We start from the raw sequence: 57,671 nt of genomic DNA on the forward strand, positions 1-57,671 counted from the left end.
TGCTCCAGCTCCTTGGACAGCGTAGTAATCTCCTGCCCCTTATTCAGCCCCAGCTGAAACAGCCGGGACAGCGACACTACCATTCGCTGCGACTGCTCCACCTGCTTCAGATTCAGCTTCCAGTAGATCGTATTCAGCGTGTTGTACAGAAAATGAGGGTCCATCTGCGCCGACAGCGCCTTGATCTCCGCCGAGCGTTTATTCGTCTCTGCCTCAGTGACTTCACCGATCAGCACTACGATCTGCTCCAGCATCCGGTTGAAGCGGATACCGACCTGGGCCAGCTCGTCCCCACTGCTGCTCTCGAACCGGGCGGTCAGATCATTGCTTTCCACCTTTTTCATCACCTTCATCAGACCTTGAAGGGGCCTCAGCAGATAACGGGTAAATGCGCCGGATACCATCATCGTGACCGTGAAGGCAGCGAAGGCCACCACCACAAGCATCCACTTGACATAGATCATATCCTTCAGCACGCTGGCTTTGGACTGGATCGTGGTCATCGTCCAATCCGCGATGCCCAGATGGGCATAGTTCAGCAGATAGGATTCACCGCCGAGCTTAAACGTATTGCTGAGATCCCGGCTGCTGCTGATCCTACCGGTCAGATGACTGCCCTCCACCGCCTGCCAGACCAGCGGGTCCTTCACAGAATACACGGGCTCACCTGAAGCGTTCAGCAGGAAGCTGCGCGCCCCGCCGCCGGTGCCTCCGCTTACCAGCTTGCGGAAGCCGTCTTCGCGGATATTGACTACAATATATACACCTCTTACCGGAGTATCGAATATGGGCTCCAGAATCAGTGAGATCACCCGGTCCTTACCGGAGAACAGCATATCCTCATGGCCCTCGACCCACAGGTTCTTCTTATCCTGTTCAATGCGCTCATACAGAAACGTATCCTTGAACTCCGTCAGCCGGTTGCGGTTCATTGACGACGGGTAGAACTCCCCGATCGGCGTGGACACATAGATGGACTGAATCAGCGGCTCGGCAATCCGCGCCTGCGAGAAAACGTTATCAAGATCATTCAGGTGGGTATAATATCTGCCTGTGTCCCCGGAGACGACATCTCTCATCATATCGTGAAAAGGCTGGCTGATCATAAAGGTCATCATAATCAGTGTCAGCTTGTTCAGCTTCTCGTCGATGATCTGTGCCGATTTGACGACGGTATCCTGGGTGAGCTTCAGCGCATTCTTCTCCAGGATCGCCGCCGAGATGGAATAGGATAGCCCTCCGGTCATCAGTACAGAGAGGAGAATCACGGCCAGGAATGCGGTTTTTAATTTACTGCGGAACGATTGCTTCCGGAAATAGTCCATGTTCTTCACGCCTTCCTCTGTACATGCCTACTCTTCGATTATGTCACCCGGACCAGGGGCCAGGCAATAAGCGGCTTAAGATACAGTGAACTCACCGTATGCGGAGGATGGATTTACCGTATGTACAAGGGGAGGGCACCAATTCATACGCCCCAACATAATTCGAGGGGATTTCCTCTGCTACAACCCGAGTTGGCGCCGTAATGGATGAGGCCTTCATGGCTGAAGCCCTAATGGATGAAGCGGACTTGCAGTTAGCACTTCTCGCACGCTCTATGCGAGTGCTTGGCGGAGCTTATCATAGTCCATCCATCTGGACCATCAGCTAATCAAACGGACTGAAAATCCGCTATTTGCCCAAATCTGGCAGATTTGCTGGCTAAGCGGACTCAGATTCCGTAAATGGGTCCGCCGCAGCCCATTTCACGCCCAAATGAACAAAATAGCTGATTCTCAGTCCGCTTAACCCTCATAAAAAGGGTTTTTCGGGAAATAAGAGCTTTTCAGTCCGCTTCACTCTGCTGACGGTACGCTCACCTGCTCCAGCACTTAGCAACCAACAACCAGCAACCAGCAACCAACAACCAGCAACCAGCAACCAGCAACCAGCAACCAGCAACCAGCAACAGCTTATTTCGCCAGCCTTTGCTCGGCAAAGAAAAAAATCACCCGGAAGGCAAATCAAGCTGGAGCTTATGGAGCTTATGGAGCTTATGGAGTTTATGGAGTTAATGGAGCCTGTGCAGCTTAAGTAGATCAAGCCACTTACGCCACTCCAGACAGACTACTTCCGGGCAGCCGCCTGTGAAATCAAGCGCACTAATGCCCCTCATTCCCGCCTGGCGCCCGCATTCGGCGGATTCAGAAGGATTTATCCCTTTGACTGGCAGATCCGCTCCACATCCCAATGAAACTTATCCGCAACAGACAAAACTCATGATTCCCTAAAGTAAACCTAACCAAAAAGCCCGCTTGAATTCCGGTAACATCCCGGCTTCAAACAGGCTCTAGTGCTGCGGTATTTGTATACTTTGCTGCAAATACTTTTGCTTTAACTGTTACTTTCACTTTAATTTACTGTTACTTGTACTCTTGCTATTGCTATTGCTGTTGTTACTCTTATTCCGTTGTCACTGTAGGTGCTGTAATCCGAATTTGTCTTAGAGGAGCTGAGACCGGGCTGGCTTACCCTTGCAGAATCCCGCTCTACCCCACAATTCTCAGCCACTCTGCAGCGATCAGATTGTACTGGCCGCTGTTGGATGCACACCATCCCAGACCCATTATTACGCATCTATTCTTGCTACGGTTCCCTCAAAAACAGCCTGAAGCGGTACATGCACAGCCTGGAACTCCTCCGCAAGGCTGCGGACAACCTCCTAACAATGAGTCAGGAGCTTCAGCCATTCCGGCCAGTTCTGTGCAGGAGCGCCCAACTTCAGGAGAAACGGCTCGCGTCAATTATATGAAGAGAATGCGCAATTAGGATTCCGGCTTGCTGTGCTTCAGCAAAGCCAATATGTTATTGAGCAGATGCACCTTGCGGATGGGCTTGATAATGATGGAGGCGAACTGCGATTTGGTCTCCTCGTCCAGATTCGTCCCCAGGGGAGCAAGCAAAATCACGGGCAGCTTCCTGCCCGGAGCAAGCTGGCGCATTCGCTTGGCAAGCTCTGTAGCTTCTGTCCCTGCAATATCCTTGTCCATAAGGATCAGATCATAATCGTTGTTAGCTGCCAGAAGATCCATCGCCTGCTTGGCGGTCTGGGCAGAATTAACTACCACACTCCAGTCCTCAAGTACCGAAGAGATGACATGCAGACTGGTCTGATTATCATCAACAACCAGCATCTTAATGGAGGCAAGCACATCTTTCTCGAAAGGAATCGAGGGCAGGCTTGTATATTTTTCGAGATACAGAGTGACCTCCAGCTTCGTCCCTGTCCCCTCACGGCTTTCAACGGAGATCTCTCCCCCCATCAGCTCCACCAGCTGTCTGCAGATTGCCAGTCCCAGTCCGGTACCTCCGTAATGATGAAGCTCGCTGCTCTGGTGAACCTGGGTATATTTGTTGAACAGCAGCTTCAGCTTGTCTTCCGCTATACCTATTCCAGAATCCTGCACCGTGATCCTTATTCCTATTTCTTCTCGGAGGACAGGCAATGATTTCAACTCGATGAGGATTTCCCCGGCGTGGGTGAACTTCAGGGCATTGCTTACTATATTCATGATGATCTGGCGTATCTTGGGGGCATCACCCAGAACATACAGGGGAATTTCCGAATCCACATTCAGAATCACTTCCAGATTTTTCTCAAAAGCCTTGGTGGAGAACAAATAGACGCTCTCCTCCAGTGCGGTGATAATATCAAACGGTTCCTTTTCAATGACCAGCTTGCCCGCTTCCATTTTGCTGAAATCCAGAACATCATTCAGAAATTGCAGTAGCTTGGCATTGCTCGATTCAATGATCTCCATGTAAAACTGCTGCTGCTCGTCCATTTCAGTCGTCATCATCAGATCGGTCATGCCGATAATGCCGTTCATCGGGGTGCGGATTTCATGACTGAGCATGGCAAACAGATTCAGCTTGGATTGGCTCTGCTGTTCTATGAATTCAACTTTCCGTTCCAAATTCATAATATAGGTGAAAAAATAGGCCATTGCGCTTAATATATCCAGGTCTTCCTTCGTATGCAGGCCGGCTGCAGGGTCCATCAGACAGATCGTACCCACAGACTCCCCTTGCGCCGTGATCAGAGGAACGCCAATGAACGAGTGTATGCCCCGTGTATGTATAAATTCAAGAGCAGTGGACCCCGGATGATTATGCGTGTCAGCGACCATTGTCGGCTTATTGTCATTAAGAATAACCAGACTACGAATAGGATCAAGAAGGGCGAAATTGTCCTCCTCCTTCATGATAGGCGCTTCCCGGTTGAAGGTCCGCAGCAGGGGAACCAAGCCTAAACCGTGAATCGTAATCATAATCGTATTTGACGTAAAAATCTGGCTTAGCAGTTCAATCATCCGGTCTGCAGCATCCTCTAAATTGCAAATGACCGGACTCCGGGTATTCATCTTCTCCATCATCTTTCTAGAACTCCATTCCAAAATCCATATTTAACTATTTAAACTTATTTTTAATTTCCACACTGTATGAACTTTGTCCATTATTCCTATTTGTCACCATTCACCTTGTAATGCCCGATTGTCCAGCAGAGCCGGCATGATAAGCCATTTGGATAATTAGAAAGGAAACTCCCTATGTTCTTACACTTTAAGAGGGTATGTTACGATCAACTGGACTGCTCCTCATCATAACAGAAAAAACACAGAGACAACCTAAAAAAGTGCACAAAAAAACTATGAAAGGAATGGAAAGAAGATGAAATACAGAAAACTGGGCAATACAGGACTTAAAGTCAATGAAATCGGCCTGGGCAGCTGGCTTACTTACGGCACGGCGGCGGAACAGAAGGCGGCGGATGCCTGCGTTGCCAAAGCTTTTGAATGCGGTATCAATTTCTTTGATACAGCTAATGCCTATAACCGCGGTGAAGGTGAACAAGCAGTCTGCGCCGCCCCAGGTTCGGACTATATTGATGTGTATTTCTGCCACCGGTTCGATAACGAACCCCCGTGGAAGCAACGCTCCGCGCACTCGACGATCTGACCGCACAGGGTAAAATCCTCTATTCGGCTGTCAGCGGATGGACCGCTGCCCAAATCTCTAATGCAGCCGGCATCAGCGGCACGGCATAGCCCGCCCTGCAATTCCCATTTGCAGCAAATACCTGCACGTTAAAGCACCGCCCGGAAATGGACGGTGCTTTACTATAGTTGCAAGCCTATAGCGGATAATATTCCTCTTACAATTTACCTGCCGGCGCGATGTGTCTGCGGGCATGGGCAGTCTGTACTTTATTGATCAGCTTCTTATAGTCCTCTTGCTGCGCAGCCGAAGCCTGCGGCCGATATTGCTCAAACAATCGCACACAGCGGATCACACAGGTCTCGCTGCCCAGTTCCGCCGAAGCCTCCAGGCTTTTGAATACGTAGCGGAATCCTTGCTCCTGTTCCCCGGCACGCAGGTAATATCCCGCCAGTTCATAGAGCAATTCCGCGTAATTATCCGGCAGTTCCGCTCCCGGCTTGTCATACCCCGGGGGAGACCACTCCTGCTCCACCTGCGGCAGGAACCGCCCGATCAGCTCATCCACATTCCAGTGAAACCGGTTGGCTGCCTGAACGGCCTTCAGCATTCCGGGGAGCAGGCCGGTGCCGCCCGTGCCGATATACTCCACATAGTTATGAAGCACTTCCAAATCTCCGCACATTAAACGGAACAGATAAGTGTTGACTATTGCCTGACTGCTGAAATACTCTTTTATTTGCCGGACTTCCTCTGAATCTTCCACAATCCAGTCCATTTCTGCATATAAGGTTACATAATGCAAAGCACGCTCATATTCACCGCGCCCGTCACATACCACGGACTGCAGCCAGTAGGCGTATAAAATATAGAAGCATAGCGGCTTCGGAGGTTCCTTCAGCTCTTTCTGCTTTCTGACTTTGTGATGCTTAATCTCATATTGAATCGCTGTCTTACGGTACAGCTCTTCGGCCAGCAGCCATACCTTATCCCAGTACTGTAATGACAGATAGACATCGGCCAGCTGCTGCAAAGCGCCTAATTGATCGCTCTCATCCAGCCGCTCCACGAAATATTCGAACCGCGTGGCTGCCCGGAAGTCCGCCTCCCGGTCCTGGCCGACCCTAATGGTGAACAGCCGGTACTGACATAAGGCCAGCCGTTCCGAATGCTGGTACTTCTCACTGTCGGCAACCCCTTCATAGAGCAGAGCCGCCGCCTGATAGTTGCCTTGTCCGTAGAATTGCTCCGCTGTATCAAACAGCACAGGAGCATATGTAATATTGTCCATTATAATAAGGACGACCTGCCGGATACACTCCAGTTTGTTCAGCTCCGCGCAGCGGTGGAGGAACGGGCCCAGACGCCGCCAGTCGGGTGTGGAATGAATGACACATTCATCTATATAGAGTTCGTAGAACGCCCCTTCAGCCAGCCCCATTCCGGAGGTAATCCGGTCCAGCTGCTGCATGGCAATGGGACGGTTGCCGTTAATAATACTGCTCAGTGTTCCGGAGTTAACGCCGGATACCCCTGCGAATTGATTAATCGTCATTCCTTCATTTCTTAGGAAAGCGGCCAGCTCCGCTTGAATTGTAGTCTTATGATGCAAACCAATACCGCCCCTCAAAAAACCATATATTCGAATATTAATCCAGATATTCCTATATAATAAGTCCCCCAATTATACAGGTCAATCCGGTTTGAACGGTTCAAAATAGGTTGACAAAGACGGAATAAATGTTATATATCCCCATTTTATCTACGAAATCAGTTTAGACTCTTCTGCCTGCGCGGCCGCTTTGCGGATGAAGCCCTGCAGCGGCTTTTGCAGCGTAAGTCCCAGCAGCAGCGCAAGCACGCCGAACAAGACCAGCAGCAGCGCATCACGGATCGCTACCTCCGGCAGCAGACCGCCTACAGCTTCACGCAGCAGGCTGATCGCATAAGTAAAGGGCATAAACGGATTCAGTACCTGAAAAAAGTGTCCGGTGGTACTAATAGGAAAGGTTCCGCCGGAGCTGGAGAACTGCAGCACCATAAATACGATGGCAATCCCTTTGCCGATACTGCCGAACACCGAGACCAGCGTGAAGACTATCGTCACGAATACCACGCTGATCAGTACGGCAAACAGGACAAACCAGACCGGGTCAGCAACATAACAGCCTAGCAGAAAGATATTACCCAGAACCGCCACCAGCGCCTGAAGAATCCCGACTGTAAGGAAAGTCAGCAGGCGTCCGAAATAGAGCTGATACCCAAGGTAGCGGATTCCGCCGGTATCCACAGCTGTACGCAGCAGCGAGATCAGCAGGGTACCGCCTACCCATAGGGACAGCACGACATAAAAAGGCGTCATCGCCGATCCATAGTTGGGAATCGGATATAACGTCTGCTGCTTCAGTACAACCGGATTCGCCAGGAAATCACTCTGGCTCTGGATATCCCCGCCCAGCAGCTGGGCAATCTCCTCCAGATCGACCTCTTCTTTGATATCGCGGAGCGTCGCTGCCGCCTTGCGGACGCCTGCCACCAGCGCAGGCAAATCGCTGCGCACCAGCTCCGCCGCACGTTCCACTCCCTGGTCTGCCCGCGGCAATCCGGCAGTAATGAAATCCGCTGCCTTGCGGAACTTCACCTCCGCCGCAGGCAGTCCGGTTCTGGCAAATTCGGCCGCTTCGTGAATCTGCGCCCCGGCCCCCGGCAGTCCTTCCTTAATACGCGGAAGTACGTTAGTGACCAGATTGCTGAATGCCGCCATCTTCTCTGTCATACCCCCCGTTGCGTTATGCACCTCTTCGCGGATGGCTGGCAAATCCTGCCGCAGGGCAGCCAGGCCGGATTGTCCATACTGGATGGCGGTCCCCGCTTCCTCCAGTATCGTGTCCAGCGCAGCCAGCCGCTGCGGAATATGCTGCAGCGCTGCCGCGGCATTCCCCGCATCCGCAGTCAGCTGCTGCAGCACCTGCTCCGCTGCGGGCAGAATTCCCGCGTTGTACCGCGGGATAACCCCCTCCAGGGCAGCTCCCGCCTGCCCTGCCACCAGGCTGAGCTGATCCAGCTCAGCCTCCGTGGGCTGCGCGCCTGCCTGCGCAGCCTGTGCCAGTGCCGCCGCCTGCGCAGCTGCGGCGGCATAGGGCTTCCGCGCCGCTTCGACGGCGCGGAGATCACTTGCGCCCGCGGTCCCGGGCGCAAGTGTGTTCAGGGCGCCCAGCAGCTGCGCTGTGTGGGCGAGCCCCTCGCTTGCCGCGGCCAGCCGGGCCGAGGCAAGCTGCAGCTGCCGCGCAGCAGAGCGCTGCGCGGGTTCCTGCTGCACCGCACTCTGGTGCAGCGCTTCACTTGGCTGCGCGGCGTCTTGCCGCAGCGCTTCACTTGACCGCGCAGCGTCTTGCCGCAGCGCTTCACTTGACCGCGCGGCGTCTTGCCGCAGCGCTTCACTTGGCTGCGCGGCGTCTTGCCGCAGCGCTTCACTTGACCGCGCAGCACCTTGCCGCAGCGCTTCACTTGACCGCGCGGCGTCTTGCCGCAGCGCTTCACTTGGCTGCGCGGCATCTTGCCGCAGCTGCGCGGTCAACTGCACGGCCGCTTCCCCGGCCTGCTGCAGCAGATACAAGTTCTGCTGCACAACCCCGGGGACAGCCGCAAAGGCTGTGCCGTTCCCGGCCAGGAACTGCTGCAGCGCAAGCCCGAAGCTGCTGCCGGCAGCGGTGATCCGGTCAGCCTGCGGCAGAACCTTGGCCGCAGTGTCCACTGCGGCTGCGGCCTCTTCCAACCGGACCTCCGCCCGGTCCAGCACACCGTCCACCTTGCTGAAGTTCGAATCCAGCTCGGATACCAGCAGGGCAGCACGTTCAATGCGGGGCAGCTTCTCCTGCAGCTCCTCCAGATGTCCGGCGGCAGCCGTAATCTGCGGCCAATATTCGTCGATCTGCTCCACGGCTTTTCCCGCCTGCTCTACCTCGGGGAGCCTGGAGGCCAGTCCGGCAATCCGCTCCGCAGACGAGGAGATCTCCGGCCAATCCTCCTGCAGCTTCAGTACCAGCCTTCCGGCTCGCTCAATCTCCGGCAGCTCCGCCTCCAGTTTGAACAGCCCGGCCTCCACTCTGCGGATCGCGGGCAGCTCGGACTGGAATTCCTCATCTACCCCGCGCAGGGCGGTCAGAACCGTACTGCTGATCGTTTCCGTGAAGTGCTCGGTGATCTGCGTGGTGATCGTGGAAGCACCCTTTGCGGTAATTTTTGGAGCAATCGCATTAATTTTTTCATTAACGGTATATTCAATCTCCGGCTTCTCCAGCTTACCTTCAAGAATTCCGGTCATCCGCTCAGAGAAGTCTGCCGGAATCACAATACTCGCATAGTAATCCCCCCGCCGCACCCCGTCCACTGCAGCCTCCGCATCTGTAAACCTCCAGCCGAGTGACTTATTGCTCCGCAGGCTTTCCAGTACCTCCGCACCGATATTGAAGCTTGTACCCTGCACGGCCGCACCTTCATCCAGACTGGCTACGGCGATTTTGATCCCGGAGGTGTTGCTGTACGGGTCCCATACGGCCGCCACATTCACCCAGTCATAGACTGAAGGCAGCACAACAAGCGCTGTAATCAGCAGCATGGCTACAGGTATCCTGAACAGCCTCAGCCAATCTCTCTTGTATATTTGCCAGATCTCCTTCAACCCCAGTCACCTCTCAGCCGATAGTTGGATAACTTAATATGCCCCGGATGAAGGCTTTATACGACGGTGACTGGCAACGGGAGGTTGCTGGAGGTAAGCAACCCAATAATTGGAGTGGCTCTGGCAGAGAGATTTGAAAATTTATTTGCAACATTTCTTGAAAATCAACGTTATTAGGGTATGAACACGTTTGAGAACTATACTGAAGGGTAATTAGGTATATAGACTTACACCGTGTCATATTACGCCAAGGGGGAAATTCCACAATGTTAAAAAACAAAAATGTCTATCTGTTTCCTGTATTGGTCCTGTTGTTCCTCTCCCTCGTGACTACGGCCAGCACGACCATGAAGACCGCAGAAGCCCAGAGCAGCGATCATATCCAGCACTTGACGGTTTACATACACGCACTCGAAACCAATAAGGGTCAAACCACCCTTACCGGGGACGAAATTACATGGTACGAAGGTGCGGCAGCCGATGCTATCTTCGCTGAACGTGAGCCTGAAGCCGCAGCCGAAATCGGCGGTGTACCCGACGGTTACTATATCGTGAATGACAGCGATTCGCTGACTTCCTACCCGGTAGCCCCTAATGCCAAAGTAACTATGCAGATCTACGACCACACTGGTAATATTGAGGAACTGGACATTAACTGGAACGAGGCGCTCAGCCTGAAGCAGTTCACTCAGGAATTTGCCAAAACTGATGTTTTCGATCTAAGCCAATCTCCTTACCACATCACCATCCAGAACGGGCAGATCGTCTCCATCGTGCAGCAATACACACCTTAAGTGATACGTTAGTCTGATAACCTATTCTGTCATCTCCCCAAGCCACAGTCTGTTGTTAACAACAGCTGTGGCTTTTTTGCGCCTACAGTACTTCCCTGTCTGTGGGTATCATGTTATGACGGGCGGCTGTAGTGCTCAAGAACATCAGAACATGAAGCAGAAGCAGCTGTTCAGGCTGTGGAGATTTTTTTGTGCACAATGAACTTTTAGAACCTCTGCGGACTCTTATCTATGAAAGAGGTGAGAACATGAATGTAAGCCGTCTGGTCAGACAGGCACAGCGGGGCAATAAAGAAGCATTACTAGAACTAATCCTGGCCGAACAGGACGCTTATTACCGGCTTGCCTACAGTTATATGGGAAATGAGCATGATGCAATGGATGTCATGGAAGACATGATTGTTACGCTTTACGAGAAGCTGGGGCAGTTGAACAATAGGGAGGCCTTCTACAGCTGGAGCAAAACGATACTCGTGAACCGCTGCAAGACCGTCCTCCGCAAGCAGGAGCGTTATCTTCCTCTGGACGACGAAGACGACCGGGAGCCTTCACTTGCCGCATGGACCGCAAATAACCCCTACCGCTATACGGAGTCTGAGCTGGACATGTCGGCGTTGCTTGCTCACCTGAATCCGCGGCAACGGGAAGCGATTGAACTCCGCTATGTTCATGATCTTCCCTATCAGACAATTGCCGAGATGACCGATTCACCGGTGGGTACAATCAAGTCAAGAATCTCGCAGGGCATACAGAAACTAAAAGCCATGATCGGAGGTGACCGTTATGAGAACGATCGAGGAGAGATTACAGGAGCATCAGCAGATCATGACCCCATCAGAACTTGAGGGCAGACTTCGAACAGCGCTTGAGCGCGTTCCTGTGAAGACAAGAACCCGGATTAGAGTGAAAACCTGGGTTGCCTCAGCAGTTGCAGCCTTTATTCTGACGGTTGGCATCTATCAATATCCTGCATTTGCATATTACGGCGGGAAGCTGTTTAGTAAAAGCGAGCTGGATACCATGGCCTTCGCTGAATTGGCGGACCACGGATACGGTCAAAGCGTCCATAAAAGCAAAACGTTAGATGACGGAACGGTTATTACCATTAACGGGGTGATTGCGGACGACAACGCCCTGACGATGTATTACAGCATTGATCCGGCTTCAGGTAGTATATATACCGGCGACTTCCCTGCCGGCAACTATTCTCTCCGTTACGGAGTAGATAAACTGGAAGGGTTCCTGACGGATTCAGATCCTCTGGGGGGGAGCGGCGGAGGCAGCAAAGACGGTACCCGTTACGAGGGAGTATTCAAATTCGAGCCGGCCAGCCCTTTCTCCAGAACATTGACCGTTACTTTCAGCGAGCGGCTGGAGAATGGGACAGTGGCACACTATCCTGTCTCCTTCAAATTTGAAGCGAACAAAGCCATGAAAAGCCTGCTTACAGCGGATATTTCCCAAGCTGTTCCGGTGGATCAGGGAACGGTCCACTATGACTCTATTACAGCTTCTCCAACTTCAACCCTTGTGAAGGGGCATTATGAACTGGAAGATGGGGAAACTCCGAGATTTTCGGCTGTAACCAAGCTCTATGTGAATGGGATTGAAGTGAATTACTGGTCCATGCGGTCGGCACGTTCCGGCAAAACAGGACTTACGGAATTTGAAATCGAATACGATGTACTCCCGACAGACAAGCTGCAAACTGTTGAACTGGTACTCGATAATTTCACCGGATATGAGCAAATAGAGCAGCCTGTCTCCCTGGCTGCGCCCTCTGACCGCTCCATCCTGCTTGGCGAGGAGAAGCTCTGGATTCGAAGCGTCACCCGGACTGGTTACGGCTATGATATCGTGATCGCCGGGAAGCAGTTCACCTTCCTTGACACGGAGACTTTAGCTGTCCAAGCCGGAGGAACCACAGTTCCCGTCACTTCTATATCCCAGTCCCGTCCATGGGACTTGAAGAACGGCAACATCCTGTGGGAGCGGACGTATTCGTTCAATACGGAGGAGGCGCCGCAGCTCCTGCTGCTGGACGGATTCCACTACATTAAGACTTATAACAAGTCCATAACGGTTCCTATAGATGGCAAGAAACACTAGAAATGCACTATGTCTTCGAAGTGCCGCGGCGCTAATTTCAATCCACAATTCGCGGCACAGAGCTTCACCTAGGCATAAATGTTGTACGTTTTACAGGCCTGTTGATTCCCCATATTATGGGATGGATATAATCCCCAAAACCCCTTTGTTCCTGAGCAGACTAAGTTGAACCTGCCACTCCAGCGGAAGACTAAATATACGCCAATGCTGCATAAATTCCCAAAGGGTCAGTTGAGCAAAGGCAGGCACGTTGGGGTGGATTTCATCATAAACGCGTTTCAGAAGCACATAGACAGCAAGGGCCACAAACAATTGGCTGTATACCGCATTTTCGGTGGTTCCAAATAGACATGGCACGTTCAGATGCTGTTTAATCCAGCGGAAAAAGACTTCAATTTCCCAGCGTGCCTTGTAGATTTCAGCGATCACATGAGCGGACTCTTTTCTCAAATCGGTCACGACCCGTACGACTTCACCCCGGTCATTTTCAAATTCTACGACCCGGTGGCGCTGAGCAGATTGGCACTTCCCTTGACCGATATAACAAGTAATATCACGAACAATTTTCGTTTCTCCCTCTGCGGGTCGCTGGAGTTCTCTTGGCTTCACCAAATGGAGATTGTCTTTGAGCCGAATCACAAACGACTGGCCCTGGAGCACATATTGATCCAATCTGCTGATTTTTCCATACGCCCGATCCTGTACCAAAATGTAGTCCGTATCTGCCAAGACTTCTCCAAACGGAGCGTCATTGCGCTTCGCGATCGATTCCTTCACGTTCAGGGGTGAACGCTGGCCATGCGAAAGAGCAACATGCAGCTTAATACCCCCTCTGAATTTTTTGTACGAGGCCCAAGGCATTCGAGAGTTCGCTGCCGTGACCGTAGTCGAGTCAATCAGCAAAAGATCTTTAGGAAGGTTCAAATGCCGCCGGGTTTGGCGGTTACATTTCGTGACGAGCAGTTGAAAGATACGTTTGAAGATTTCGTAAGGGACTTCACCGGCCTTGCCGGAAAGGGTGGAGTAATGAATTTCTGGCAAGTCAAAGCTTGGGCCTAAGCGGGCACTCTGCCGGAATCCGTCCCATTTGTGGTAGCAGGCTTGGACAAAGTAATCGAGCAGCAACCCGACGGTCATTTTGGTTCCTCTATCCACGTAGTCCTCGGTTTGTCCGGTCACCATTTGGACTTCTTCCGGTGTTAACACTTGTTTGAAAACGGCTAAAAATGGGGTATATTTATTCATGAGGTCGCCTCATTTCGGTTTGGTTTGGTCGTACTTACCATTACCCGAAATGGCGGCCTTTTTCGTCCCTTTTTTTGGGAAATCAACACGCCTATACGTTTTACAACTTGGCCCCCTATATATCTGGCTGTTCGGGAGGAATGTTGTACGAAATACAAGAATTATCCGGCTAAACCGCCTGGGGGAGGAGAAATGTTGTATTTCCTACAACAATCTTGGATTAGGACCGATATCCTGAGGAAAATGTTGTATTTTGTGCAGGATATCGCATGAACTCAATAAAACCACTCGGAACTCCCACACAAACGGTGGGGTAATCAAGAATATCTTAAGATTAGCTTCTCTCACCGATAGTTGTATTCCGTACACTTAAAAGACGGCCAGCAAGCAAATTCGGCCACTTAATTGTATTCTGTACAACTAAAAGTAGCGAAAAGTGCTCCTTTGCGGCACAAAGGTCAATATAATTGCAGAGAATACAACTATAATACTTACCGCGCAATAACTGGTGACTTTAGTTGTACCAAATACAGTTATAACCCATCAGATAAAAGCAAGACGCAAAATATCCCGCTCCCCTATCAGGGTTGCGGGATGTTTGTGTCTATATAAGCTGAACTTAAGTTCACTCTATATAGCAGAACCTTTCTGCATCCGCAGGCCTGTCATCTGCCATTGCGGCTCCGGGTCACGGGAACCGGTCCGTTACTTCCCGCCGTCCTTCACCGGTACGCCGAAATCCGGCGTGCCGTCTTCATTCCAATGCAGGCGCTGGGCCCGGGTATGGCGGTTCGGATCGTAGAGCGGATCTCCGGTAATCTCCTTATAGTTGCGGGCATGGTAGATTAACACATCCTCACCGTTCTCATCGACCGTGAAGCTGTTGTGCCCCGGGCCGTATTGCCCGTTCTCCTCACTCGTCTTGAAGACCGGTTCAGGATGTTTGGTCCAGGAGGCGGCATCCAGCAGATCGCTGTCTTCATCGGCGGTGAGCAGTCCCATGCAGTAATTATAGTCGGTCGCGCTGGCCGAGAAGCTTATGAAGATCTTGCCGTTACGCTTCAGAACAGCTGCGCCTTCATTCACCCGGAAGCCAATAATCTCCCACGGATACTCCGGCGTGGCGATCATGGTCTGCGGACCTGTTAACGTCCAGCCGTTAGCCATGGCCGAGATATACAGGTTAGAATTCCCTTCGATAGCGGGGTTCTTTTGCGCCCATACATAGTATCGAACTCCCATGTGTTCGAATGAAGTGCCATCCAGAGCAAAGGATTCCCAGGCAGTCTTCATCTGGCCTTTCTCCACCCATTCCCCTTCCAACGGGTTCGCCGAAGCATTCTCCAGCACGAACATACGGTGGTCGAACAGCCCTTCCTTTGTTTCCGTGGTCCGGGCAGCCGCGAAATAAATGTACCATTTGTCATCAATATAGTGGATTTCGGGAGCCCAGATATTGGCGCTGAGCGGGCCGTTCTCCTCTTTGCGCCAGGCTACTACTGGCAGCGCCTCTCTAAGTCCTTCTATGGTTGCAGCTCTGCGCACTTCGATCCGGTCATATTCCGGCACGGAAGCCGTGAAATAGTAATAGCCGTCTGTATGCTTGTATATCCAGGGGTCAGCACGCTGCTCTACAATCGGATTACTGTATTCTCTATTTGTGCTCATCATGGTTTCTCCTTTGGTCTTGAGCTTTTTGTCTCAGGGTCAGGACAACAACCGACGCCGGCGGGAGCTGGCACTGCAGCACTCCATCCATACACCGGGCGCCTTCGAAGGGTACCGGAGCTACCGCCTCCGGCAGCTCGAAGGTGTTATGGGCATTCAGATCGCTGTGCGTCAGAATCTTCCCGCTTACAGAACCAGTGACACCGGGGAGCTCAATAGCAAGACTGGCATTATCCGCATGGCTCATATTGCAGAGGGAAATGTGGATGACCCCCGCCTCATCCCGGGAAGCCGATACGCTAAGCTGCGGAATCGAGTCTCCGCCGCAGGTATATTCCGGACTGGTGAAATCGACTGCAAGCAGCTCATTATCCTGATGAACTTTGTACATTTCAAATACATGATAGGTAGGGGTCAGCAGGATTTGCTCACCTTCCGTAAGGATCAGCGCCTGCAATACATTGACCATCTGTGCCAGATTGGCCATATGCACACGGCTGCTGTGATTCTGGAAGATGTTCAGATGTATTCCGGCCACGAGCGCATCTCTGAGCGTGTTCTGCTGATACAGGAATCCGGGATTGGTGCCCGGCTCGGTGAGGAACCAGGTCCCCCATTCATCTATAATCAATCCTACCCGCTTCCCGGGATCATATTGGTCCATAATCGCCGAATGCCGGGTAATAAGCTCATCCATATGGAGTGATTTCTTCATCGTTTCGAACCATTCATCCGTATCGAATCCAAGCGCATAACGCTTCTCTTCCCAGCTTCCCGGAATTGTATACGAATGCAGGCTGAGCCCGTCCATGAAATGTCCGGCTTCGCGCATCAGCACTTCCGTCCAGTTGTAATCATCCACATTGGCGCCTCCGGCAATTCTGTAGAGCTTGTTGTCACCGTAATTGCGCGCATAGGTCTGATAACGGCGGTACAGGTCGGCATAATATTCCGGCCGCATATTGCCCCCGCAGCCCCAATTCTCATTGCCGACTCCGAAATACTTCAGCTGCCAAGGTTGCCCCCGGCCATTCTCCTTGCGCCAGTTAGCCATCGGAGATTCACCGTCAGAGGTCATATACTCGACCCATTCCGACATTTCCTGAACGGTACCGCTGCCCACGTTGCCGCAGATATACGGCTCGCATTCCAGCAGCTCGCACAGGCGGAAGAATTCATGGGTGCCGAAGTGATTGTTCTCAACCACACCGCCCCAGTGAGTGTTAATCATCCGTTTACGGGTTTCAGGCAGGCCGATGCCGTCTTTCCAGTGATATTCGTCGGCGAAGCAGCCGCCCGGCCAGCGGAGAACGGGAATATCCAGTTGTTTCAATGCGGCAACCACATCATTGCGTATACCATCCGTGTTCGGAATCGGCGAATCCTTACCTACCCATAGACCTTCATAGATACATCTGCCGAGATGCTCGGCGAAATGCCCGTACAGATGGCGGCTGATCCTGATTGCCCCTTGACCTGTGCTTACCTTCACATTAGTCATCGTTCTCTTCTCCATCCTTTCCTGCTCCATGTATACATTCTTCTCAGGAGCTCTGCTTACCCCAGCTGCAAATCCCGTTGTCATTCATGCCGGTGAATACCAAAGCCGGCTTCTGCTGTTCCCAGTCCCAGGCAGGCAGCAGCTGCACCTTCTCCACGTGTCCTTCACCCTCTGCAAGGCGGCTCCAGACCAGCGTCAGTGTCTGCTCCCCATCATGGGTCCAGTGTCCCTGTCCGTGCTCACCCGACAGTTCTCCACTCCAGAACAGCTTCAGCGGAACGGACTGCACCTGGCCGTCTACCCCCGGATCATGAACGATCCGTTCCCACTCTCCCGGGATCAGCGCTGCAGGAATATTCTGCTGCGTCTCGCCGGCATAACGTTCAGGTGAAACCACCGGCCAGCCCTCTGCGGTCCAGAGAATTCTGCGGATATGCAGGTACGGCCACAGCTTGTCACTTCCGCCCCGTGCATGATGCACCATGTAATAGCTGCCGTTATCGTTCAGAACCGAGTTATGCCCCGGCGCGATCCAACCCGGATCTTCTCCGAACCGGTAACCGCCCATCACCTTGACTCCGACCTCATGCTGCGGCATATGTGTAATATCGGCTACATCGCAGCCGTGCGCATCCAGATATGGGCCTGTAATAGAATTCGAACGGGCTACGCGGACGTTGTAATCCTCAAACAGCGAATCATACGACAGGAACAGATAATACTGCTTGAATTGATCATTGTAGATAATATAAGGGCCTTCTACTGCCCCGTCCTCCGTAGCCTTGTCACGGACGGCAAGCAGCTTGCCGAAGCCATCCTCCAGCGGTTTGCCCGAATCAGGGTCCAGCTCCGTAATATGAATCCCGCCAAAAAAGGATCCGTAAACTATCCACATCCGCCCATCCGCACACTCAAGTACATTGGCATCAATGGCGTTGACCGGGTCCTCGCCGCGGGTCTTAATGACAACACCTTCGTCTTCCCAGGGCCCTTCGATATGCGCTGCAGTTTGCAGGCCGATCAGCGATTGCCTGCTGCCGAACGAGGAGGCCGAATAGTACATCCGGTATCTGCCGTTCACCTTTACCACATCCGGCGCCCATAGATTCACGGAGTTCGCCCAGTCCAAGGCTACCTGAGGGATACCTGGAAGCGCGTACTGTACCCACTGCCAATGGATCAGGTCCTCTGATTTACGGACCATGACTCCAGGCACCAGTTCCCCGCCGACTCTTACATCAGTAGAGAACACATAGTAACCTTCCCCGGTCTTAATGATCCCCGGATCATGCGCGTTATGTACACTCCACTGTGACTCCTGATCAAGAATAGAGGTGTCGTACATTTTGAACTCTCCCGGGGAGGAGGGGAACTTCAGTCCAGTTCCTGTGCCGCTTAAAGGATCTAACATTTCCATTACCCCTTTACTCCGGAGATGGCTACAGATTCAATAATCTGCTTCTGGAACACGAGGAAGATAATCAGCATCGGCAGCAGGGCAATAATCGAAGCTGCCATAATCAGCGGATAGTCCGTCTGGATTGCATAGGTCGCATTGAAGTTGGCGATAACCAGCTGGAGTGTTTGCTTCTCCGGTGAATTCAGGTAGATGATCGGAGACAGGTAGTCATTCCAGATGCCCATGAACCACAGGATCAGCTGTGCAGCTACCGCCGGTTTGATCAGCGGGAAGGTGATCGAGCTGTACAGGCGGAAATACGAGCTTCCGTCGATTTTGGCCGCTTCAATGATTGCGTTAGGCACACTGCTCAAATATTGCCGCAGGAAGAAGATCATCACGATATTGCCGAACAGACCCGGAACGATCAGCGGCAGCAGGGTGTCAATCCAGCCCAGCTTGGAGAACATGAAGAATTGCGGAATCATAACTGCCGGATACGGAATCATCAGTGAAGACAGCATTAACAGGAAAATCTTGTTTTTACCGGGAAAGCGCAATTTGGAAAAGGAGAACGCCGCGAGACTGGAAGTGAACGTGCCGACAATGGTCACAGTCACTGCAATGATCAAGCTGTTCTTGATCCCGCTGAGCAGCGGGCCAGCATCCCAGATTTCACTGTATTTATCGAAATGGAACGGACTGGGAATCCACACTGGAGGCAGGGCGAACACATCCTGCTTATCCTTGAATGAGGTGGACAGCATCCAGAGCAGCGGGCCGATCATGAACACCGCGCCGATTAATAGTAGAACGAATATGATGGTATTGGTAACTCTTCTTCTGCTCGTCATATTTAGGGTCTCCTCTCTCTCAGATCAATCGACATCGAACGATTGTTTCTCGTTCATTCGGAATTGGATAAGAGTCACGACAAATATGAACACGCCGAGTACTACCGCCATTGCGGAGGCATAACCCATCTGGAAGCTGCCGAAGGCCTTCTGCCAAATGTAGAACACCACGGAAGCCGAAGCATATTCCGGACCGCCTGTCGGGGTCATAATGTTCATCTCGGTAAAAATTTGCGATCCTCCGATAATATTGGTAACGATAATGAAGAAGGTTACCGGACGCACCATCGGCCAGGTAATATGCCGGAACGACTGGAAGCCGTTCGCTCCGTCCAGCTCAGCCGCTTCATAATAGGATCTGGAGACACTCTGCAGCGCTGCCAAATAGAGCAGCATTGTATAGCCGAGTCCCTTCCACACCGCCATTATGATAAGCGCAGGCTTGACGGTGAATTTATTGGCCATCCAGTTCGGGCCGCTAATGCCGAACAGGTCCAGGAACTGGTTCACGAGTCCATAGTCACCGTTGTAAGCCCAGTTCCACATAATGGACACTGCCGCCAGTGAAGAGATGACCGGAACATAATAGATTACCCGAAATGCTGTAGTGCCGGGCACGCCCCGGTTAAGGCCCAGCGCCAGCAGCAATGCGAGCGTAATCCCGATTGGAATGCCAAGCATCATGAAGAGTGTATTGAATACGGCCTTATGGAACAGCTCATCTGTCAAAAGATCGGTGAAATTACTCAGGCCGATTACGTTCATCTGTCCAAGTCCATCCCAATCCGTAAATGAGCCATAGATCGAATAAATCATCGGATACAGCGTAAAGATGAGTAGTCCCAGCAGCGGAGGAAGAATAAACAGAAATCCGTAGATTTTCTCCTTCCGGTAGAGGCCTGACTTAGCGCTCATTACAATCACCTCAAATTCAGATAGTTCAGAACAAAGTGATGCTGGTCCGCTGTTACAGGAGACCCCGCATCACTTTTATTCTGGTTTAGAACTATGGTGTACAGCTTATTTCTTGGATTTAGCTTCCTGCTCCACTGCTTTATCAAGCAGCTTCTGCATCTTAGGCTGCTCTGATTTCACATACTCTTCCGGTGTAACCTTGCCGTCAAGAACCGGCTGGATATCGGTGTAGAACAGGTTATACCACTCAGCATTGTAAGTATAATGACCTGGGAGCACTCTTCCGTACTCGTTAACCACCTGCAGGAACTCTTCTTTGTTGGCTGGTTTTGTTGTTGTATCTGCAGCCCACTCGGTAGCCATATCAATCAGGTTCGGAATTTGTACTTTAGCCTTAACAAGCGCTTCCATACCTTCCTTGGATGCCGTCAGATAGTTGATCAGCTCTACAGCTTCATCCGGATGTTTGGTCTTGGCGGAAGCACCGATACCAAGTGATCCGGTCCATGTAGCGGATTTGCCTGTGGAGCCTGCAGGATAAGGAATCAGATCATAATCGAAAGGCAGTGTTTCATAGGTACTCATATCCCAAGGGCCTACAGGGAAGAAGGCCATTTCGCCTTTCATCCAGCGCTGGTAGGTATCCAGTGTCTGTGCTTGTTCTGTGGACGGCGTAATACCGTATTTAAGCTGCATGTCGGTGAAGAACTGCAGAGCTTCGATAAATTTCGGATCATCAATCGTTACTTTTGTTTTGGTAGCATCGATCCAGTCAGCCCCGTTGCTCCATACGAAGGATGGCAATGCCCATTGCACGTTGAAGCCTGCGCCGAATTGATCCAGCTTGCCGTCGCCGTCTTTATCGGTCGTCAGCTGCTGGGCCACTTTGATGAATTCATCCCAAGTGTAGGGTTTGTCTTTGTCCGGCAGAGGTATGCCTGCTGCTTCGAACATCGTTTTGTTGTAGCCGAGTGCGAATGGGCCAACATCTTTAGGCATTCCGTACAGATTGCCTTGTCCGGCCATAGTGCCGTCGTAGCGGTACAAATCCACACCATATTTCCAAATGTTGTTCAAATCGATATTAGGGTTATTCTCTACATAGCTGGTAAGGTCCAGCAGCACGCCGCTGTTCACATAAGCCTTCAGGTCCCCGGATTCAAAATAGAATACGTCCGGCACGCTGTTGCCTGTAATAGATGCTTTCAGCTTGGTAGCATATTGATCTGCCGCAGTAACGACAATTTTAACCTTGACGTTCGGATGGTCTGCTTCGAATTTCTTCACGACACCTTCATAGGCTTTTTGCTCATCGGTTCCTCCACGGAACATGAAGGTAAGGTTTTTGGTTTCTTTCGAATCATTCTTGCCGGCATTTGCAGTGGCTTCGCCTCCGCTATTGCTACCGGATGATGCATTGTTGTTCCCGCCGCAGCCTGTAAGTATAACTGATACCATCAGAACTAACGACAGCAGTGTAAACCAGCCCTTTTTCTTTAACACTGTAACCCCTCCTAGGATTTGCTGAACAATTATAATGCTATATAGAAGAACTAAAGTAACCGTATACAGGTTTGTTAGTTCAAGCTACCTCATCTTACGACTTACGTTTCATATATTATTAAAATAATTAAAAAACATTTGAATGTATTCGCTTACAGATATAAAATAACATATATAAAGATCACTGTAAACACATAAATATAAAACTATTCATATATATTTGAATCAAAAGTCTTTGAAGATATAGTTACTGAATATAACAGGCTTTTTTCGCAATTTATCGGCTTTATTCATTTATAAAAATATAAAATAAAAATCCTTTTCGTTTCATATTTAGCTTAAATTTAATTATAATGTACAAATAAAGGAAGAATGCTTTCCTTTTAGGCTCAATTAGTTTATAATTTTATAAAATAGTTTTTTTCTAATGACCTCACTGGAAGAAGGTACCCTAAATATGATTTATATCAAAGATCTGATGAGCGGGATTGATATTTTCAAGGCGCTCAGCTCCGAAATCCGCATCCAGATTCTCGAACTGCTGGCCACGAATCAGGCGCTGAACCTCAATGAAATTGCCAAGAAGCTTAATCTCAGCAATGGTGCAATTACGATGCATATCAAGAAGCTGGAGGAAAGCGGCCTAATCGAGATTAATACCTCAGTAGGCAAGCATGGGATCCAGAAGGTCTGCTATCTGAATAAAGATAAGCTGATGGTAGATCTGCGCAGCAAGGATGTTGACAATCTGTACGAGGTCGAAATTCAGGTAGGCCACTACAGCAATTATCAGGCTGTCCCTACCTGCGGACTGGCAACCAAAGACAGCATTATCGGCGACTTCGACGAGCCGCGTTACTTCGCCGATCCGCAGCGGATTGATTCCGAGATTATCTGGATGGCCGAAGGATTCCTGGAATACCGGATCCCTAATTATCTCAAAGCGAACCAGACCTTCCGGGAGATCCAGTTCTCCATGGAAATCGGCTCTGAAGCACCAGGCTTCAACGATAATTATCCTTCCGACCTGTATTTCTATGTAAACGGGATTGAGATCGGTTTCTGGACCAGTCCCGGAGACTTCGGTGATGCCCGCGGCACCTTCAATCCTGACTGGTGGCCTCCTCACCTCAATCAGTACGGAATGCTGAAGCTGATCCGGATCAATAATGAGGGAAGCTTCATTGACGGCTGCCGCATCTCGGATATTACCCTCGATGATATCAAGCTGGATTACAAAAGCGAGCTGACCTTCCGCATTGCCGTCACCGACAAGCCGGTGAACAAACGTGGCTTAACCATTTACGGCAAGCATTTCGGCAATTATAGCCAGGATTTGCTGGCTCGTGTGCTCTACAATGTTCATGAGGTTGAAGCTCCTTCCAGCCGTGTAACCACGGCGGGGGCCGTGGACTGACAGGTTCTGCAAGGCAGAAAGACCATTCTCCGCTCAAGAGGATGGTCTTTTTTATGATGTTTTAGCGTCCCCCGCATTCTCCGAATCCTCCGGCCCGCCGCTGCGCTAAACTCCCCGTATAATTGTCCCCTCCGTAACCCACACTAACGAATGTCTTTCAAACTACCGTGAGGGAGTGTTTCGAATGCGTGAAGGGTTGATACCCGCCGTTCTTGGAACCGTAGTAACTGCTTCCAGCGCAGCTTTTTTAGGCAGCAGATATAAAATGGCTGCAACAGGCATTCTTGGATTTGGTCTGGCGCATATTGTACTCGGCACCATCGATTTGTTCGAACACAGGTAAAAACATTGAAAGATGGCCGGTCCGTGCGGATGCACGGGCCGGTTCCTTTTATCAGAATCCAAATAGAAGAAACAACAAAAAGGCCCCCACCCTCCTACGGGTAAGGACCGCTGTATACATAAGGTTTATTTCACAGCTACATAAAACAGCCGCTGGGCGGAATCGTCAGCTTCGATCCACTCGAAGTCCGCATAGATCTTAACATCGCTGAAACCGGCCTTCAGCAGTTCCTGTTTCATCCAGTCCGGATCATAGGCGCGCTGGGTATGCGTCTCTTCAAAACGCCGGTACACATCCTGGCGGCCCTCTTCACGGGCGAAGATGGACAGGTGATGCTCAATCTCCCGGCGCGGTACGTCCAGCTCACAGGTCCAGATGTACGATACGTTCGGCTCATCCTGCACGAAGGGCTGTTCTTCCTCGTAGCGCGTCAGCGTATTCGGATGATGTACATCGAACAGGAAGGTTCCGCCCGGCTTAAGTCCGGCATAGGTACAGACAAATACGTCCCTTACATCCTGTTCTTCCAGTACGTAATTGAGGCAATCGCAGAAGGAAATAACCGAATCTACAGGCTCCGGCATCTCCCATTCCTTCATATTCTGTCTAACCCAGCGTACACTGCCTTCCCGTAAAAAACGCCGTCCCTGCGGCTGCTGCTCCAGCTTACGCTGTGCCACCGCCAGCATGTCCGAAGAGAGATCAATCCCCGTCATATGATAACCTGCCGCGGCCAGCGGAATGGTCAGGCTGCCGGTACCGCAGCCGAGTTCGGCTACCGTAGACGGCTTGCCGTATTTGCTCCATGCCGTCTCCGCAAAGGTCAGCCAATCCGGATATGGCATATCCGCCATCAGCTCATCGTATACATAAGCAAATTTCCCATAGGAGGACACTGGCGTACACCGCTTTCTATAAACTATTGGTTGTCAGAAAACTATTGGTTGTCAGATTCAGGCTCCGAATCTGCCTCTTCCTTGCCGGCCAGATAGGTCCAGTTCTCTTTCTGGGTAACCAGGCCTTCCTTCATCAGCTTGCCCAGCGCACGCTTGAAGGCTGACTTGCTGATGCCGAAGCGCTGCTTGATAATATCCGGAGGCGTTGCATCCGAATACGGCATGCCGCCGCCCGGACGGGTAGCCAGGAAGTCCAGCAGTGCCGCTGAATCCACATCACGGCCTACTTCCTTGCGGTGGCCCATACTGAGGTTGACGCGGCCATCCTCACGGATATGGGCAACCCGTGCTTCAATCATTTCTCCCAGACGCAGCAGCCGGCTGCGCTCAGAGGAATGAACCATCCCGATGATGCCGAAGCCGAGGACACCTGCATCTACAAGGACAAAGGTACCCATCTGAAGCGGCTTATACACCCGCGCCGTTACAGTCTGTCCCTGCCATGATTCAGGTGCGGGCAGCGCCAGCGGCGCAAGCTCCTGCTCTCCGGCCAGCTTGGCACGAAGACGCCCCTGCTTGTCATGCTCCATAATGGCGAACACTTTATCGCCGATCTGCGGACGCAGCTCCACCAGCTCCGGAAGCTCGCCAATGGGCAGGAGCAGCTGGCGTCCAAGCCCCATCTCCAGGAAGCAGCCCAGACGCGGATGAATATCGGCCACTTCAAGCAGCGCCATTTCGCCCAGCGTCAGGTAAGGCTTCTTCATTGTAGCTGCAGGACGGTCCTCGGTATCGAAGAAGATGAACACTTCAACCTTGTCACCGATCTTCGGCTTGCTGCCGACCAGCTCGGTGTAGTGAAGCATGATATCCTGGTCACCGGCGCTCAGGAAGTATCCGTAAGGGGATACCTCCCGCATCACTTCAAGCATAACCGTAGTTCCAGCTATCAGACTCATACCGTTTCCACAACCTTGGCATCCGACCACAGACGCTCGATGTTGTAATATTCGCGTTCATCGCGGTGGAAGACATGGACGATAACATCCCCAAGATCCATCAGTACCCAGCGGGCTGCGTCCATCCCTTCGATGCCTTTGATCATTCCTCCGGCTTCATGAACTACCTTGCGAACCTCAGTAGCAATCGCTTGCACCTGGGTATCCGAATTACCGTGGCAGATAATGAAATAATCACTGATCGGCGACACGCTGCGCAGATCCAGTGCCACCACGTTCATTGCTTTTTTGTCCTGAACGGCATTCAGCGCCAGCTCCAGAAGTTTGTTTGATTGTACACTCATATTTTATCCTCCAGTATTCTTACTAAATCGTTGCGCGCCAGCACCGTAAGCGGGAACACGATCCGGCGCTTCTCCAGCAGCAGGCTGATCGTGGAATCCAGTCCTGCGATCAGCCCTTCCTCCAGGCTGACCTTGGCCAGCCTGCGTATCTCATCCACACCGGAGAAGTCCCGCCCAGGCTCAATATAATCAGCCAGGCAGACGATTTTGTCCAGCAGGCTCATGTTCTCCCGACCTGAAGTATGGTAGCGGATGGCATTCAGTACCTCAGTATCCGTAATTCCATAATCATGCTCAGCGGCAAAAGCGCCCACCTCGGCATGCCATAGCTGCTTGTCGTATTTCAAAAGCTCGGTGGATAACCCGTTCTGTTCAATGATCTCCCGCATCCGCTCTACAGGCCAATACTTGGCGACATCATGCAGAATTGCCGCTGTCTCGGCACGTTCAGGATCAGCGCCATAACGCTGCGCCAGCTTCACAGAGGATTCCATCACGCCGAGTGTATGCTTCCAGCGTTTGTCCGGCATCTGGTCAGAAACCGCTTCAATCAGCGCTTCGCGGCTGTACCCCATACAATCCACTCCTTTGAACATATTCAAAGACTGCGTCCGGCACCATATAGCGGATGGATTTCCCTTCGGCAGCCCGGGCTCTGAGCATTGTAGAGGAGAGGTCCACCAGCGGCATATCCGCCAGCACTACCCGCTCCGCAATGAAACCGGGCAGCAGACCAAGATCAAGCGGAGTCCCCGGCCGGCCGACACCGATGAAGGTCAGTCTCTGTACCAGTTCCTCTATCCCCTGCCACTTGGGCAAATACTGAACCATATCCGCTCCGACAATGAAAAAGAATTCATGCTGCGGATATTCCTCCTGCAGGCTGATCACCGTTTCCAGGGTATAGGACACTCCGCCTCTGACCACTTCCCAGTCGAGGATGCCAAATGAGGGATGGTCCTTAACCGCTTCCTGGACCATAGACAGCCTGTCCTCGCCCGTTGCTCCGGCCTCATGCTTATGGGGCGGAATATGCGAAGGCATAAACCAGACCTCATGCAGACCGTAGCTCTCCCGCGCGGTTTCCGCGGCCATCATATGGCCGATATGCAGAGGATCGAAGGTTCCTCCCATTATTCCTACTTTCAAGAGGTCAACCTCCTCCTATTATCCGATGAACTTCATCCGGCTGCAACCCTCGCACAAGTGTGCGGGCTGCGCCGCCAAACCTTTAGCGGGGCAGCTCAATCGTTTTGTTATCACGTGATTCCTTGTACAGAACGATCGTTTTGCCGATCACCTGAACAAGCTCCGAACCGGACTGCTCGGCAAGCGCGGCACCAATTTCCTTAGGATCTTCGGCATTGTTATTCAGCACACTGATCTTCATCAGCTCGCGTTTCTCAATAGCTTCTTCAATGTGACGGATCAGATGATCATTGACGCCGCCTTTGCCGACCTGGAATACAGCATCCAGATGATGGGCCAAAGAGCGGAGATAGCGTTTTTGTTTACCAGTTAACATAAATGAACAAACTCCTTAATTAACATATATTATTACCTTACTTGGACGAAATCATTTCCCCGGCACTCCCGCCGAGGCAATCCACAATAGTCTGCCGCATGATATCTACGGGTGCTGGGAGTCCTGTCCAGTACTCCAGCGCATAGGCACCCTGGTAGACGAACATTCCCAGCCCTCCGTGAATGATGCAGCCCCGCTGCTGGCTCTCCGTAAGCAGCCGGGTTTGCAGCGGATTGTATATCAGATCGCTTACAATCATTCCTTCATGAAGCCAAGCCGGATCTATCGGCATCTCCTCCATGTGGGGGAACATGCCTACTGAGGTCGTATTGATCACAATATCCATGTTGCCGATGACGGAAGGAATGGCTTCAATACCCGTTCCGGCTACGCTCCCTCTATTCCGGAAGCCGTCTGCCAGCTGATGGGCACGCTCCTCGTTACGGTTGGCGATTAAGATAGAAGCGGGATGCTCCTGCAGCAGGGCTGAGACAATGCCCCTGGCCGCCCCGCCGGCTCCAATCACCAGAATACGGGTGCCTGCGAGTTCGGGCGCAACCTCCGCCTTGAGCGAACGGACATATCCGATTCCATCCGTATTGAAGCCGGTCAGCACACCTTTGTCATTAACAATCGTGTTGACCGCACCGACATCCACCGCGCTGGCATCCAGCTTATCCAGATAGTCCATCACCGCAACCTTGTGCGGAATGGTTACATTCACCCCGCGGAAGCCGAGGGTCCTGACCGCCTGCACGGCATCCCCCAGCTTGTCCGGAGTGATATGCAGCGGCACATAAGCGCCGGAGAGTCCAAGCGCCTTCAGCGCCGCACCGTGCATCAGCGGAGATTTGGACTGGGCGATCGGGTCGCCCATTACGCCCAGCAGAAGCTCCGGGTGTCCATCCTTACCATTCAGGCCTGTCTCAGCCATAGTATCGCCCTCCTGCAAGTTCTGTCAGCATCTGCTTCATTGATTTCGCTTCGCAAAGCTCACTCCGGAAGCATCGGCTTATGTTAGATCAGCGAAGGACGGGTAAGCACCTTAACGCCACGCGGCACATGTATAGCTACAACTGCACCTGCCGTACCATTCACCTTGATCCAGCCCAGGCCGGAGATGAACAGGTCAGTCTCGCTATTCCTGGCGATGCGGAACTCATGACGCTGCCACTGCGGCAGCTTATCCATATCCGCCGTTCCCGGAGGCGACAAAAGCTCGCCGCGGTGGTCCTGATACAGCGAATCGGCGCGCTCCAGCTTCGTGCGGTGAATCTTCAGCGTACTGCTGATATAGCAGGTGAAGGATTGGCGTTCGCCCTGAACGAAGTCGAAACGTCCCAGTCCGCCGAAGAACAGTGATTGGCCCTCATTCAGCTGGTATACTGCAGGCTTGAGCGGATTCTCCGGCATTACAGCACCCAGATCCTTACGTTCAACCAGTTCACTGTACCGCCAAGGATAGACAATCCCCGGAGTATCAATAATGTAATGGCCGTCATCCAGCGGAATCTTTACCATATCCAGCGTCGTGCCCGGATAACGAGAGGTAGTCAGCTCCTCTTCCAGGTCGCTGTAATCGGAGATCAGCCGGTTGATCAGCGTAGATTTGCCTACATTGGTCGCTCCGACGACATAGACATCACGCTGTCCTCGCAGCTCGGTTACGGCCTCCAGCAGGCGGTCGAAGCCCTGATTGCGCTTCGCGCTGACGAGCACAATCTCCGCCGTGCGCAGCCCCTCTTCTTTGCAGCGCTGCTGCATCCAGTTGCGCAATCTGTTCCAATTGGTCACCTTAGGGAGCAAGTCGCTTTTGTTGACCGCCAGAATAACCGGGTTATTGCCGACAAACCGCTGCAGCCCGGAGATCAGACTGCCTTCGAAATCGAAAATATCCACAATGTGGATGACCAGTGCGTTCTTCTCGCCTACTCCGCTGAGCAGCTTCAGGAATTCGTCCTGGTTCACCGATACGGAAGAAGCTTCGTTGTAATTCTTAATCCGGAAACAGCGCTGGCAAATTACGGGTTCCCGTTCAAAGGCAGTCTCCGGAATATATCCGGGAAGCTCCTTGTTTACAGTCTGGAGCTTGATACCGCAGCCGCTGCATTTCTCAGGCCGTTTCTTGTCGTCGTTCAATGCATTCATTAAGATTTATCCTCCTCTTGCCACAATCCTTGCTTGCGCAGACGTGTTAGAGCAATCTGCTCCACCCTGCGGTTGATTCTTGTACCCACGCCTTCATCCTTGACGGAGATCGGCAGCACGAGCACCGTGTACAGGCCGAGCCGGTTGCCGCCGTATACATCTGTAAGCATCTGGTCGCCGACCACTACCGTCTGCTCCGGCTTCAGATCCATCAGCTTCATCGCCTTCAGAAAAGGGGCATTGCTCGGCTTACGGGCCTGATGTACAAATTCAATATTTAGCGGTGTTGCAAAGCGCGACACCCGGTCCATATTGTTATTTGAAACAATGATCAGCTTGAAGCCAAGCTCCTTCACCTTCGTGAACCAGAGCAGCAGCTCAGGCGTAGCCAGAGGCGCCTTGGCGCCGACCAGCGTATTATCCAGATCCGTAATAATCCCGCGGTATCCTTGACGGTACAGCTCTTCCAGATCAATATCAAATACCGTATTTACACGGAGTTTGGGAACTAACCTTTCAAACAATACTTTCACCTCATTTTCATACGTAAAACTTGTATCCAGCGCTATATCCAACTGTCAAAATCCACCTGTTAGCGGTACTTTATGATACTGGAGCATTACTTGCCGGATTTCATGCTTTTTCGCAGCCGCAAAGCTTCAGTATACACGCTGTGCCAGTCTTTGTCTTCAATAACCTCAGGGCTGTAATTCGCCCGCTCGAACATGCCCAGGAGTGTGGACAGATTTGCCGCTGCCGCAGGCCGTTCTAGGCTCCAGCGTTCCACAGATTCGCGCAAGGTTTCATGCTCTTTCTTCAGCATACCCTTACTTCGGACATACCTTACCCAGCGCTGCGTTTCTGCTACAACTTTTTGTACCGGAGTCAGCTGATGGCCGATGCGCAGACGCGTGATCAGGAACCGCAGACTCATGCGCCGCTGCCAGAGCAGGAATCCGGTCCAGAGCAGAAGAATAACCGCCGCTCCTGTTACTACCCAGACACCCGGATGGAACCCTTCACTTCCGGGGGCCGTATTTGCCGCCTCCTGTTCAGGCTCCGCTTGCTCTTCTTCCTGCACTTCTGGTTCTGATACGTTGTCTTCCTCCGTCTGGGTCAGCACCGGTACATTGAAGCCGGGCGTGGCCTCCACCGGAACCCAACCGTAGTCACCGAAATAAATCTCTGCCCAGGAGTGGGCATCTGCGTTTGTAATCGTATAGTTATTATTCACTAGACCGCCTTGCTGAAGCGCCAGATTATCCGGGATTTCTGCCTGTTCGCCGGGCGCATAGCCCTTGACCCAGCGGGCCGGGATATCCAGGGAACGCGTCATTGTGACGAGTGCAGTGGAGTAATAATCGCAGTAGCCTTCCATAATCTCAAACAGGAAGCTCTCGACCATATCTTTGCTTCTTGCGCGTGAGACATCCGGCTGATTCGTGTAGGGGAAGGTTTGCTGGAGATATTGCTGCAGCAGCATGACCTTCTCGTACGGCGTCTGTGCTCCGGCAGTAATCTCCTCCGCGAGCGTACGGACCCGCTCTGGGAAGTTACCCGGCAGCTGGAGATACGGGTCAAGAACAAGATTTCCGTACAGCTGTTCATAAGTCTGTGTACTCAGCTCCTGAAACGGTACCACTGGTACCTCCGAGGTCACCACATAGGTCTGGGGGTAAGAGCGTGCACTGCCCGCTGCATTCCACAGCAGCTCGCTGTCTCCCCCCCGCCATGACAGCCCGTTGCTCTCCGCCACGCCATCCACAGCATTCACTTTTACAATCGAGTAGCCGCCGAAGAGCACAGGATAGTTGTTGCCGCCCAGCAGCTGAACCGTCTGCGTCAGTGTCCGGGTCTCTGTCTTAGGGGCCGCAACAGGCTCCAGCATTTCTCCTACCTGGACTGTCCTAAAGGTTCCCCGGCTGAATGTATCATCGTCACTCCAGCCTTTTCCGGAATACGTACTCCGGATCTCTCCACGCATATAGGTCCGCAAATCGGAGGTGACGGTCATTACGGGAGAATAATCAAAGTTAAAGCCTCCGCCAAGATTATCATCATTCAGACTGTAGCCGGAGGTGGTTGCGCCATTTGTCCCTTCACCGGTTGAGCTTTCACCGCCGCCTGAAGAGGTGCCTGAAGAAGGTGTATTTCCGCTCCACTCCTGCCAGACCGTATAGGGGTCGGTTAACGTAGGACGTACATCCGGCATATTCACTCCGGCAATAATGACAAGTGAGAAGATAATCGCTATATTAAGGGCGACTTTGAAAGGATATTTGAGCAGATAGGCCCAGCCCCGCGGATAATACAATTGGAAGCTTCTTAGATGCCTGGTGACCAGCCAGCCCATTCCGGCAAACACGGTCCAGGCTACTTCCTGCCATAATACAGATGTTGTAAAAGAGTCCAGCGCGGCGAACGCCGTAATATTCATCCCGATGAACATTAGAATCCGCACCTTGCCATTCACCCACCAGGATGACAGCAGCATCAGCACCCAAGCACCCAGCGCAAACCAGATATACGGATTCATATGTGTGATGATATCCGGCAGCCGTTCTCGAAATGTAGGCAGCCAGGGATTCGGAACATATTCCCCGTAATGCAGAAGAATACGATACACGAGGTACCCTATCGCCACACCTTCAAGCATGAGGCGGTAAATCCATTTAACAGGTATAATAATTTCAATTAAGGCTACTGTTACAAGAGTCAGCAATACAACGGCTGTTGTCTCCTCCAGCCAGAAAGGCACAGTGTAGGAGACCCACTGCAAAGCGATGATCACGAGCCATAGCAGTGTCAATGCGTGATGCCATGAGGATTTGACTGCGTTCTTCCAATGCTTCATCGTACAGGATCACCTCCAAGTACCGCAGGGAGCTCATGAAGTGTGCTGATATTATGACCGGTAACCCCATGCGACTGAAGAATATTCAGCCACTCTCCGGCCCGGTATTTCCCTGAAGGATGAAGAACATGAATGTGGGACGGGGTCATCCCCCTGCTGTCAGCCCAGCGCAAGGTATCCAGTACCACCCTGCCGCTCTGCGGGCTGATCAGGACGAAGTACGCCCCCTTGGGGAACATCCGCTGGGCACTCTCCAGTCTGGTAATCAGCGGACCACGGCCTTCCGCATTGATATCGATCAAATATTGAATCATCTTCTGCCGCTCTGCATTGCCTTCCGCCGGACTGAACACCTTCGTATGTCTATCGAGGCAGCACAGGCCGATGCCGATTCTCTCCCGGATGCCAAAGCCGAGCAGTGAAGCCGTGATGGATACCGCCAGCTCAAACTGAGCGGAGTTGTAGTAACCGCTTGAGCTGCCGTCCAGCACCAGAATCGTCCTGGGCACAGATTCATGCTCGAATTCCTTGGACTTCCAATCCCCGGTCTTCGCCGTTGCATTCCAGTGAATCCGTGTCAGCCGGTCTCCGTAGACATAATCACGGACTCCGTTGATCTGCGTCGTCTCGCGCCGCGACTGAAGCAGTGAGACCTGCGGCCCTGACAGGCGTGCTTTGCGTTCATACAGCTGCCATCGCGGCACCATGACCACCCGGGGCATCACCCTGAATTGTCCTTCCGCCTTAAATGTGCCTTTGTGCTCCATCAGGCCGAAGATGTCTTCGCTGAGAATATCCGTGTTCTCAAAAGCATAGCAGCCCCGCTCCAGCTGCGGCGTCTGGAACAACAGCTCCCCCCGACCTCCCATGTTAGGAATGAGGCTCTCCTCAAACACCCATGACTCTCCATTATGACGCTTCAGGATTTCCCGCACCACCACGTAGGGTAAGGGCAGAAATCCCGGAATCGTGACTTCCAGCTTCACCCGCAGATAACCTCCGGCATAGAGCAGATCAGGCTTATCCTGTTCGGAGTAGAAGCTGCGGGTACCTTTGGCCCTCCGGACGCCGCCCAGTCCCCCAATGATTAGATACAGGATCAGGACCGATACCATAATGAACAGCATGAACGAGGTTTTGCCGCCCTGAAACAGCACGTAGAGCAGAGTGATGACCCAAATCGCAAGCACGCCCATGAATTTCCTTGGCTGAATAACGGCGGCCGCTCCCGCTAAGATGCTCCTCATCTTATTGCCTCATCGTTACAGGCACATGAATGCTCTGCAGCAGCTTCTGCAGCAGGGAATCCACGCTTACATTATCAAGGCGTGATTCCGGTCGCAGCAGAATGCGGTGTCCCAGGGCAAACGGAGTAAGGGTCTTCACATCATCAGGCAGAACATAATCGCGGCCCTGCAGGAAAGCATAAGCTTTGCATGCCATCATGAACGAAAGCGATGCCCGGGGGCTGGCCCCCAGAAGGATAAGCGGGTGTACCCGCGTCTGCCGGACTACATCGAGCAAATAGTTCAGGACCGGATCGCTGATATAAATATCGCGGATCTCCTCCTGGATGGCGGCAATGGTATCCATCCCGGTGACCGGAGTCAGCTTGTCTACCGGTTGGCCCTGCTGGTGAGTAATCAGCAGATTCTTCTCGGTCGCGGCATCGGGATAACCCAGGCTGATCCGCAGCATGAAGCGGTCCAGCTGGGCCTCAGGAAGGGTATAGGTGCCTTCAAAGTCTATCGGATTCTGCGTTGCGCAGAGCATGAACGGATGCGGCAGAGGATAGGTCTCCCCGTCGACCGTCACATTGCGCTCCTCCATGACCTCAAGCAGTGCGGACTGGGTCTTGGTGGTCGCCCGGTTAATCTCATCGGCAAGCAGAATATTGGTCATGACCGGCCCCGGGCGGAAGTGAAACATTTCATCGCGCGGATGATAGACAGATACACCCGTAATATCACTCGGAAGAATATCGGGATTGCACTGAATCCGGCGGTATTCACCAGACATGGAACGGGATAGCGCCCGGATCAGCTGCGTTTTGCCAGTCCCCGGAACATCCTCAATCAGGACATGTCCGCCAGCAAGGAGTGCCGTGAGCAGCAGTTCAATTTCGAAGCTTTTACCGAGTATACAGGATTCTAGATTAGTGCGGACAGCGTTCATAATTTGCGTAGATTCTTGACGTACAGGCATATATGGTAAACCTCCTATGTCAGAATAAGCAGTAATATATACATTTTACATGATTCGAGTAGTGAAAGTACATGTTAGGGGCCGTGAAATTATAGAGCGGCTTACGAGATTTGTCCAAAAGAAACACTTACCGGCCGCAGCAAAACACAGCATCTTCCGTCATAGCCCGGAGGAGCGCCTTCAGGGAAGCCACTGGAAAAAGTGAGCATCACAGATACCTTTCATTAAGTTGTGGTTGTCCGCTATTACCGAGTTCGAAGAAACGCTGACTCTATAGCGGAATTACCAGCGGGGCTGGGGTGTTTGGGCTTCTGGTATGTTCGGGCTGGGCGTTCAGGAGCTGGTACGTTCGATAGATTCGATAGCGTTGGGGTGTTCGGGAGGCTGATTAGATAATGTTGTACTTTTTGCAGGATTTCTCGCGTCCTGAGGGGGGAAATCCGGTATTGTTGTAATTTGTGCAAGATTTCTTGAGTTCTCCTCATAATGCTCTGCTAACCGGCAGGCCGAGATTACTAATACCTCACATTTCCTCACTTAGCCTACCCCAAGCACCTTTCAAAGGCTTCTACTTTCCGGAAATTCACAGCCACTCCCTCCCTCCCCTTATTTCCGCCCACCGCAATCGCCTATAGCAAATTAATAGCTACCTTTAAAATCAATGGCATTGCTTTGGGTTACAGTGTAATCCCAAAGTCAAAAGACCGCCAAAGGCGGCCCTCCTAATTTAGCTTTATTTCACTTAGTTTTTCTTTTCCCACTTAATCCTTCTACATACGTTACTCCACTTATTTATTCTATAGCCTTCTCTTCACCCTAGCCCTTCGGCCGGACAACAAGCGCTGCCAGGAATGAGAAAACAATCGCGGAGGAAATCCCTGCACTTGTAACATCGAAGATCCCTGTCACCACCCCGACCCAGCCATCCCTCTCCAGCTCCGTCAATGCGCCGTGCACCAGGGAATTACCGAAGCTGGTAATCGGAACGCTTGCTCCGGCTCCGGCGAATTTCACCAGCGGGTCATAGATCCCGAAGGCATCGGCAATCGCACCAAGTACGACCAGCGTACTCATAGTGTGGGCGGGAGTCATCGCTAGCACATCGAACATCAGCTGCCCAAGGACACAAATGGCTCCTCCGATCAGAAAAGCCCATAAATAAATCATACTTCTTCACCTCCGCTCTCCAGGGCTACCGCATGGGCTACGCACGGAATACTCTCCCCTTGCTGATAAGACAGCGGTGAGAGCAGCGCTCCGGTTGCCACAATAAGCACCCGTTTCAGTTCACCTTTTTTCAGACGGCTCAGAATATGTCCATAGGTCACTACCGCCGAACAGCCGCAGCCGCTTCCCCCCGCAATAACATATTTCTGCTTGTCCAGGTCATAGATCATAAGCCCGCAATCATTGAAGACTGTCTGCTCCATGGGAATCCCCTCTTTGGCCAAAAGCTCCTTGGCAATCGGCAGACCTACAGATGCCAGGTCTCCCGTTACAATCAGATCATAATGCCCCGGTGACAGCCCGGTGTCCCGGAAATGCGCGGTAATCGTATCAGCGGCAGCTGGTGCCATTGCGGTTCCCATATTGAACGGATCCTTCAGTCCAAGATCCATAATACGCCCAAGAGTTGCTGATACGACATAAGGACCTTTAACGGTACCGTCATTCACGCCGACCACTGCACAGCCTGAGCCCGTAACTGTGTATTGGGCCGTTGGCGGCTTCTGGGAGCCATATTCTGTAGGATAGCGGAATTGTTTCTCCACCGTACAGTTATGGCTTGATGTGCCTGCCAGTGCGTACTTGCCGCCGCCGGAGTCGACGATCATGGAGGCGATAGCCAGACTCTCCATGGAAGTCGAGCAGGCGCCGAAGACGCCAAGATAAGGCACGCCGAGCTTCCGCGCGGCGAAGGAGCTGCTGATGATCTGGTTCATCAGATCACCGCCGACAAAAAACTCCAGCTTCTCCTGCTCCAGATTCGCGTTCATGAGCGCGAGCTTGGAAGCTTTTTCAAACAATGCACGCTCTGCCTTCTCCCATGTCTTCTCGCCCATTTCCAGCGAATCGTAGATAAAATCAAAGCTTGAAGCAAGCGGGCCCTCTCCCTCTTCCGGGCCTACCACTGCGGAGGAGCCGAGAATGACCGGACGGTTCGTGAATTCCCAAGTTTGACTGCCGAGCTGCTTCATCGTTTAATGCGCACCTCCCCAGCCCATAACGGCATAAACGACACCTACGATAAAAGCGGCAACCACGCCGAATACAATAACAGATCCGGCCAGCTTGAACATATTACCGCCAACCCCGAGCACTAGGCCCTCTGCCCGGTGTTCCAGTGCCGCCGAGCACATGCTGTTGGCGAACCCTGTGACAGGCACGGCCGAACCTGCCCCGCACCACTGGGCAAGCTTGTCATATACACCGAAGCTGGTCAGAATGACGGAGAGCAGGATCAGAATAGCCACTGTCGGGCTTGCTGCTTCCCGCGAAGTCATATCGAATATAGCCATGAACGCTTCCTGAATGCCTTGTCCCAGCACACAGATCAGGCCGCCTGAAATAAAGGCGCGCACACAATTCTTAAACACAGGACGGGATGGCACATATGGCTTGCTTAGCTCCTTATAATCCTGCGGGGTCAGCGTATCAAGCCGCAGCTTGACGCCTGATTTCTTTGTCTTTGCCGGCAATGCAGACACCTCCAGTTAGGATACGAAAGGGAGCGGGCAGCGGGATACGCGTTTCCCGTCCCTCCGGTTTGTGCTTCAATAAAGGTTTTTCCTTATTGTTCACTATAGGCGGCCCCGTTATGTCCCCTTAAGCTCAGGAAAAATAAAACAGCACAACAATCAGCAGCAAAAACAGCACCAGTATCAGCACGGTTTCATTGTCCCGCCGGTACCGGCGGGGGTACCGCTTGTGGAGACCTCGGGCCTGCACCTTCCTGGACACTCCCCGATTGCCTGCTGCGGCTACGCTACCTGATAGCCACATTCTCCTCGCATCCTTTCCCGGCTCCTGCCTGCAGAGCCCTTACAACATAGTATTCGTCTACCAGGTCACTGTGTTCATGTGCCTTCCTGCCATGGACAATCGGCGTAACAATGTTCATACTGGGTAAGATGAACAAAGGACAATCACCAAAAGCGAGAAGGAACCGCAATAACACCTGATCCTGACAAGTGGAAACGGACTTGCCGTCCTTTTTAGGACGGTATCGTTTCAGCGAGAAAGATAAGGATAATTTATGTGCGGAGCATAAAACTCTTATCTTTTATCAATAACTTAAGTTCATCCTATAAGTGTATAAAAGGAGCGATATATGTATGAATCCAGAAACACTCGACTTGTTCAAAACATTGACCGAATTCCCTTCAGCCCCCGGCTTCGAGCGTGAATTGCGCGCTTATGTCAAGGAGGCGATGGCGCCTTATACCGATGAATTCGTGCAGGACCGCCTGGGCAGCCTGTTCGGCGTGCTGCGCGGTGAGGCGAACGGCCCCAAGATCATGGTCGCCGGACATTTGGATGAAGTGGGCTTCATGGTTACCGGCATCACGGACAACGGAATGATCCGTTTCACGCCGCTGGGCGGATGGCTTGCTTCGGCAGTGGCTTCGCAGCGGCTGCAGATTATCACACCAAAGGGGACACTGAATGGCGTTGTCGGCAGTACACCGATCCACCTGCTGAGCGCGGAAGAGCGGGGCAAGACGGGCGATATCGGTAAAATGTACATAGATATCGGCGCGGACAGCCGCGAGGAAGCACAGAGCTTCGGCGTTGCCCCGGGGCAGCAGATTGTGCCGGTCTGTCCGTTCACCCCGCTGGCCAATCCGAAGAAGATTATGGCCAAAGCCTGGGACAACCGCTATGGCGTAGGTCTGGCAATTGAATTAATGAAGGAATTGCACGGCAAAAAATTGCCGAATACTGTCTATTCCGGCGCTACCGTCCAGGAAGAAGTCGGACTGCGCGGTGCGCGGACCGCGGCCAATCTGCTTCAGCCGGATATTTTCTTCGGCCTGGATGCCAGTGCTGCTGCCGACATGACCGGTGACCGCCAGGCCTTCGGCCAGCTGGGACAAGGCGCGCTACTGCGCATCTTCGATCCTACGATGATTACCCACCGCGGACTGATTGAATACGTTCAGGATACGGCGGATACGCACCGGATCAAATACCAGTATTTCGTCTCCCAGGGGGGAACGGACGCCGGTCAGGTGCATGTCAGCGGGATCGGCATTCCTTCGGCGGTGATCGGGATCTGTTCACGTTATATCCATACGGCTACTTCCATTATTCATAGCGACGATTATGCAGCGGCCAAGGAGCTGCTGGTCAAGCTGGTTGAAGGCCTGGACCGCACTACACTGCAGACGATTCTGGAGAACAGCTAAGCAGAGCTTTAATTCGGCGGGTATGGTTATGCCAATCTTATTACGGTGCCTCTCTTACAAAGGGGGCGCCGTATTTGTTATGCCGTGATTGTATGAGCGGCGGAAGCGCAAAAAGCCGCAGGGATAGGTTGCCCCTGCGGCTGTAGTTCTATAGATTTATTTCAGCTTCGCATATTGCTCCATTGCGGACTGATGAACCGGATGATCAGCAGCAATGCCGGTATACTTCGCCAGCGCAGCTTCTGCGCCAAGCTCGGCAATCGCTGTCTGCAGCTCCACTGCTTCCGGGTCATCACTGACCTTGAACAGCATCGCGCCGGCCATAGAGCGGGTCAGGGCAGCATAGCTGAGGCCACGGTCATACGCCTGCAGCGCAGGTGAGACCAGACGGTCATTCGGCGACAGCTTGCGCAGCGGCGAACGGCCTACACGGGACACTTCATCGGTCAGCGCAGGGTTGCGGAAGCGCTCAAGGATTTTGTCGATATACTTGCTGTGTTCTGCCTGATCGAAGCCGTGCTTCTGGATCAGCACCGCGCCGGTTTCTTCCAGCACTTCACGGACCTGTGCAGTCAGAGCTTCATCCGCCATAGCCTGCTGGATGGTTTCGTACCCGCGCAGGAAGCCAAGATACGCTGCGGAGCAGTGTCCGGTATTCACGGTGAACAATTTACGCTCGATATAAGGCTCAAGGTTATCCACGTAGTGCACACCTTCAATAGGTGTATAACCCGGGATCATCTGGGAGGAATCTACGACCCACTCATAGAATGGCTCTACGACCACCTTCAGAATATCCTCATGCTGCTGCAGCGGAACAATCCGGTCCACAGCTGCGTTCGGGAAGGCAACAGAAGCATCCGCTTTGGCGCGGGCTGCTTCATCCAGCTTGGCATACACCAGCTCTTTGAGCTGGGCACTGCCGCCAATCGCGTTCTCGCAGGCAATCACATGCAGCGGTGCGGAAGAGACTGCTACCCGTCTGCTGATGCCATCAGCCAGAACACCCGCAATATGCTTCAGAATCGACACGCCGACAGCGGTGGTAACCAGATCGGCTGCAGCAATGGCTGCGGCAACTTCTTCACCATGAGTTACGCTGCTGAGTGCAGTTACATTGTTGACGATTACCGTCTCCTGACCATCGCTGGCCAGCGTTACGGGATACTCACCGCGCTCCTGAAGCTGGGATACGAAAGCCTCATTCACGTCCACGAAAGTTACTTCATACCCTGCCTGCGACAGCAGCAGTCCGATGAAACCTCTGCCGATGTTGCCCGCGCCGAAATGGACAGCCTTCATTATTCCATGCCTCCTTCGAAGATCGCGATCACATCAGCAGCCGTTGGAGCATTCATTACGCGCTCAATGGCATCATCTTCTGTGAAAATCATCGCCACGTTGGTCAGGACCTCCATATGCCCGTCGCCTGCGGCGGCAATACCGATCACTACGAATGCCGGCTCATCCCCTCCGAAATCCACACCGTCCGGAAAACGGATTACAGACAGTCCTGTGGATTTGATGAATGGCCGTGCTTCCTTGGTCCCGTGAGGGATCGCCAGCCCTCCGCCCATATAGGTGGACACCACTTCCTCGCGCTCCAGCATCTTAGGGATATATTCTTCCGTTACATGTCCTGCATCGACAAGCAGCTTACCCGCCATAGTGATCGCTTCGTATTTATCTTTAGCGGCACCGTGCATAATTACTTTATTCTCTGACAGTATACTCATATGGTTTCTCTCACTTTCAAATTAAATTTTAGTTTGGAAAAAATGAAGCAGCTCTGAGGACAGATATCCCCGGATCTCAGGCTCCGTACGCTCCTCCAGCAATTGTACCAGTTCGGAATTAAGCAGCAAAGCGCTGATCTCGCTGAGCACCTCCAGACTCTCCTTGGACAGTCTGCGCGGAGCCAGCATAAGCAGAATCACTCTAACCTCAGTGTCTCCCTCCAGAATCACAGGCTGGCGCAGCCGGTACAACGTAAGCGATGACAGATGAATATGGCTGCTGCGGGTATGAAAAAGCGCCAGCCCCGTGTCCGGTATCACCTGACTGGTCATCCGCTCCCGCTCCAGCAGGCGCTCCAGCACAATGTCCGCATCCCCAATTACGCCGCTTCCATTCAGCAGTGCCAGCATTTCCACCAGTGTTGCAGACAAATCCATATCCTTATTGTCAATGGGATGGAACCGGAACCGCTCCAGCAGGCTGACCATTTCATCAAGAATCCCCTTGTAGCTCCTCAGCCGCTCAAGTGAAGCCTCATCCCGCATAGCCCGGTCCTGCTCACCTAATGGGCCTGTTTCCCGCTCACGCAGCGTTGTATTCTGGATATAATTCAGCAGTTTCTCTATCTCTTCCCCTGTGAGCAGGGGGCTGATTTTGATATAACGTTCCTTATCAATTGGCAGATCAATGGTAGAAATAATCAGGTCGTAGTCCACATCCGGCAGGCGTGCGGCTTCATACCAGGAAATATTGCCGAGAATCTCAATCTGCGGCATTTCTTTGGTCAGCCGGGTAGCCAGCAGACGGGAGGAGCTGAGTCCGCTGGCACAGACCAGAATGGCTCTGACATTACGCCTTAGCTGATTAAGCCGCTCGACGGAAGCCCCGAAATGCATAACCAGAAACCCGATTTCTTCATCCGGAATTTCAAGCTCAAGCTGCATATCCTCTACGGAGGCACGGACGATGTTGAACAGATACTCATAATCCCGGCGGATCGGTCCGAGCAGCGGATTTCGGATGCGGGTACCTTCACGAATCCGCTTCAGGGCGGGATCGATATGCTCCAGCAATCCTTCGCGCAGGGAACGGTCACTCTGGAAAGGAAGCCCTGTCCGTTTGACCACACTCTCCGTCAGCTTGTAGACGATCTCCATTAATTCAATATCGCCGTAGGCAAAGCCGGCAGAAGAGAATGAATCCTGTACCCGGTCGAATAATCCGGCGATATACAAGACCTCTACCCGGGGAATTTCCATCCCAAGCGCCGCTCCGAGCTGCTGGACAAAGCTCTCAGCCCCGGCAATGTTGCGGTGATCAGACATTCTGGAATAACCCGCCTCTTCACCGCTGTCAATGCTCCGGCCGATTTCGATCCGCCTGGTCGTTACGGCTAGACCCAGCAGCATTTCCATGTAGACAATTTCCGGAAGCTCAGCGGTCCATTTCCATTCCATATCCCACAGGGTATTCTCTACCTCCATAAGATTGGATTTCCCTACCGTAGACAGCAGAACACGGAAGGCCGGGTTGCTCTCAGCCTGGGAGCCATGACCTACCAGATCGGACAGATCCAGATGCTCAGCGGCCAGCCGGCCAATCGCCCGGCGCTTATCGATCTCACTGCCGGTGATTTCAACGCCGTAGCCTCTTCTGCGGACCAGCTCCAGGCCGAATTTACGGACCCATTGCTCCAGTTCGTCCAGATCGTAGCTTACAGAGGCGACTGTCACCTTGAGTGAATGCGCGAGCGTGAACAGCTTCACCGGCTCTTCCGCCTCCAGCAGGGCGCAGAGCTCATACACCTTGCGGTCTTCTCCAGAATACTCCGCCGGCTTCTCTTCCCGCAAAAACAGGCGCAGCTCCGCAAGACCGGCCTCCGGGCCGCTCAATTGTATGCCTTTTCCCGATTTTTTGATCAGATTCAGACCAAAATTCTTCAGCGCAGACTCTATGTCCTCCATCTCCCGGTGAACGGTTCTTACACTCACAGCGGTAGCCTCGGCGATTTCAGCGGCCGTAATTTCTCCGCTGACTCCGAGCAAAAGCCATATAATCTGGCGCTGCCTGGCGGTAATTTTCCTCATATTCCGCGAACACCCTCCGCCCTACACCAAGTAGAAACGGCTATGCCGTCCTATAAGGGACGGCATCCGTTTCAGCAAGAAATATAAGGTAAAGTATAGTGGAACATATACTTTCTTATATTTGGAGACAAACGCTGGCTTTGTCGGCCAGCGTCTCCTTATTTGACATTATGCTTATTAATTTATCTTACACTTCTGCGTCTTACTTCAAACGTTCCACGAGCTCATCATATTTCGGGCTCTTCAGGAAGTTGTCGATCGAGATGTGCTCTGCGTTTGGATTCACGGCAATGGCACGGTCAGTAAGTGTCTTCTGCGTAACTACGATGTCGGCATCCGCAGGAATTTCACTGACAGCAGAGTTCACAACCGTAATGTTAACCCCTGCGCTTTGCAGTTTCTTGCGCAGTACGGAAGCGCCCATCGCACTGGAACCCATCCCTGCATCACAAGCGAAGACGATTTTGTTCACATTGGCTTTCGTGCGTACATTAGCAGCTACAGTAGTTGCAGTTGCCGCAGTTTGAGCTGCAGTTCCCGCGGATTTCATGTCTTTAACCTTGGCTGCTGCTTCCTCAATATCCATTTCTTCTTCGTCATTCTTCTTAACAGTCTTCAGCAGCAGGGCCGCAAGAGCGAAGGACACGACGGTTGCGACGATAACCCCGGCCAGCATTGGAAGATATCCGCCCTTAGGTGTCATCGCGAAGTATGCAAAGATACTGCCTGGAGAAGGAGAAGCTACGAGACCTGCACCCAGCATCTGGAAGGTGAATGTACCCGATACACCGCCACCGATAACTGCAAGGATCAGACGCGGGTTCATCAGGATGTAAGGGAAGTAGATTTCATGAATACCGCCCAGGAAGTGAATGATGATTGCGCCCGGTGCGGAAGATTTAGCAGAGCCTTTACCAACCAGCCAGTAAGCAAGCAGGATACCAAGACCTGGACCAGGGTTCGATTCAAGCATGAATAGAATAGATTTACCTACCCGTTGTGATTGTTCAAGCGCGATTGGTCCAAGTACACCATGATTGATAGCATTGTTCAGGAACAATACCTTGGCTGGCTCAATGATAATATTGATGAGCGGCAGCAGATTATGATTTACCAGGAACTCAACACCATTAGACAAGATGTTAGTCAAACCTTCAACCAGAGGTCCGATACCTTTAAGTGCTCCAACGGATAGTACGCCACCGATAATACCGAGTGAGAAGTTATTAACGAGCATTTCGAAGCCGGCTTTAATTTTGCCGTCAACCGCTTTGTCAAATTGCTTCAATACCCAGCCAGCCAGCGGACCGACCAGCATAGCTCCAAGGAACATCGGAATAGATGATCCGACAATAACCCCCATGGTAACTACAGCCCCGATAACACCGCCGCGTTTGCCGTGAACCATCTGACCGCCGGTATATCCGATCAGCAGCGGAAGCAAATATTTGATCATTGGATCAACCAGAGCTGCTAGGCTTTCATTTGGAAGCCAGCCTGTTGGAATAAATAATGCTGTAATTAACCCCCATGCGATGAATGCGCCGATATTCGGCATAACCATACCGCTGAGCATGCGTCCGAATTGCTGGACTCTTACCCGTGCACCACCGGATGAAGTTTGCTGAGTTGCCGTTGTGGCCATTTAAGATGCCCCCCTAATTAATTGAATGAGAACCCTTCATTTACTTCTTCTTGAAGGTCATCTCCTATGAACACATCGTAAATCAAAGCGCTTTCTTTGTCACCAAATTGAAAACACGGTTTCGTCATGAATGTTGTTGACATCATTTAAGAGTTCCTGCCAAGGGGCTATAGTATGGTGTTTCCACTGCTCCCAATGACCTATATCAGGCCTATTAGCAAGGATACTCCATTCTGTGTGCAAACCTTTTGTCCGCCGCATTCCCCTTTTAGGATGCACCCAATTACCGTTATTTATCATATCCTCCAGCCTTGCCGTACAAAATAACCGCACAAAGTTGCTGGATAGCCAGTTGCTACTTATGCTCCTCATTTCTTCCAGGGATGCAAATTGTGTTCGGTTTTTCTGTGAAAATACGTCTGGCACTGCGATAAACGCACGGCCTACGCGGCGCACCCAGTCCAATTGTGTTCGGTTTTTCGATTACATTTGGCCTACGCGGTGCACCCAGTCCAATTGTGTTCGGTTTTTCGATTACATTTGGCTTACGTGGCTTACCCAGTCCAATTGTGTTCGGTTTTTGGATTACATTTGGCTTACGTGGCTTACCCAGTCCAATTGTGTTCGGTTTTTCGATTACATTTGGCTTACGTGGCTTACCCAGTCCAATTGTGTTCGGTTTTTCGATTACATTCGGCTTAAGCGGCGTACCCAGTCCAATTGTGTTCGGTTTTTCGATTACATTTGGCCTACGCGGTGCACCCAGTCCAATTGTGTTCGGTTTTTCGATTACATTCGGCCTACGTGGCGCGTCCAGTCCAATTGTGTTCGGTTTTTCGATTACATTCGGCTTACGCTACCCACCCGGTCTAATTGTGTTCGGTTTTCCGTTAAAATTTGTTAAATAGATGAACAGACGACGTTCTGTTTTTAGGCGCGCTGCTCATTTTCATGCTGGAGTTGTGCCTTGAAAGACATGTTTGTTTTCGCATACATTTGGCCTGATTCCCCTCGCAGCAGCTCATTGTATTCGGTTTTTCTGTGAAAATACGTCTGGCACTGCGATAAACGCACGGCCTACGCGGCGCACCCAGTCCAATTGTGTTCGGTTTTTCGATTACATTTTGCCTACGCGGTGCACCCAGTCCAATTGTGTTCGGTTTTTCGATTACATTTGGCTTACGTGGCTTACCCAGTCCAATTGTGTTCGGTTTTCCGTTAAAATATGTTAAATAAATGAAAAGACGATGTTCTGTTTTTTAGCCACGCTGCTCATTTTCATGCTGGAGTTGTGCCTTGGAAGACATGTTTGTTTTCGCATACATTTGGCCTGATTCCCCTCGCAGCAGCTCATTGTGTTTGGTTTTTCGCGCATACATCGGCCTCCTCTGGCCAGCCTTCAGGGGGATTCTGCGGGATTCCTGATACAAGAACATATTGATCCTTCAGACGTTTTTGCTTCTTGCTCCAATGAAGATTATCCACAACAGACGGAATTCATGAGTTCCTAACAAAAATACAACAAAAAGCCAACCAGAAACTTCTGGTTGACCTAATAATACGAAAAACTGCCCCCTGTACGGGGACAGCCTTGTCTTCTCATGCTTATCATTCTTAACATGCTTAGTGCACGTTCTCAAATCATATCCAGCGGAACCTTCCATGACGGCTGCGGAAAAGCATCGTCCAGCTGCCAAAGCTCATCTGACGTAAGCACAAGCTTGCCGGCGGCTTCATTCTCTTCCACATGCTGGCGGGTGCCCGCCTTGGGAATCGCCAGCACATCCGCTTCACGGATGCTCCAGGCGAGCAGAATCTGCAGCGGAGTCGCTTCATGGTCCCGGGCAATCCTCTGCACGGTTTCATTCTCCGTCAATCCTTTTCTCAGCGTTCCAGCCTGGGCCAGCGGAGAATAGGCCATTACCGGAATCTTGTGTCCGCTCAGATATGGCAGGAGCTCATGCTCGATGCCTCTGGAGCCGAGATGGTAGAGCACCTGATTCACTGCGCAGTGATTGCCGCCGGGAATGCGCAGCAGCTCCTGCATGTCGGGCGTATCGAAATTGGAGACGCCCCAGCGGGCGATTTTGCCGGAAGCTACCAGTGCCTCCATTCCCTCTACAGTCTCCTCCAGCGGGATGGTCCCCCGCCAGTGCAGCAGGTACAGATCCAGATGATCGGTGCCCAGCCGCTTCAGGCTTGCTTCACAGCTGCGGATTAGTCCGGCTCCTGCAGCATTATGCGGGTAAACCTTGGAAACGAGGAATACGTCATCGCGGATTCCCTTCACCGCTTCACCGACAAGCTCCTCGGAACGGCCGTCCCCATACATCTCAGCGGTATCAATCAGATTCATTCCCAGCTCTACGCCAAAGCGCAGAGCAGCGATTTCTTCAGCCCGGTTCGCTGCATGCTCGCCCATGAACCAGGTTCCCTGGCCCAGTTTGGGTAACATAACTCCGTCCGGCAGTAGGATTTTATCAGATACAGGTTTGCTCATAATAATGGAAGTCTCCTTATAGGATGAATGGTGTGACTTGCTACTACTTATTATATTTACCATATCCGCTCTCCCGAAACATCCGGCAAGTGTCCAAATCATAAACTTTCAGCGGAATCAGCCGATCAGCTTCAACCCGGCTACAGCTCCAAGAATCAGCACGATGCAGAAAATACGCCGCGGATCGCGGGCTTCACCATAGAACAACATACCCATAATCGCCGCTCCAGACGCGCCAATCCCTGTCCAGATTGCGTAAGCTATCCCCATCGGCAGGCTCTCCATCGCCAGGGACAGCAGCAGGAAGCTTGCACCGAAACCCAGGACAAGCAGGCCTGCAGACTGCCAGTTGCGGTTCTTATGCAGCTTACCTATCATGGCCACCCCGAACATTTCACATAACCCGGCGGCAATCAACATTACCCATGCCATATTAATTCAGCTCCTTTGCTTGCTTATCCGCCATATCCGCAGGCGTGGCCAGCTTCAGGCCAACAACTCCGGCCAGCAGCAACACTATCAGTACCAGCTTCAGCGGACGCAGCGGCTCTCCGAACAGGATTCCGCCGGCCAGAACGGTTCCCGCAGTCCCGAGCCCGACAAATACAGCGTAGACTGTACCGACCGGCAGCCTGCCGCTGGCCCATATGAGGGCGTAGAAGCTGACCAATATCGCTACTATCGTTATCGCCCATTCCCAGGGGGCCACAGCGTGCTTCAGCCCGATTACCCATACCACTTCAAAGCAGGCAGCACCTGCAATCATTGTCCATGCCTTGCTGTTGTTATTTTTGCTCATTTCTCTTCTGCCTCCTGAAAATAAAATAAGCCCGGAAGGTTATCGTCGTATGACGATACCTCCCGGGCTTTTATCCCTCCGTGTATACACGGCTATGGTTCACTCCGTGCGTTCTCCCTCGGACCAGACCAGCATAACAGCTGCGGAACCCTAGAGAACATATAAAGCATTATTAAGTTACAACGTATGTTAGCAAATCCCCCTGTGAAAAGCAACCCCTATGTTCTTGCCGGCACCGCTGCTGCGTCTTACTCCTGTCCGGCCAATGCGTTCATTTCACGCAAATCTTCAGCCAGATCGGCTTCGGTATATTTGCCCTGGCCGAAGCCGATCAGCGCGCGCAGCGGCATGTATTTCATCATGGCAAGGAACATTTCAGGATTATCACCCATCGCATCTTCCATCCCGAAGATACTGCCGTAATTCTTGGCTTTGCCCTCAGTCAGCGGATTCGCCAGCAGATCTCCGACCGTAGAGTTGCGGTGGAACCTTACGGCCAGCTTCGTCGTCGATACTACCTCCAGCTCTGAGGTGAGGCGGATATCGCGTGAGGATGAACCTACGGCGATCTTGAACATCCCGCTCTCCACATGCCAGTCGGCCAGCTTCACATTGTAGTAGGCAAAGGAGCGCTTATTCAGTGTAAAGGTTACGTCGCATTCTTCCCCCGGCTGCAGCTCAATCTTGTCGAAGCCCTTCAGCTCCTGCAGCGGACGGAGCACGCTGCTCTCTACATCGCTGACATAGAGCTGCACGGTCTCTTTGCCTGCTCTGCTGCCGGTGTTCTTAACGGTCACCTTAACCTTTACGGTGTCCGTATCCTTGATGCTGGTCTGATCCAGCGACAAATTGCTGTACTCGAATTCTGTATAGCTGAGTCCGAACCCGAACGGGAACAGCGGCTCAATTTCTTTTTTATCATAATAACGGTAGCCGACAAACAAGCCTTCCTTGTACTCCACGGTATCGCCTTCTCCAGGGAAATTCAGGAATGATGGATTGTCGCTCAGCTTCTGCGGGAACGTCTCCGCCAGTTTGCCGCTTGGGCTTACTTCACCAAAGAGCAGATCGGCCACCGCGCCGCCAAAAGCCTGCCCCCCGAGATATCCTTCCAGCACAGCCTTCGTCTGCGGCAGCCAAGGCATTTCTACTGGAGAGCCGTTGCTGAGCACCACGATAATGTTACTCTGAACCTCAGCCACAGCATCGAGCAGAGCCAGATGGCTCGCCGGAAGCGACAGGTGGCTGCGGTCATAACCTTCCGACTCATAGCGGTCAGGCAATCCAAGGAACAGCACGGCAGCATCCGCTTTCACCGCTGTATCGCGGGCTTCCTGCAGCAGTTCCTCATTAACCTCATCGCTGGCCAGCTCATACCCCTGTGCGTAGAGGAAGCTAGCCCGATCACCTGCAACCGCCTGCATCTCGATGAAAGCATCATCCAGCTTCGTCGGATTCACATGCGAGCTGCCGCCGCCCTGATAGCGCGGTGTCTTGGCGAATTCGCCGATAATTGCCAGGGTACCGCTCTTGGCAAGCGGCAGAACACTGTCTTCGTTCTTCAGCAGCACCATGCTCTCCCGGGCCACCTCACGTGCCAGTGCATGATGTTTGTCCTGATCGAAGACGGCCTGTTCGTCCCGGCTGCCCGTACTCTTGAAGATAAAAGCCAGCATCCGCTCTACCGCAAGATCCAGAGTCTCCACGGACAGCTCCCCGTTGTTCACTGCAGCTACGATCTTGGCGTCGCCGATGCCTCCGCTTGACGGCATTTCCAGCTCCAGACCCGCCTGCAGCGCCTTCACCCGCTCATTGACCGCACCCCAGTCGGACACAACAAAGCCTTCAAAGCCCCACTCGTCGCGAAGCACTTGCGTCAGCAGCTTATGGCTCTCTGAAGCATACTCACCATTCACCTGGTTATAGGAACACATCACGCTCCAAGGCTGGCTCTGCTTCACCGTGCCTTCGAAGCTGGCCAGATAGATCTCGCGGAGGGTCCGCTCATCAATAACGGCATCCACGGACATCCGGCGGTGTTCCTGATTATTGGCGGCAAAATGCTTCAGTGAAGTCCCGACCCCCTGGCTCTGCACTCCCTTCACATGATGCGCGGCCATCTCCGAAGCCAAATAAGGATCTTCCGAGAAATATTCAAAGTTCCGGCCATTCAGCGGTGAACGCTTGATATTATTGCCCGGCCCGAGCAGAACAGCAACATTCTCGACCTGACATTCCGCCCCCAATGCCTCGCCTACCCGGGCAATCAGCTTACGGTCCCAGGAAGAAGCCAGACCCGCTGCTGACGGAAAACAAGTCGCCGGTACGCTGTTATGCAGGCCCAGATGGTCCGCACTTCCCTGCTGCTTACGGAGACCATGAGGCCCGTCTGTTACCATCAGTGAAGGAATGCCCAGCCGTTCAATGCCTTTGGTATTCCAGAAATCCAGTCCGGAGCAGAGTCCAGCCTTCTCTTCAAGTGTCATTTGTGAAATTAGCTGCCGGATTTCCGCTGCTGTTGCCGTTGCCATAGTGTAGCCCTCCTAAGAATGCGTTTTCTTTTCTTTATTTTATACGACTTGTTCCGGCATTTATGGCATTTTATTTGGATTTTTGGTAATTTGGTTATATAAGAAAAGGAAGTGTTGGTTATGCCCGAGAACATGGAAGAACGCGAAGGAGTAGAGTATACCTGCAAGCTGATATATGAGGCTTACCGGGTTCCGGTCATGTGGCTGGATGCCGCAGACACTCCCCGGCTGACCCTGCCTCCGGCATTCGAATGCCGCCCGGCCGTTCAGGGGGCTCACTCCCTGCTTCAAGAGGTCATGGATATTGCCCGTAGGAGCAGCCCTGCTGCAACAGCTGCCGGGAAGGCTGCCCGCACTGCGGCTCCGCCGTATCTGCATACTACCGGCTTCCTGGAGAATTTCATTATTCTCCAGCTGCCTGAAGCAGATCATGCCGGCGGAGCCATCCTCATCGGTCCGGTGCTAAGCGCACCGGTCACCGGAGATAACGCGGCCAGCCTGATGCGCGATTACAGCATTCCTCCGGGGCAGCAGGAAGGCTGGCAGCAGTATTACCGCAGCTTGCCTGTGCTCAGCCGGATGCGCTGGTATCATGCTGCGCTGCTGCTCTACACCCTCGCCACCGGTGAGGCATTGTCCATTACAGAGCTGCTGCTGGCTGCGGGCAATGCGGAGCAGTCTGTCCCGCAGCCGGATGACAGCCCGGATCTGGACCTGTCCTACCGCCGCGAGAACACCTGGCTGCACCATGACCCGATGCTGGAGCGGGAGATGTTCCGCCATATTGCGAACGGGGACAAGGCGGGGCTGCTGCGGACCCAGGCTTCTTTTTCGGAAGAGAGCTACGGACGGTTGTCGAAGAAAAGCCAGCTGCGCAGCAAAAAAAACCTGGCCGTCTCCTCCATTACACTGGCGACACGCGCAGCGATTGAAGGCGGGCTGTTCTGGGAGATTGCCTATACCCTCAGCGACTTTCACATCCAGCATATTGAAGAGCTTCATGATATTCCGGCCGTGGACCGCGCCCAGCTTGCCGCTCTCTGTGACTTCGCCGACCAGGTGCTGGGCAGCCGCAGTTCGAAGCTCTCCCGCATCTCCGCGCTGTGCCAGAATTATATTTACAATCATTTATATGAAGAGATTCCGCTCAGCAGGCTGGCCGAATTCACCGGACTTAACGCCAGTTATCTGTCTCAGCTGTTCAAAAAGGAGACCGGAACCGCCATCAGCGATTATATCCAGCAACAGCGGGTCGAAGAAGCCAAACGGCTGATGGAGCTGCCCGGCATTCCGCTGTCGGATATTGCCTCCCGGCTGCATTTCAACGACCAGAGCTATTTCACCAAGGTATTCAAGAAATACACGGGCCTCACTCCCGGACAATACAAGCAGGATTCAGAGCGGTTCTCCCGTTTCACCTAAGTGTGGACAATTGAGCCAAGCTCCCGATTATGACGGATCGCGGTCCGCCCTACTGTGTAATCACAGCATAGATTTGCAAAATTATGGTATGATCCGGTTAAGGACGCTTTTCTACTTTCTTACAAAGGAGCGATTCAGCATGATCGGTAGCATTGTATTTGTTGGAGTAGTTGTATATGTCGCTATGCTGGGGATTAATCACAGTAATCGTCTTCAACGCAAAAACAAGCATTACGAGCACAGAAATAATTCGGCTGATAATTATTTCTTTCCGGGGCCAGATCTGAACAACTCTGCCGGAGACAGCCGCAGCGATGATCACCATCACCATGACGGGCACAGCGGAGCCAGCCATCATCACGGGCATCATAACCACAGCCATGGCGGAAGCAGTTGGGATAGCGGCGGTCATCACGGCGGCCACGGCGGCATGGATAGCGGCGGTCATGGAGGACATGGCGGCGGTGATTTCGGCGGTGGTGGTGGCGATTCCGGCGGTGGCGGGGATTCCGGCGGCGGCGGTGGTGGCGATTGACTGAACAACAGAGTCTCCTATAGGCCATGAATTGGCTGCTCGGGAGACTTTTTGTGTTGAGCATCGTCCGGGCGCGCGTTTGGCAGGAAAGGACGTTCCGCGTGCTACTCCTTAACTACACCGCCATGAAACATACATTCATAGACCATTGTATCTCCGGCCCAAATCACCTCTGACCCGCTGAACCAGGAGAAGTCCCCGTCTACTGAGCATTTATAGATGAGATGGCCATCCGTATAATGCTCCGGCCCGCGGAAGGGTTTATCCTCCGGCACCAGCTGCAGGGCGGCTTTCAGGAAGTCTCCGCTGAAGCCTTCCGCAGTCACACGCCCGGCGTAATTCATCGCCCACAGCGGCTGGTCATCCTCCAACAAGGCTTCCTCTCCGGCAAACTTCTCCGAACCTAGGTAGGTGTCTATGTATTTCAGGTTCCCGCGCACAAATTCCAGATCATGAGACGCCGGCCGGGACGGGATTAACTCCGGCCCCTTACCTGCATAGGTTGCTTGCTTGGCCTCTATCAGAAACTTAATCTTGTCCATCATAACTATCATCCTCCGAAAGATTAATACATCTTTAGCTACAATAGAACATACGTTCTGAACTAGCAGTGATTTTCCTCCTAATATCTGTATCTATATTGCATAGCAGGACATAAAAATGTACTTTGATGTGACAGACCGTTAAGCAGCACGGTGTACTTGAGTTGGCCGTACGTAACGCATAGCGGATAATTGTATTTGGTACAACTAAAAACGGCGTAAAAACCGGATGAGCAGGAATAACTGCATTCTGTACAATTAAAAAAGGGAAAAGTATCCTTTTATGCCCTAACAGAGTTAAATAAGTGTACAGAGTGCAATTAAAACTCCCCGGTACAGTTATCCCCTGAACGGGAGTCTCAGAGCAAAGCAGGCAACCGGACATTATTAATGATGCGGATGCCTGGTGCGGCCGGAGGATGCACGGTTCAGGCTGTATAACCAGATATATGCACAAAAACACCAGCATCCGAAGATGCTGGCAGCTGCAAGACCACACCATTTCAATTGCAGTCTCTTATACTTTAATTGCCGCCTCCTATTATAGAAGGAGAAAGCGTAAGGGTGAACGTCTTATCAAACGGGGTCATCAGATTAACCAGCACTGCCTTGCAGTTATTCTGCAGCTTAGCCTCACGTACCGATGTTGCCCGATGAGCCATTTCTCCCCCCGTCAGCTCTATCCAGTCCCCGCCATAAGTATAGCGGAGTTTACCGCCTGTCCACAGGCAGCAGTCCTCTTCCACAGTCTGCAGCTCTCCGGAGGTGAAGTTTCCTTCCCAGCCAAAATTGAAAGACAGCTGTGCCATGACCTCGCCCGGTTCCTCACAATGCAGCCGGATGGTCCAGCCCGTCCCGGTGCGCTGCACCTCTGCCTCCACGGATAGCGTCTGTTCATGCGTCAGCAGACGGCTCTGGTGCGGCAGCAGATACCAGGGACTGAGCGCTGTACCCGCTGAAGGCGGAAGAAGCGCACCTTCAACCGGACCGTAGTAGCCCTTCTTCTGTTCTCCCTTCAAGAGGTATCCCTCCGGAAGTCTAGTCATCTCCTGCATCGGCACAAAGCCGGGATAGAAATAGGAAGCCAGCTGTACCGCCAACAGCCTTGCGGCACCATGACGCAGCGCAAAGAACGATGGCGTCTCCGTGATCAGCGTCACGCTGGTATCCCCATCTCTGATCCGGGCAACGGGGGCTCCGAAATCGGTATGCAGCCGGCTGTGGAAAATCCGCCCCTGATGACCAGCAGACTCCATTTCCTGCAGATAGCTGTGCCGCAGGAAATCACCGTTCAGTATTTTCTCATACTGTTCGGGCAGCCCTGCCGCTGACTCGAACGGCTGCTGGAGCTCCGGCTCCAGCAGCAGCCGCACCAGCACATTGGCCGAGCAGACACCGGGATCGGCAAGTGCTCTCCCTGCCCATTCTGCCATGCCTGCCAGCACAGTATCCTTGTCGGAACGGGCAAGAATGGCATACGGCAAATAATAGGGAGACAGATCATGCACGCTCCCCAGATCCTGCCGCCCGGAATAATCGGTCACAACCTCACCCGAAGGATGAACCAGGTAGACCATCATGTGCAGGTTCTGCCGGACCGGGTCCAGCAGCTCAGGCCGGTTCAGCAGACGGGCGGCATGAATCAGCATGATGTCGCTAACAGCGCTGTAAATGCCGTTGCTCCGCTCTGTCCATTCCCCGTCCGGCGTAATATCCATGCCTTCCGCCAGCCACTGGCTGGCCCGCTGTACGGCCTCTTCCACTCCGAACAGCTCATGCAGGAATCCAAGTGCAGCGCACAGTACCCAGCGGTGATTCGGGGTGTGAACACCTCCCGTAAGCATCACGGGAAGGGTCCGTTCAAGAAACAGGAGCATATTGTCCAGCACCGGCTGAAGCGGAGCCCACTCCTGCTTAGCCAGCAATTGATACAATTGTGCATAGCCTACCACAACGAAGGCCGTATCCGGCGGAGAATGATAGTTCGTCCAGCCCGGGGAAATCGAGCCGTCCTCATGCTGGAAGCGCAGCACAAACTCTGTGGCCAGCCTCAATCGGTCCAGGATCTCCATATTCCGGTAGTATTTGGAATCGGGGTTCGCCAGGGCAGCCCCCCAATAACACATGTCAGTCGGCGTTCCGGTTGTATGATTGACCCAGGCAACACCCGTATGGGGATCAATGGTTCCTCCGTAATACCGGTTCTCCGTATCAAGCACCTGCCGGGATATGCCCTTCTCCACTGCTCTGTCATTGCTGTCCACCAGCTGCTTATACATTATGCTTCCTCCTTGCAGAAAATCTTGCTATATCTTCTTTTGCTTTTTGTTTATTTCTTTAGCGCTTCTCATATATATAAGACGCACTCAGCCTATCCAGCTTGGCCGTAAGCAGACGGTGGCTCTCATGAATCTCCTCCGGGCGGCAGGCCGCCTTCAGCTCATACACCTTAACCTGCGCCCGTTCAATCATCGGCAAATAGGCGTCATAGAAATCGGGGTTCCCGCTGTTCACATAGGGACACCAGTGGTCGGAGAGACCGATAGTCTCATGGATGTGGACACCGACAATGTCATCCATCAGCCCTTCCATCTCCCCGATGCTGTCGTACAGTCCCAGACGGTCCATCATAATGGCATGACCGGTGTCATACCAGATGCCGACAGGCGCTCCTTGCAGCGCGCTTATTATAGTCTTGGCTTCGGCAAGCGTCGGAATCTGCTGCGGCTTGGAACGTGTCTCGATCCCGAAGCGGACATTCAGTCCCTTGGACGCGGCGCGGTTACATACTTCATCCAGACTTTCGATAATCGTCTGCACATAACCCGCGCTATAGGCTTCACGCCGTTCGAGCAGCTCTGCCCACTTCCTCCGGTAAGCCTCCGAATTCTTCCCTTGCCCGCCATAGAGCTGCTCCAGCTCCCCGGAGATATCACCCGGAAAAGGCACTTCGCCGGGATGCACCACCACAGCTTCCCCGCCGAAGCGATCGGCATACTCTGCCGAACGGACCAGCAGGTCTACCGCCCGCTTCCTCTTCTCCCTGTCTGCGAAGCCCAGCAGCACGGAATCCGTGCCATAATCAGGGTCTGCCACGTGGGGGAAGGTGTTATGGACACTGGATACGCCGATCTCCCCCCGCTCAATCATCGGTTCAATCGTAGCCAGCATTGTTTCCGTCACATTGTAATTCAGCTCCACCCGCCGGAAGCCCAGCTCACGGATCTCATTCAGCATCCCGTCACCTGTAGTGTGACGCCTGATGTTCCAGCAGGTTGAGAATGCGAATTCGCCTTTATCCTCCATATCCGTTCTCTCCTTTCCCTATAGCGCAGTGTTGCAGGTTAGCCCTTGACCGCACCAAGCATCACACCACTGACGAAATATTTCTGCAGCCAAGGATAGACTACAAGAATCGGAACGGTAGCGAAGACGACAGTAGCAGCCTTGAGGCTCTCCGGCGGCAGCTTGGTGCGGGCCGCCCCCTCCAGCTGTGTCAGCTCAGTGATCATATTGTTCTGAACCATCTGGAAGAGCTTCAGCTGAAGCGGATACAGATCGGGATTATTGATATACATCAGGGAATCCTGGAATCCGTTCCAGCGGCCAACCGCGTAGAAGAGCGCAAGTGTAGCCATAACCGGCATGGATAACGGCAGAACAATTTTCATCAGGGTGCGGAAATGCGAGCTACCGTCGATCTCGGCTGATTCTTCCAGACTCGGCGGGATGCTGCGGAAGAATGAGATCAGGATAATCAGGTTGAACGGGCTGACCAGACCGGGCAGAATCAGCGACCAGACTGTATCAATCATATGCAGATCACGGATCAGCAGGTATTCAGGAATAATCCCACCGCTGAAGAACATGGTGATGATGATCAGATACATGAACATGGTGCGGCCCTTCAGCTTGCTTTTGGTCAGCGGATAAGCGGCTGCGATTGTGAAGAGCATACATAATACCGTAGTAGCAACCGTCAGGATAATAGTGAAGATCAGCGAGCGGATCATTGCATTGTCGGTAAAGACCTGCACATAAGCCTTCCAGTTCAGTTCAATCGGGAAAATCGTTACTTCCCCGGAAGTAATGGCCCGCGTGGAGCTGAGGGACACCGCAATCACGTGTACAAACGGAGCCAGACAAAACAGCACGAACAGGGTAATAAAGGTAACATTAACGATATCGAATATCCGGTTTGAGGTACGTTCACTCATAGTACTCCGCCTCCTTTCTTCATTATCATAGAATGCCGTTGCCGGTCACTTTTTTCGATATATAATTGGAACCAAGGATGAATACCAGTCCAACCACAGCTTGGAATAATCCAACTACAGTCGCCAGCGTATACTGGCCCGATTCCAGACCAATCCGGTAGACGAAGGTACTGAGCACATCGGAATATTCACGCACTGCCGTATTCCCGATGATGTAAGGACGATCGAAGCCGATGCTGACCATTTTCCCCAGATTGAGAATCAGCAGGGTAATAATGGTTGGTTTGATACTGGGCAGCGTAATGTAGCGGATCTTCTTCATTCTGGTCGCCCCATCCACCTCGGCAGCTTCAAACAGCTCGCGGTTGACACCGGTAAGCGCCGCCAGATACAGGATGGTTCCCCAGCCGGCACTTTGCCAGACACCAGTGAACAGATAGGTAATCAGCCATGGATTTTTTTCGGTCAAAAAAGGAATGGGGTTCAGCCCCATGCTCTCCAGCACCCCGTTCACCATACCGGATTGGTTGCCGAACAATTGATAGACGATTCCCCCGATAATCACCCAGGAAATAAAGTGGGGAATGTAGAGAAGGGTCTGTGATATTTTTTTGAACCATACCGACTTCACTTCATATAGCATAATGGCGAGAATAATCGGGGCCGGGAAAGATACAACCAAATCCAGAAAGTTCAATAAAAACGTGTTGCGCAGACTGCTGTAAAACTCTTTCATGCCAAAAACCTCGCGGAAGGCATCGAAGCCGATCCACTCACTGCCGTTGATCCCCTGGAACAGGTTGAAATCCTTAAAGGCAATCTGTACCCCATACATAGGGCCATAGCGGAAAATCAGGAAATACATAATGGGCAGTGAAAGCAGCGCGTATAGTTGCCAATACCGTCT

General features: G+C 52.4%; 47 protein-coding genes, 1 pseudogene and 1 riboswitch (1 of these 49 only partly in view). Of the genes and pseudogenes, 9 read left to right on the forward strand and 39 right to left on the reverse strand.

The annotated features are described in order from the left end of the window. On the reverse strand, positions 1-1,325 hold the 5' portion of the coding sequence (locus MKX70_RS30890) for a cache domain-containing sensor histidine kinase (protein ID WP_340789347.1). The gene continues 430 nt to the left of window position 1, outside the view; the window shows 1,325 of its 1,755 coding nt (coding positions 1-1,325); it begins with the start codon at positions 1,323-1,325; its stop codon lies off the left edge, out of view. Positions 1,326-2,807: 1,482 nt separating this feature from the next. Then, positions 2,808-4,418, reverse strand: coding sequence for a GAF domain-containing hybrid sensor histidine kinase/response regulator (locus MKX70_RS30895; RefSeq protein WP_340789349.1), 1,611 nt, complete (start codon positions 4,416-4,418; stop codon positions 2,808-2,810). A 295-nt stretch (positions 4,419-4,713) separates the two neighbouring features. On the opposite strand from MKX70_RS30895, the pseudogene MKX70_RS30900 reads away from it, so the two are divergent. Further along, positions 4,714-5,075, forward strand: a pseudogene (locus tag MKX70_RS30900) (aldo/keto reductase); the annotation flags it as partial. 122 nt (positions 5,076-5,197) lie between these two features. Here the strand turns inward: MKX70_RS30900 and MKX70_RS30905 are convergent. Beyond that, positions 5,198-6,592 carry a helix-turn-helix domain-containing protein gene (locus tag MKX70_RS30905; RefSeq protein WP_231637802.1) on the reverse strand — a complete coding sequence of 465 codons (1,395 nt, stop codon included), beginning with the start codon at positions 6,590-6,592 and terminating at the stop codon, positions 5,198-5,200. A 150-nt stretch (positions 6,593-6,742) separates the two neighbouring features. Then, on the reverse strand, positions 6,743-9,661 hold the full coding sequence (locus MKX70_RS30910; protein ID WP_340789352.1) for a YhgE/Pip domain-containing protein: 2,919 nt from the start codon (positions 9,659-9,661) through the stop codon (positions 6,743-6,745). 266 nt (positions 9,662-9,927) lie between these two features. On the opposite strand from MKX70_RS30910, the gene MKX70_RS30915 reads away from it, so the two are divergent. The 3 genes from MKX70_RS30915 (at position 9,928) to MKX70_RS30925 (ending at position 12,564) form a co-directional block, all read left to right on the forward strand. Further along, positions 9,928-10,455, forward strand: coding sequence for a hypothetical protein (locus MKX70_RS30915; protein ID WP_340789354.1), 528 nt, complete (start codon positions 9,928-9,930; stop codon positions 10,453-10,455). 248 nt (positions 10,456-10,703) lie between these two features. Then, entirely contained in the window at positions 10,704-11,300 is a 597-nt protein-coding gene (locus MKX70_RS30920; protein ID WP_340789356.1) for an RNA polymerase sigma factor, read from the forward strand. Further along, positions 11,239-12,564, forward strand: coding sequence for a DUF4179 domain-containing protein (locus MKX70_RS30925; RefSeq protein WP_340789358.1), 1,326 nt, complete (start codon positions 11,239-11,241; stop codon positions 12,562-12,564). The genes MKX70_RS30920 and MKX70_RS30925 overlap by 62 nt, the downstream gene beginning before the upstream one ends. A 114-nt stretch (positions 12,565-12,678) precedes the next feature. On the opposite strand, the gene MKX70_RS30930 is transcribed toward MKX70_RS30925, so the two are convergent. From MKX70_RS30930 to MKX70_RS30960, 7 genes are all read right to left on the reverse strand, one after another. Beyond that, on the reverse strand, positions 12,679-13,809 hold the full coding sequence (locus MKX70_RS30930; protein ID WP_340782749.1) for an IS4 family transposase: 1,131 nt from the start codon (positions 13,807-13,809) through the stop codon (positions 12,679-12,681). 705 nt (positions 13,810-14,514) lie between these two features. After that, positions 14,515-15,477, reverse strand: a complete 963-nt coding sequence (locus tag MKX70_RS30935) for a glycoside hydrolase family 43 protein (protein WP_042233873.1) — start codon at positions 15,475-15,477, stop codon at positions 14,515-14,517. Continuing rightward, a complete protein-coding gene (locus MKX70_RS30940) occupies positions 15,464-16,978 on the reverse strand; it encodes an alpha-N-arabinofuranosidase (RefSeq protein ID WP_445323729.1) in 1,515 nt (504 codons plus the stop codon). The genes MKX70_RS30935 and MKX70_RS30940 overlap by 14 nt, the downstream gene beginning before the upstream one ends. Before the next feature lie 43 nt (positions 16,979-17,021). Next, positions 17,022-18,389 carry an arabinan endo-1,5-alpha-L-arabinosidase gene (locus tag MKX70_RS30945; protein ID WP_445323691.1) on the reverse strand — a complete coding sequence of 456 codons (1,368 nt, stop codon included), beginning with the start codon at positions 18,387-18,389 and terminating at the stop codon, positions 17,022-17,024. 5 nt (positions 18,390-18,394) lie between these two features. Further along, a complete protein-coding gene (locus MKX70_RS30950) occupies positions 18,395-19,231 on the reverse strand; it encodes a carbohydrate ABC transporter permease (protein ID WP_340789361.1) in 837 nt (278 codons plus the stop codon). Positions 19,232-19,255: 24 nt separating this feature from the next. Beyond that, positions 19,256-20,146, reverse strand: a complete 891-nt coding sequence (locus MKX70_RS30955) for a carbohydrate ABC transporter permease (RefSeq protein ID WP_042233868.1) — start codon at positions 20,144-20,146, stop codon at positions 19,256-19,258. Positions 20,147-20,251: 105 nt separating this feature from the next. Next, on the reverse strand, positions 20,252-21,649 hold the full coding sequence (locus tag MKX70_RS30960) for an ABC transporter substrate-binding protein (RefSeq protein ID WP_042233865.1): 1,398 nt from the start codon (positions 21,647-21,649) through the stop codon (positions 20,252-20,254). A gap of 457 nt (positions 21,650-22,106) precedes the next feature. Between MKX70_RS30960 and MKX70_RS30965 the strand changes: the two genes are divergently transcribed. Then, positions 22,107-23,066 (forward strand): ArsR/SmtB family transcription factor, encoded by a 960-nt coding sequence (locus tag MKX70_RS30965; protein ID WP_042233862.1) that lies wholly within the window; start codon positions 22,107-22,109, stop codon positions 23,064-23,066. A 184-nt stretch (positions 23,067-23,250) separates the two neighbouring features. Further along, positions 23,251-23,409 carry a hypothetical protein gene (locus MKX70_RS30970; protein WP_019912516.1) on the forward strand — a complete coding sequence of 53 codons (159 nt, stop codon included), beginning with the start codon at positions 23,251-23,253 and terminating at the stop codon, positions 23,407-23,409. Positions 23,410-23,534: 125 nt separating this feature from the next. Here the strand turns inward: MKX70_RS30970 and MKX70_RS30975 are convergent, their stop codons facing one another. The 15 genes from MKX70_RS30975 to spoVAC all read right to left on the reverse strand — a co-directional run bounded on the left by MKX70_RS30975 (position 23,535) and on the right by spoVAC (position 37,039). Beyond that, positions 23,535-24,305: a class I SAM-dependent DNA methyltransferase gene (locus MKX70_RS30975; protein WP_042233860.1), complete on the reverse strand. Its 771-nt coding sequence runs from the start codon at positions 24,303-24,305 to the stop codon at positions 23,535-23,537. A 41-nt stretch (positions 24,306-24,346) separates the two neighbouring features. Further along, the gene (locus tag MKX70_RS30980; protein ID WP_042233858.1) at positions 24,347-25,264 is read right to left on the reverse strand and encodes a CvfB family protein; all 918 of its coding nucleotides are present in this window, start codon (positions 25,262-25,264) and stop codon (positions 24,347-24,349) included. Further along, complete coding sequence (gene rsfS, locus MKX70_RS30985; protein WP_039308297.1) at positions 25,261-25,608, reverse strand: ribosome silencing factor; 348 nt, start codon at positions 25,606-25,608, stop codon at positions 25,261-25,263. Before rsfS ends, MKX70_RS30980 begins: the two co-directional genes overlap by 4 nt. Continuing rightward, positions 25,605-26,183, reverse strand: coding sequence for a bis(5'-nucleosyl)-tetraphosphatase (symmetrical) YqeK (yqeK, locus tag MKX70_RS30990; protein WP_340789366.1), 579 nt, complete (start codon positions 26,181-26,183; stop codon positions 25,605-25,607). The genes rsfS and yqeK overlap by 4 nt, the downstream gene beginning before the upstream one ends. Continuing rightward, positions 26,155-26,757 carry a nicotinate-nucleotide adenylyltransferase gene (locus MKX70_RS30995; protein WP_042233854.1) on the reverse strand — a complete coding sequence of 201 codons (603 nt, stop codon included), beginning with the start codon at positions 26,755-26,757 and terminating at the stop codon, positions 26,155-26,157. Before MKX70_RS30995 ends, yqeK begins: the two co-directional genes overlap by 29 nt. 82 nt (positions 26,758-26,839) lie before the next feature. Further along, positions 26,840-27,133, reverse strand: a complete 294-nt coding sequence (yhbY, locus tag MKX70_RS31000; RefSeq protein WP_042233852.1) for a ribosome assembly RNA-binding protein YhbY — start codon at positions 27,131-27,133, stop codon at positions 26,840-26,842. Positions 27,134-27,170: 37 nt separating this feature from the next. After that, positions 27,171-28,067 carry a shikimate dehydrogenase gene (gene aroE / locus MKX70_RS31005; RefSeq protein ID WP_042233849.1) on the reverse strand — a complete coding sequence of 299 codons (897 nt, stop codon included), beginning with the start codon at positions 28,065-28,067 and terminating at the stop codon, positions 27,171-27,173. Between the two features lie 83 nt (positions 28,068-28,150). Further along, positions 28,151-29,281 (reverse strand): ribosome biogenesis GTPase YqeH, encoded by a 1,131-nt coding sequence (yqeH, locus tag MKX70_RS31010; RefSeq protein ID WP_340841487.1) that lies wholly within the window; start codon positions 29,279-29,281, stop codon positions 28,151-28,153. Next, complete coding sequence (locus MKX70_RS31015; RefSeq protein WP_039308324.1) at positions 29,281-29,805, reverse strand: YqeG family HAD IIIA-type phosphatase; 525 nt, start codon at positions 29,803-29,805, stop codon at positions 29,281-29,283. Before MKX70_RS31015 ends, yqeH begins: the two co-directional genes overlap by 1 nt. Positions 29,806-29,900: 95 nt before the next feature. Further along, positions 29,901-32,135 carry a transglutaminase-like domain-containing protein gene (locus MKX70_RS31020; RefSeq protein WP_340841488.1) on the reverse strand — a complete coding sequence of 745 codons (2,235 nt, stop codon included), beginning with the start codon at positions 32,133-32,135 and terminating at the stop codon, positions 29,901-29,903. Then, positions 32,132-33,382 (reverse strand): DUF58 domain-containing protein, encoded by a 1,251-nt coding sequence (locus MKX70_RS31025; RefSeq protein ID WP_042233844.1) that lies wholly within the window; start codon positions 33,380-33,382, stop codon positions 32,132-32,134. The genes MKX70_RS31020 and MKX70_RS31025 overlap by 4 nt, the downstream gene beginning before the upstream one ends. A 1-nt stretch (position 33,383) precedes the next feature. Then, complete coding sequence (locus MKX70_RS31030) at positions 33,384-34,340, reverse strand: AAA family ATPase (protein ID WP_042233842.1); 957 nt, start codon at positions 34,338-34,340, stop codon at positions 33,384-33,386. An 816-nt stretch (positions 34,341-35,156) separates the two neighbouring features. Next, positions 35,157-35,507, reverse strand: a complete 351-nt coding sequence (gene spoVAE / locus MKX70_RS31035; protein WP_042233840.1) for a stage V sporulation protein AE — start codon at positions 35,505-35,507, stop codon at positions 35,157-35,159. Continuing rightward, on the reverse strand, positions 35,504-36,538 hold the full coding sequence (gene spoVAD / locus MKX70_RS31040; protein ID WP_042233837.1) for a stage V sporulation protein AD: 1,035 nt from the start codon (positions 36,536-36,538) through the stop codon (positions 35,504-35,506). The genes spoVAE and spoVAD overlap by 4 nt, the downstream gene beginning before the upstream one ends. 3 nt (positions 36,539-36,541) lie before the next feature. Further along, on the reverse strand, positions 36,542-37,039 hold the full coding sequence (spoVAC, locus tag MKX70_RS31045; RefSeq protein ID WP_340789380.1) for a stage V sporulation protein AC: 498 nt from the start codon (positions 37,037-37,039) through the stop codon (positions 36,542-36,544). A gap of 636 nt (positions 37,040-37,675) precedes the next feature. Between spoVAC and MKX70_RS31050 the strand changes: the two genes are divergently transcribed. After that, the gene (locus MKX70_RS31050) at positions 37,676-38,749 is read left to right on the forward strand and encodes a M42 family metallopeptidase (protein WP_042233830.1); all 1,074 of its coding nucleotides are present in this window, start codon (positions 37,676-37,678) and stop codon (positions 38,747-38,749) included. Positions 38,750-38,905: 156 nt separating this feature from the next. Here the strand turns inward: MKX70_RS31050 and MKX70_RS31055 are convergent, their stop codons facing one another. From MKX70_RS31055 to MKX70_RS31090, 8 genes are all read right to left on the reverse strand, one after another. Beyond that, entirely contained in the window at positions 38,906-40,051 is a 1,146-nt protein-coding gene (locus MKX70_RS31055) for a mannitol-1-phosphate 5-dehydrogenase (protein WP_340841489.1), read from the reverse strand. Then, on the reverse strand, positions 40,051-40,485 hold the full coding sequence (locus MKX70_RS31060; protein WP_042211347.1) for a PTS sugar transporter subunit IIA: 435 nt from the start codon (positions 40,483-40,485) through the stop codon (positions 40,051-40,053). The genes MKX70_RS31055 and MKX70_RS31060 overlap by 1 nt, the downstream gene beginning before the upstream one ends. A 21-nt stretch (positions 40,486-40,506) precedes the next feature. Beyond that, positions 40,507-42,573 carry a BglG family transcription antiterminator gene (locus MKX70_RS31065; protein ID WP_042233825.1) on the reverse strand — a complete coding sequence of 689 codons (2,067 nt, stop codon included), beginning with the start codon at positions 42,571-42,573 and terminating at the stop codon, positions 40,507-40,509. A gap of 202 nt (positions 42,574-42,775) precedes the next feature. Continuing rightward, positions 42,776-44,218, reverse strand: coding sequence for a PTS mannitol transporter subunit IICB (locus MKX70_RS31070; protein ID WP_042233822.1), 1,443 nt, complete (start codon positions 44,216-44,218; stop codon positions 42,776-42,778). A gap of 1,636 nt (positions 44,219-45,854) precedes the next feature. Next, on the reverse strand, positions 45,855-46,718 hold the full coding sequence (locus MKX70_RS31075) for an aldo/keto reductase (RefSeq protein ID WP_042233820.1): 864 nt from the start codon (positions 46,716-46,718) through the stop codon (positions 45,855-45,857). Between the two features lie 117 nt (positions 46,719-46,835). After that, positions 46,836-47,150, reverse strand: a complete 315-nt coding sequence (locus MKX70_RS31080) for a DMT family transporter (RefSeq protein ID WP_042233818.1) — start codon at positions 47,148-47,150, stop codon at positions 46,836-46,838. 1 nt (position 47,151) lies between these two features. Continuing rightward, the gene (locus tag MKX70_RS31085) at positions 47,152-47,517 is read right to left on the reverse strand and encodes a DMT family transporter (RefSeq protein ID WP_340841490.1); all 366 of its coding nucleotides are present in this window, start codon (positions 47,515-47,517) and stop codon (positions 47,152-47,154) included. A gap of 57 nt (positions 47,518-47,574) precedes the next feature. Beyond that, positions 47,575-47,682: riboswitch (guanidine-I (ykkC/yxkD leader) on the reverse strand. An 83-nt stretch (positions 47,683-47,765) separates the two neighbouring features. Continuing rightward, positions 47,766-50,048, reverse strand: a complete 2,283-nt coding sequence (locus MKX70_RS31090; RefSeq protein WP_340841491.1) for a glycoside hydrolase family 3 C-terminal domain-containing protein — start codon at positions 50,046-50,048, stop codon at positions 47,766-47,768. A 120-nt stretch (positions 50,049-50,168) separates the two neighbouring features. Between MKX70_RS31090 and MKX70_RS31095 the strand changes: the two genes are divergently transcribed. Both MKX70_RS31095 and MKX70_RS31100 read left to right on the forward strand, forming a co-directional pair. Beyond that, on the forward strand, positions 50,169-51,470 hold the full coding sequence (locus tag MKX70_RS31095) for a helix-turn-helix domain-containing protein (RefSeq protein WP_052416097.1): 1,302 nt from the start codon (positions 50,169-50,171) through the stop codon (positions 51,468-51,470). 139 nt (positions 51,471-51,609) lie between these two features. Next, a complete protein-coding gene (locus MKX70_RS31100; RefSeq protein WP_042233812.1) occupies positions 51,610-52,005 on the forward strand; it encodes a hypothetical protein in 396 nt (131 codons plus the stop codon). Positions 52,006-52,109: 104 nt separating this feature from the next. Here the strand turns inward: MKX70_RS31100 and MKX70_RS31105 are convergent, their stop codons facing one another. The 5 genes from MKX70_RS31105 to MKX70_RS31125 form a co-directional block, all read right to left on the reverse strand. After that, the gene (locus tag MKX70_RS31105; protein WP_340841492.1) at positions 52,110-52,550 is read right to left on the reverse strand and encodes a DUF5680 domain-containing protein; all 441 of its coding nucleotides are present in this window, start codon (positions 52,548-52,550) and stop codon (positions 52,110-52,112) included. A 521-nt stretch (positions 52,551-53,071) separates the two neighbouring features. Further along, positions 53,072-54,826, reverse strand: coding sequence for a hypothetical protein (locus tag MKX70_RS31110; RefSeq protein WP_042233810.1), 1,755 nt, complete (start codon positions 54,824-54,826; stop codon positions 53,072-53,074). A 58-nt stretch (positions 54,827-54,884) separates the two neighbouring features. Then, positions 54,885-55,853, reverse strand: a complete 969-nt coding sequence (locus tag MKX70_RS31115; RefSeq protein ID WP_042233808.1) for a sugar phosphate isomerase/epimerase family protein — start codon at positions 55,851-55,853, stop codon at positions 54,885-54,887. 38 nt (positions 55,854-55,891) lie between these two features. Continuing rightward, positions 55,892-56,764 carry a carbohydrate ABC transporter permease gene (locus MKX70_RS31120; protein ID WP_042233805.1) on the reverse strand — a complete coding sequence of 291 codons (873 nt, stop codon included), beginning with the start codon at positions 56,762-56,764 and terminating at the stop codon, positions 55,892-55,894. 25 nt (positions 56,765-56,789) lie between these two features. Further along, positions 56,790-57,629, reverse strand: coding sequence for an ABC transporter permease (locus tag MKX70_RS31125; RefSeq protein ID WP_231637878.1), 840 nt, complete (start codon positions 57,627-57,629; stop codon positions 56,790-56,792). Positions 57,630-57,671: the final 42 nt, after the last annotated feature.

This window comes from Paenibacillus sp. FSL R7-0312, assembly GCF_038004445.1.
Taxonomy (GTDB): Bacteria; Bacillota; Bacilli; order Paenibacillales; family Paenibacillaceae; genus Paenibacillus_AQ.

Excerpts from the sequence above, each read along its gene's own strand:
- MKX70_RS30895 (WP_340789349.1), bottom strand. The coding sequence starts at position 4,418 with ATGATGGAGAAGATGAATACCCGGAGTCCGGTCATTTGCAATTTAGAG.
- MKX70_RS30915 (WP_340789354.1), top strand. The coding sequence starts at position 9,928 with ATGTTAAAAAACAAAAATGTCTATCTGTTTCCTGTATTGGTCCTGTTG.
- MKX70_RS30920 (WP_340789356.1), top strand. The coding sequence starts at position 10,704 with ATGAATGTAAGCCGTCTGGTCAGACAGGCACAGCGGGGCAATAAAGAA.
- MKX70_RS30925 (WP_340789358.1), top strand. The coding sequence starts at position 11,239 with ATGAGAACGATCGAGGAGAGATTACAGGAGCATCAGCAGATCATGACC.
- MKX70_RS30930 (WP_340782749.1), bottom strand. The coding sequence starts at position 13,809 with ATGAATAAATATACCCCATTTTTAGCCGTTTTCAAACAAGTGTTAACA.
- MKX70_RS30935 (WP_042233873.1), bottom strand. The coding sequence starts at position 15,477 with ATGAGCACAAATAGAGAATACAGTAATCCGATTGTAGAGCAGCGTGCT.
- MKX70_RS30940 (WP_445323729.1), bottom strand. The coding sequence starts at position 16,978 with ATGACTAATGTGAAGGTAAGCACAGGTCAAGGGGCAATCAGGATCAGC.
- MKX70_RS30945 (WP_445323691.1), bottom strand. The coding sequence starts at position 18,389 with ATGTTAGATCCTTTAAGCGGCACAGGAACTGGACTGAAGTTCCCCTCC.
- MKX70_RS30950 (WP_340789361.1), bottom strand. The coding sequence starts at position 19,231 with ATGACGAGCAGAAGAAGAGTTACCAATACCATCATATTCGTTCTACTA.
- MKX70_RS30955 (WP_042233868.1), bottom strand. The coding sequence starts at position 20,146 with ATGAGCGCTAAGTCAGGCCTCTACCGGAAGGAGAAAATCTACGGATTT.
- MKX70_RS30965 (WP_042233862.1), top strand. The coding sequence starts at position 22,107 with ATGATTTATATCAAAGATCTGATGAGCGGGATTGATATTTTCAAGGCG.
- MKX70_RS30970 (WP_019912516.1), top strand. The coding sequence starts at position 23,251 with ATGCGTGAAGGGTTGATACCCGCCGTTCTTGGAACCGTAGTAACTGCT.
- MKX70_RS30980 (WP_042233858.1), bottom strand. The coding sequence starts at position 25,264 with ATGAGTCTGATAGCTGGAACTACGGTTATGCTTGAAGTGATGCGGGAG.
- rsfS (WP_039308297.1), bottom strand. The coding sequence starts at position 25,608 with ATGAGTGTACAATCAAACAAACTTCTGGAGCTGGCGCTGAATGCCGTT.
- yqeK (WP_340789366.1), bottom strand. The coding sequence starts at position 26,183 with ATGGGGTACAGCCGCGAAGCGCTGATTGAAGCGGTTTCTGACCAGATG.
- yhbY (WP_042233852.1), bottom strand. The coding sequence starts at position 27,133 with ATGTTAACTGGTAAACAAAAACGCTATCTCCGCTCTTTGGCCCATCAT.
- aroE (WP_042233849.1), bottom strand. The coding sequence starts at position 28,067 with ATGGCTGAGACAGGCCTGAATGGTAAGGATGGACACCCGGAGCTTCTG.
- yqeH (WP_340841487.1), bottom strand. The coding sequence starts at position 29,281 with ATGAATGCATTGAACGACGACAAGAAACGGCCTGAGAAATGCAGCGGC.
- MKX70_RS31020 (WP_340841488.1), bottom strand. The coding sequence starts at position 32,135 with ATGAAGCATTGGAAGAACGCAGTCAAATCCTCATGGCATCACGCATTG.
- MKX70_RS31025 (WP_042233844.1), bottom strand. The coding sequence starts at position 33,382 with ATGAGGAGCATCTTAGCGGGAGCGGCCGCCGTTATTCAGCCAAGGAAA.
- MKX70_RS31030 (WP_042233842.1), bottom strand. The coding sequence starts at position 34,340 with ATGCCTGTACGTCAAGAATCTACGCAAATTATGAACGCTGTCCGCACT.
- spoVAE (WP_042233840.1), bottom strand. The coding sequence starts at position 35,507 with ATGATTTATTTATGGGCTTTTCTGATCGGAGGAGCCATTTGTGTCCTT.
- spoVAD (WP_042233837.1), bottom strand. The coding sequence starts at position 36,538 with ATGAAGCAGCTCGGCAGTCAAACTTGGGAATTCACGAACCGTCCGGTC.
- MKX70_RS31050 (WP_042233830.1), top strand. The coding sequence starts at position 37,676 with ATGAATCCAGAAACACTCGACTTGTTCAAAACATTGACCGAATTCCCT.
- MKX70_RS31055 (WP_340841489.1), bottom strand. The coding sequence starts at position 40,051 with ATGAAGGCTGTCCATTTCGGCGCGGGCAACATCGGCAGAGGTTTCATC.
- MKX70_RS31060 (WP_042211347.1), bottom strand. The coding sequence starts at position 40,485 with ATGAGTATACTGTCAGAGAATAAAGTAATTATGCACGGTGCCGCTAAA.
- MKX70_RS31065 (WP_042233825.1), bottom strand. The coding sequence starts at position 42,573 with ATGAGGAAAATTACCGCCAGGCAGCGCCAGATTATATGGCTTTTGCTC.
- MKX70_RS31070 (WP_042233822.1), bottom strand. The coding sequence starts at position 44,218 with ATGGCCACAACGGCAACTCAGCAAACTTCATCCGGTGGTGCACGGGTA.
- MKX70_RS31075 (WP_042233820.1), bottom strand. The coding sequence starts at position 46,718 with ATGAGCAAACCTGTATCTGATAAAATCCTACTGCCGGACGGAGTTATG.
- MKX70_RS31080 (WP_042233818.1), bottom strand. The coding sequence starts at position 47,150 with ATGGCATGGGTAATGTTGATTGCCGCCGGGTTATGTGAAATGTTCGGG.
- MKX70_RS31085 (WP_340841490.1), bottom strand. The coding sequence starts at position 47,517 with ATGAGCAAAAATAACAACAGCAAGGCATGGACAATGATTGCAGGTGCT.
- MKX70_RS31090 (WP_340841491.1), bottom strand. The coding sequence starts at position 50,048 with ATGGCAACGGCAACAGCAGCGGAAATCCGGCAGCTAATTTCACAAATG.
- MKX70_RS31095 (WP_052416097.1), top strand. The coding sequence starts at position 50,169 with ATGCCCGAGAACATGGAAGAACGCGAAGGAGTAGAGTATACCTGCAAG.
- MKX70_RS31100 (WP_042233812.1), top strand. The coding sequence starts at position 51,610 with ATGATCGGTAGCATTGTATTTGTTGGAGTAGTTGTATATGTCGCTATG.
- MKX70_RS31105 (WP_340841492.1), bottom strand. The coding sequence starts at position 52,550 with ATGATGGACAAGATTAAGTTTCTGATAGAGGCCAAGCAAGCAACCTAT.
- MKX70_RS31110 (WP_042233810.1), bottom strand. The coding sequence starts at position 54,826 with ATGTATAAGCAGCTGGTGGACAGCAATGACAGAGCAGTGGAGAAGGGC.
- MKX70_RS31115 (WP_042233808.1), bottom strand. The coding sequence starts at position 55,853 with ATGGAGGATAAAGGCGAATTCGCATTCTCAACCTGCTGGAACATCAGG.
- MKX70_RS31120 (WP_042233805.1), bottom strand. The coding sequence starts at position 56,764 with ATGAGTGAACGTACCTCAAACCGGATATTCGATATCGTTAATGTTACC.
- MKX70_RS31125 (WP_231637878.1), bottom strand. The coding sequence starts at position 57,629 with ATGTATTTCCTGATTTTCCGCTATGGCCCTATGTATGGGGTACAGATT.